Source organism: Micromonospora sp. SL4-19, from assembly GCF_047921475.1.
In the GTDB taxonomy this organism is placed as follows: Bacteria; Actinomycetota; Actinomycetes; order Mycobacteriales; family Micromonosporaceae; genus Micromonospora.
Map to the genome: position 1 here is coordinate 168905 of NZ_JBLROB010000004.1, position 54282 is coordinate 223186.

A 54282-nucleotide genomic window follows, 5' to 3' on the forward strand; every position below is an offset into this window, starting at 1 on the left:
GGGTACCTCGGCTTCATGGGCGACCCGTTCGACGTGCGCGACCCCACCGCGCTGCTGCTCCAGGCGCACCTGCCGCCCGGCGGGGACGTGGAGAAGGTGCTGCGCACGATCGACGAGGAGCTGGACCGGCTCGCCACCGACGGGCTGACCGACGGGGAGTTGGCGCGTACCCAGGCCAGGATGGCCACCCACCTGCTGCGGGACACCGACGCGGTGCTCGGGCGGGCGCTGCGGATGGCCGTCCTCGAACAGCAGCGCGGCGAGCCGGGCCTGCTCAACGAGCTGCCCCGGCTGGTCGGCGAGGTGACCGAGGAGCAGATCCGCGCCGCCGCCGCCACCCTGCGGCCGGAGCGCCGCGCGTCCATCGAGGTCATCGCCGGAGGTGCCCAATGACGGTAACCGTGGAGACCGGGGCCCGGTCGTTGCCGCCGCTGGGCCCCAACCGCAGGCTCAAGGTGCCGAAGGAGGCCGAGCGTACGCTCGCCAACGGGCTCACCGTGATCGCCGTACGCCGCAACGCCGTGCCGTTGGTCGAGCTGCGGCTCTGGATGCCGTTCGGGCGTACCCACCTGGCGCGCGGCGCGATGCTGGCGCAGACCATCCTCTCCGGCACCGAGACCCTCACCGCCACCCAGATCGCCGCCGAGCTGCAGAAGGTGGGCGGAGGGCTCTCCGCCGGGATCGACCCGGACCGGCTGATGCTGTCCGGGGCGAGCCTGGTCACCGGCCTGGACCGGATGCTGGAGATTCTCGCCGACGTGCTGACCGGGGCCACCTACCCCGGCGAGTGGGTGGAGACCGAGCGGGACCGGTTGGTCGACCGGATCCAGGTTGCCCAGAGCCAGCCGGCGCACCTGGCCCGGACCGCGCTGCTCAAGCGGGTCTACGGCCGGCACCCGTACGCGGTGCAGACTCCCGAGCCGGACCAGGTCCGTGCGGTCCGCCCGCCCGTCCTGCGCCGGCTGCACGCCGAGCGGGTTCACCCGGCCGGCGCGGTACTTGTGCTGGTCGGTGACGTGCAGCCGGAGCGGGCCCTGGACGCCGCCGAGCAGGCGCTGTCCGGTTGGCGGGGGGACGGGCACGTCGCCGAGCTGCCGCCCGCCCCGCCGCTGGAGCCCGGCCCGCTGCTGCTGGTGGACCGGCCCGGCTCGGTCCAGTCCTCGTTGCGGATCGCCCTGCCGGCGGTGCCCCGTACCCACCCCGACCACGCCGCGCTGCAACTGGCCAACCTGGTCTTCGGTGGCTACTTCTCCTCCCGTTGGGTGGAGAACATCCGCGAGGACAAGGGCTACACGTACGGGCCGCACTCGTTGATCGAGCACTCGGTGGCCGGGTCGGTGCTGGTCGCCGCCGCCGAGGTGGCCACCGAGGTGACCGCCCCCGCGCTGCTGGAGACCACGTACGAGCTGGGTCGCCTCGCCGCCCTGCCGCCCAAGCCGGAGGAGCTGGAGCAGGCCCGCCAGTACGCCCTCGGCACGCTCCAGCTCGGCATGTCCACTCAGGCCGGGCTGGCGTCGCTGACCAGCGCGTACGCCGGCAACGGACTGCGCCTGGACTTCCTCGCCGAGCACGCTGCCCGGCTGGCGAAGGCGACCGTGGACGACGTGGCCGAGGCGGCGGCGCGCTACCTCGCCCCGGCGAACGCGGTCACCGTGGTGCTCGGTGACGCCGAGCGGGTCGCGGAGCCGCTGGCCGCACTCACCTCGGTACGGAAGGAGTCGCCGTGAACGGCGAGACGACCCCGCCGCTGGCCCGGTCCACGCTGGACCGGGCGGCGCACCGGCGTACCGACCCGGGCTGGCTCGCCGAGGCGTGGGAGCGGGCCCGGGTGCTGGTGCTGGACTCGGCCGACGACGGTCGGGCCCTGGTTCGCGGCGCGGCGGCCCCGCCGGAGCTGGTGCTGGTCGGCCCGGACGAGCTGCCCGAGGTGCCCCGGTCGGTGCCGATGTTCCTCGGCGTCGAGCCGGACGGCGTACCGGTCTTCGCGGTGGACGCGCCGCTGCCGGAGCTGCCCGGTACCCGCCGGGCCAACCTGCGCGAGGTGGGTCACCTCCTGGTCGATCGGGACGCCGGCATCTTCACCACCGCGCTCGCCCTGCTGAACTGGCACGTCCGGCACGGCTACTCGTCGGTGAGCGGGCACTCCACGCAGGTCGACGAGGCCGGCTGGTCGCGGGTCGACGCGCTCGGCGAGCGGGTCTGGCCGCACACCGATCCCGCCATGATCGTGCTGGTCCACGACGGGGTGCCCGGCCCGGAGGGCGGCTGCCTGCTCGGCAGCAACGCCACCTGGGTGTGCACCCCGGGGGAGCGCCGCTACTCCTGCCTCGCCGGCTACGTCGAGCCCGGGGAGTCGGCCGAGGCCGCCGTGCTCCGCGAGGTCCGCGAGGAGGTCGGCGTCGGGGTCGAGGAGATCGCGTACGCGGGCAGCCAGTCCTGGCCGTTCCCCGGCTCGCTGATGCTCGGCTACCTGGCCCGCGCCGACGCCGACGAGCCGATCCGGGTGGACCCGACCGAGATCGCCCACGCCCGCTGGTTCACCCGGCGGGAGATCGGCGCCGCGCTGGCCGGGGAGGCGGTCGACGTCGGCGGGGACCGGCTCGCCCTCCCGCCGCCCTCCTCGATCGCCCTGTTCCTCATCCACCGCTGGCTCGACGGCCACTGCTGAACCCGCCGCCCGGGTCCGCGGGCCGTACGCGATTTCCGCCGCGCCGGGCGAGGCACCGCCAGGTCGGGGATCTGGGCGTTGACCGAGACGGCGACCGCCGGGGCCGGACACGGCCCCGGCCCGCGACCGTCGTTGCCGCGGCGGTCACGGGCCGGGAACACGGACCGTCGTGGCCGGATGAGACAAGGAACGCGGCGGGCGAGCCGGTCCGGCCACGACGGACGTCAGATGCGGGTCAGCTGCCGCCCCAGCGGTACAGCTGACCGGGGTTCGGCTCCTCGACGGGGAGCACCTTCACCCGGTGCCGGCCGGCCCGTACTGCCCCCACGGACGCCAGCGCCCGGGCCAACAGCAGGGCTGCGTCCCGGTCCTCGGCGTGAACGACCTGGCGGCGCGGCTCCGGCGTGGTGGTCTCGTCCCGCAGCTGGCCGCCACCGGCCCAGGCGGCCGCGATGTCGGTGTCGGCGGCGGTACGGATCTCGGTGCGGACAATCAGGAACCGCATGGGTTTCCCCCGGGACGGACGGATACGCACTGGAACTTCCACGTCACTCTTTCGACATGTTACGCCCGGTGGTTGTCCCAGCAAGTGAAACCCGACGATCGTTCGAGGGGCTCGACCGATCGGAGGAGCCGAGGTCAGCGCCGTTGTCGAGGGTGGACATGCGACGGGGCCGCCGACGCGACGCCGACGGCCCCGGTTTCGGCGGATCAGCTCCGGTCGAACTGCCCGGTCTTCGTGCCGGCGATGAAGTCCAGCCATCCGGCCCGGTTGAACAGCAGCACGGGTCCGCCCGGGTCCTTGCTGTCCCGGAGCGCCACCGTCGCCGGCCCGGCACGCAGTACCGCGACCTCCACACAGTTCGAGGTCTGGCTGCGGGTGCTCTTGCGCCAGTCGGCGCCGGCGAGCCGCTGCGCGAGATCGGACGAGCTGTTGCGGATCTCGTTCATGGTTCTGCTCCTGATCTGGAGTGTTCCGATGAGGACGAGTGACGCCGCGCAGGCCGGACGGCCAGGTCCAGGTGGATCACCGGTCTGTCGTCAGGCGCCCCGAGTCGCGGCGGCGCTGGGTCGGCGCCGCCGCCGGCCCGAACGCCGCTGTGGACTCGACTGTCGTGCCGGTCGGCCGTCCCGTCCCCTCGATGAGCCAGGAGAGGGTGTCCGACGCGGAGAGCGCCGCCGAGCATAGCCACTCAAACACCACTTTATAGCGGTTTAGGGTGTTTACCTCGGTTGACATGACGTCGGTGAACCCACCTTCGATGGCCAACGTCTCCGGATCGAGCGGATCGGCGAACCGGTAGACAGAGAAGGCGGTCGGGGGGAGGTACCAGTCGCCGATCCGGGTGTCCCGCAGCAGCAGATGCAGCGTCACGTTTGGCAGCATGGCCAGCTCGCAGAGCTGGACGACCTGCTCGTGCAGCACCTCGGGCGGGCCGGACCGCAGGCCGAGGGCCGCCTCCTCCAGCACCGCCGTGTAGCGCGGCGCGTCGGGGGAGCGGGTCAGCAGCGACTGGCGGGCCTGGCGGGCGCGTACCTCGGTCTCCGGGTCCTCGGTCTCCGGGTCGCCGGCCTGCTCCGCCATGCCGGACGCGGAGATGATCCGGTGCCGGGCGTACCCGGGGGTCTGCAGCAGCCCGGGGACCAGCACCGGGTTGTACTCCGAGATCTCGGCGCAGCCCGCCTCCAGTTCGGCGAAGCCGCGCTGCTGCTGGGTCATCACCGGGAAGTTGCGCAGCCAGCCGCGCATGTCGCCGGCCTCCAGGGTGATCCCCAGCAACTCCTCGCGCAGTTCGTCGTCCGCGCGGTAGAGCGTCAGCAGGACTCCGACGTCGTCCGGGTCCGGGCGGCTGCGCCCGTTCTCCAGTCGGGACAGCTTGGACGCGGAGGCCCAGCCGATCCGCTCGATGACCTGGTCGCCGGTGAGACCGGCCTGCTCGCGCAGCCGGCGCAACTCGGTGCCGAGCCTGCGACGGCGCAGGATCGGGCCTGGTGCGGCAGGAGGCACGGTGTCCTCTTTCCGTCGACCGTCTCGCGACGGTAACTGTCTGAAATACGCCCCCAACGGCCAGTATGGATGGCGCGACCGGCGCCGGAGGTCTCAGCGAGGGCGTGTCTCGACACAAAAAGAGGACTAAAGAGGGTGTTTCGGACCCGGTCGGCTGTCCCGGTGGGTGGTGCAGACGCGCAAGAGCGGCCGGGCCCGGTGGGGTCGGCCGCTCTTGCGGAGTGGGTGGGGTCAGCTGGGGAGGCTGGCGAGGTGCTGCTTGACCTGGGTGATCGAGGGGTTGGTGAGGGCGCTGCCGTCGGCGAAGCGCAGGGTCGGCACCGTCTGGTTGCCGCCGTTGACGCTCATCACGAACTCCGCGGCCTTCGGGTCCTGCTCGATGTCGACCACCTCGTACGCGATGCTCTCCCGGTCGAGCTGCGACTTCAGCCGGTGGCAGTAGCCGCACCACGGGGTGGAATACATCGTCAACATGGTCAGGTCCTCCAAGGGGGATGGCTCGCGCCCGGTCCGATCAGGTCAGGCTAACCGCTGCAACGTTGTCGGAGGCTGGGATGATTCCTGGCTGTGGCGGTTCACTCAGGGGCGGAACGGGTGCTGGCCGGACTGGATCCGGAGCAGCGGTCCGCGGTGACCGCCCCGGCCGGCCCGGTCTGCATCCTGGCCGGCGCCGGGACCGGCAAGACCCGCGCGGTGACCTCCCGGATCGCCCACCGCGCGCTCACCGGTGCCATCTCCGCCCGGCACGTGCTGGCGGTCACCTTCACCGCCCGCGCCGCCGCCGAGATGAGGGCCCGTCTCACCGCGCTCGGCGTACAAGGTGTCCAGGCCCGCACCTTCCACGCGGCGGCGCTGCGCCAGGTTCGCTACTTCGCGCCGCGGCTGCTGGAGGGGCGCGCCATGCCGGAACTGCTGGACAGCAAGGTCCGGGTGGTCACCCTGGCCGCCGCCAGGGTCGGCCTGCGCGCCGACCGGGCCGCCGCCCGCGACCTCGCCGGCGAGATCGAGTGGGCCAAGTCGTCCCTGGTCGAGCCGTCGGAGTACGCGGTGGCCGCGGCCAAGGCGCTGCGCGAGACCCCGTACGAACCGGCGAAGGTGGCCGAGGTCTTCGCCGCGTACGAGCGCCTCAAGCGCGGCAACGGGGTGATCGACTTCGAGGACATGCTGCGCGCCGCCGTCTGGGGCATCGAGGAACACTCCGACGTCGCCGAGCAGGTACGCGGCCAGTACCGGCACTTCGTCGTCGACGAGTACCAGGACGTCAACCCGCTCCAGCAGCGGCTGCTGGCGGCATGGCTCGGCGGCCGGGACGACCTCACCGTGGTCGGTGACGCCAGCCAGACGATCTATTCGTTCACCGGGGCGACCTCGTCGTACCTGGTCGACTTCCCGCGCCGCTACCGCACCGCCACCGTGGTCCGGCTGGTCCGCGACTACCGCTCCACCCCGCAGGTGGTCGGGCTGGCCAACGCGGTGATCTCGCAGGCCCGCGGCACCGAGGCCCGGCTGCGGCTGGAGCTGCATGGCCAGCGCCCGCCCGGGCCCGAACCCGAGTTGCGGATCTTCACCGACGAGCCGGCCGAGGCCAACGCGGTCGCCGCCCGCTGTCGGGCGCTGGTCGACGGCGGCACCCCGGCCCGGGAGATCGCGGTGCTGTTCCGCACCAACGCGCAGTCCGAGGCGTACGAGAAGGCGCTGACCGAGGCCCAGGTCCCGTACGTGGTGCAGGGGGCGGAGCGGTTCTTCGAGCGGCCCGAGGTCCGGCAGGCGATGGTGGCGCTGCGCGCCGCCACGCGGTCGATCCCGGGGGAGATCCCGCTGCCGGCCGCCGTGGTCGAAGGGCTCACCGCGGTCGGCTGGGCGCCCGACGCGCCTCCGGCCGGCGGCGCCGCCCGCGAGCGGTGGGAGGCGCTCGCCGCCCTGGTCCAGCTCGCCGAGGAGTACGCGGCCACCCCGCCGGTGGTGCCGATCGGCGAGGCCGCCGCGATCGAGCGCCCGGTGACGCTGGCCGACTTCAACGAGGAACTGGCCCGCCGGGCGGCCCAGCAGCACGTACCCACGGTGGAGGGGGTGACCCTGGCCTCGCTGCACTCCGCGAAGGGCCTGGAGTGGGACGCCGTCTTCCTGGTCGGCCTCGCCGAGGGCACCCTGCCCACCACGTACGCGAAGACCCCGGAGCAGGTCGAGGAGGAGCGGCGGCTGCTCTACGTCGGGATCACCCGAGCGCGGGAGTGGCTCTGGCTGTCGTACGCCGGGGCCCGCTCGCCGGGCGGACGGGCCCGGCGCCCGTCCCGCTTCCTGCCGCAGCTCGACCGCTCGGGCGGCACCGAGCGGGCCGGCGCCGGAGCGGCCCGGCGGACCGAGCGGCGCCGGACCCAGGTGGTCTCGTGCCGGATCTGCGGCGCCACCCTGCTCGCCGGGGCGGACCGCAAGCTGGGGCGCTGCCCGACCTGCCCGTCCGACCTCGACGAGGAGCTGTACGAGCGGCTGCGCGAGTGGCGGCAGCGGGTAGCCGAGGCGCAGAAGGTGCCGGCGTACGTGGTCTTCACCGACGCCACGCTCACCGCGCTGGCCGAGCGGCAGCCGGGACGTAGCGAGGAACTCATCGCGATCGCCGGCATCGGCCCCCGCAAACTGGGACTTTACGGCGATACCGTGCTGGCCCTGGTGGCGGGCGCGGCGGTGGACGATGTCTGCTCGCAGAAAAGTTTCGAAATCTAGCCGTAAATCGTTTGCCCTCCCCCCGAGGCGAGGAATAGCCTCAGGACACACCTCGCGAGCGGCGCCATTCGGGCTGCTCACGGGGGACGAGTCCATGGTCGGCACGAGGAAAGTCAGGGAGGTGGCACCAATGGAGATCTACATCAACGAGCGTCCGGCGGCGATGCCAGCTGCCTGCGCTCCGCTGCCGTCCGTCCGGGTGGCCCTTGCCGCTCGACCGTCGCTCCCGCAGGTGCACCAGGTCCAGGTTCAGGCCGAGCTGAACCTGACCGTGGCGCCGCTGGCTGGGATCGAGGGGACCAGTGGCTTCACGGGCATGGGCATCGGCGGCGCCAACAAGCGCACGGATGTCCGCGGTGTTCCACCTCGAGGTAGACCGGTCTGATCTACAGACCACCGGCTCACCTCGAGGCCGCGGAACCCGCATACCGGGATCCGCGGCCTCAGTTTTTTTGCACCGCGGTAGTGCCAGAAGTACGTCGAAATGCGATCCACGAGATCGAAGTGAGAGAGAGGTGACCGGAGGATGAGTCTGGCGTTGGCCCCGCTCGACGTGAGTGTCGAGGTGGAGGCGAACCTGCCCTGCCGGAAGTTCGACCCCGACCTGTGGTTCTCCGACTCGCCCACCGAGCTCGAGCTGGCCAAGTCGCTCTGCGGGGACTGCCCGCTGCGCGTCGAGTGCCTCGCCGGTGCGGTGGAGCGGGCCGAGCCGTGGGGGGTCTGGGGCGGCGAGATCTTCGAGCGTGGCGCGGTCGTCCCGCGCAAGCGGCCCCGTGGCCGCCCGCGCAAGGAGGACCTCGCCCGCGACGCCCAGCTCCGGGTCGAGGCCGAGGCGCGACTGGCGGCCAGTGGGCTGTCCGAGTCGCGCAGTGCGGTCCGGCTGGCAGCCTGACACGTTTCCGATCCACACGTCCCCGCCGGTGTCCCACCGGCCGCGAGAAAGCCGAAACCGATGATGCACCTGCCGAATGGAACCGAGATGCAACTACTTCACGAAGCGTTGTCCCGGGCTCGAATGCCCCGGCCTCAGGCCGGTCGCACCACCACGAGCACTGAGGCAACCCGTTCCGCCCGTACCGTCGCGATGAAGAGCCGGACCCAGTCGGCTCGTGACCTGGGCGTTCTCTAGATCCCAAACAGCACGACGGGGGCGGCGGCCGGACGGCCGCCGCCCCCGTGGCACAACAGCGCCCGCGCCCACCGGTGTGGCGTTCGGGTGGGTGGTGCTCAGCTCACCGGGGCGAAGCCGGGCAGCCAGCGTTCGAGGATCGCCCGGTACGGCGCTTTCGCCTCCAACTGGCACAGCACCCCGATCGAGCCCAGCGTCACCCTGTGGATCATCAGGTATGACGGGGGGAGGTTGAGCTGCCGGCTGAGCTGGAACGCGGGCGACCGGGGACTGGCCAGCCGGGTGGCCTCTGCGCGCAGCCAGGCCCGGGTGAACCGGAACTCGTCCTCGGCGACCGGGGTCAGCATCGGCTGGAGCCACTCCAGCAGCGCCTGCGCGTCGATCGGCTCGGTCTGGCTGACGAAGCCCTCGTCGCGCAGCCCGTTCACCACCCCGTCCGCGTCGCCGCGGATCGCCAGCCCGGCGATCCGGCCGATCGGCTCCGGGGTGCCCTCCGGCATCCGGGCCACCGCGCCGAAGTCGATCACGCCGAGCCGGCCGTCCGGGAGCAGCCGGAAGTTGCCCGGGTGCGGGTCGGCGTGCAGTAGCCCGGCGCGCATCGGCGCGGACAGGTGCAGCTCGGCCATCAGACGCCCGGCCTCGTCGCGCTGCTCCTCGGTGCCGTTCCGGATGATCTCCGCGAGCGGAATGCCCTCGACCCACTCGGTGATCAGCACCCGTGGCGAGGCGTCCAGCACCTCCGGGATGAAGATCTCCGGATCGTCGGCGTACGCCGCGGCGAAGGCCCGCTGCGACTCGGCCTCCAGCTCGTAGTCCAGCTCCTCGGTGACCCGCTCGCGCAGCTCGGCCAGGAGCGGCTTGACGTCCAGCCCGGGCTGGATCGCACGGAACATGCCGCCCAGCCGGGACAGCTGCTTCAGGTCGGCCAACAGCGCGTCCCCGGCACCCGGGTACTGGATCTTCACGGCGACGTCCCGGTGGTGCGGGCCGCCGTTCGGGCCGTATCCCGGGTCCCGCCAGACCGCGCGGTGCACCTGCCCGATGCTGGCGGCGGCGGCCGGGGTGTCGTTGAACTCCACGAACCGGTCCCGCCAGTCCGGCCCGAGTTGCTCGGCGAGCACCTTGTGCACGGTCGCCGCGGGCAGCGGCGGGGCGGCCTCCTGGAGCTTGGTGAGCGCCTGACGGTAGGGGCCGGCGATCTCCTCGGGCAGCGCCGCCTCGAAGACCGACAGCGCCTGGCCGAACTTCATCGCCCCGCCCTTGAGCTGTCCCAGCACGCTGAACAGCTGCTCGGCGGTGCGCTGCTGAATCTCGGCGGAGATGACGTCGGACGCGAGCCCGGTAACCCGCTTGCCCATGCCGAGGACGGTCCGACCGGCGAAGCCGAGCGGCAGAGCGGCGAGCTTGGCGGTCCGGGACACGGCCCGGCGCGGGATGTCGGTCACCCGGTCATTGTTACCGACTCCGAGGGTCCGCTGCTGCTGCGAAGCCGGGAGCGGGTAGGGCCGACCCGGATCGGGCGACGTCCGGAGCACCCGCAGGACGGGTGCGGCGGCCACTGGCGGCGGCGGATCCGGCCCGCCGCGCCGATCTCGACGGCGCAGCCGAGGGTCTCCGGGGCGTCGCCGTCGAGGTGGGCCAGCGCCTCCGCCACCGCGTACGCCACCGCCGCCAGCCGGGTGGTGACGGCGCACGGGCGCTCGGTGTCGTCGGCCGCGAGCTGGGCGGCGAGCGCCGGCCAGTCCGGATCACGGTCCACCCGATGCAGGTCGAGGCAGTTCAGGCAGGGGCCCGCCGGTGGGCGGACCAGCGGGCCCACTACCGGCACGCCACCGCGCAGGTCGACCAGGAGGTGGGGCTGGCGACGTTGCGCGTACCGGGCGGCGAGCAGGGGCGCGGGTCGGTCCGTGCCGAGCTGGACCACCAGGTCGACGCGGTGCTGCCGGAGCGGCCCGGTCTCCGTGCCCGGCGCGGATCGGTCGAGCGCGCCACGGATCGCCGGGGCCAGCGGCCGACCCATCTCCGCGGCGGTGAGGCCGGTCCCCACCAGGTCGCCCGGGCGGACCGGGCCGGCCAGGTCGGGCGCCACGTGGCCGACGCCCGCCTGGGCCAGCGCGACGGCGATCGCCCCACCGAGGCGGCTGGCGCCGGTGACGAGCACGCGGGCCGCCCGGCGGCGGCGCAGCACCTGAGCCGGCGTGCCGGGCAGGCCGGCCGTGGCCAGGGCCAGGGAGTCGGCCTCACCGGCCAGCCGGGCCCGGAGCGGCCCGGCGAGGTCCGGTGGGAGCAGGCTCTGTGCCGGTACGACGAGGCCGGCGGCCCGGAGCGTGTCCAGCAGGACGCGGACCTCGTCCGGCGCCACCTGGGCCGTGGCCGCGGACGCGAGGACGGCGCGCTCGCTGCGGGTGCCGTCCAGCAGGTCGAGGAGGCGGGCGGCCCGGGGACTGGCCAACTCCAGCAGAACGGCCCGCCCGGGCTCGACCCCGAGCTGAAGGGTGTGCCGGTCCCGCCAGAGCCGGGTCAGGCCGGGCAGCAGCGTCGGACGGGCGAGGGGCGCGGGGGGAGCCATGTCACGAATCGTGACCGTGTCCGCGCTTTCCGTCGGTCGTTGTCCACAGGTGCGCCCGACCACATCCAGGGTTGTCCACAGGAAAAGCCCGCTTTTCCACAACCGGTCGGTAGCCGGTGTCGGTCAGCCGACAGTCAGGGCCGGACACGACCCGGGGGAGAGTTGACCGCAGGCCATCCCTCCCCCGTTCGATCCGTACGGGTCAGACCTTGGCCTTGCCGAGGATGCGGTTCACTGTTGTGCCGCACACCGGGCACTTGCCCTTGGCCATGTTCATGCCGGTCTTCGAGACCTCCACGCGGCCCTCGAAGTCCCGCTTCTCCTTGCACTTCACGCAGTAACCGTTGTAGGTCTGGGCCTGGTCGGCCACGGTAGCCCTCCTCGTCTCGTCCGCCGGACACGTCCGGCGGGGTTCCCTGCGCGGGCCACGCGTGGCGCCGGCGCCGGGCGGTTCTCCACGGTCACGCGCGTGACCGCTGGTTGGCGGACCCTACCCAGCTCTGGGCGGTTCCATGTCAGCTGTGCGTCGACTCTGTGAGCAAGCCGACGACGAGAGTGTGCATGCCGAGTTACGTCGGATAAGTCAGTTTCGCGGGGACACGCCGGGTGAACACGCTCAGATCCCCCTTCAGGCGGCCCCCGCGCCATGCTCCGTCCGTAGATCACTTAACGTGTGCGGGGGTCGGCGGGTGACGGCCGGCGGGCCGGTCCGGGCCGCCACGAAGGGTGACCGGAGGCGGTTGAGTCGCCACCGCAAAGAAAATTTTCAGGACTCCCCACGACCAACCACCACTTTCCGGGCGCGTGTCGTCGTGTTGACTCTTGCGGACCCCTGGTCAGTACGCATTAGCTTTCCCTCGTGACAGTCAGCCGAGGCTGCGCGGACCAGTGATGGCCGGGACGCGGAAGCCTGTCGTCGAGGTACGGCGCAGCCAGCGCCGGCGACGGACAGTGTCCGCGTACCGGGACGGTGAACGAGTGGTCGTGCTCATCCCCGACCAGTTCTCCCGCGCCGAGGAGAGCGAGTGGGTCGACCGGATGCTGGCGCGGCTCGCCGCCCGGGAGGACCGCCTCGCCCGCACCGATGCGGAGCTGCTGGCCCGGGCCGCCCGGCTGATCAACCTCTACCTGCCCGAGCACGGCGTCGCGGCCACCCCGGCGAGCGTCCGCTGGGTCACCAACCAGAACGGCCGCTGGGGCTCCTGCACCCCGGCCGACCGCACCATCCGGATCTCCCACCGGATCCAGGACATGCCCGACTGGGTGATCGACTACGTGCTGCTGCACGAGTTGGCGCACCTGATCGTGCCCAGCCACAACGCCGCGTTCTGGGCCCTGGTCGGGCGGTACCCGAAGACCGAGCGGGCCCGAGGCTACCTGGAGGGCGTCGCCGCCACCTCAGGCGCCGACTGACCCTGTGGCCCTCCGGCCTGCCGTAGCCGGCCGGGCCTCGTCGATCCGTAGGTGCCGTCGCGGTCGGGCCGTGGGCCGTCGCCGCGCCCCTCGTCCGGTCCGGTCACGGCCGGGCTCGATGACCGGGGCACACCGCGTCGGCCGGCCGGGGGCGGTCCGGGTGGCGGGTAGGGTCGGGGCGTGGCCCGACGTGTGGTGGTGGCGTTGCTCGCTCCGGTGGCGTGGACGCCGCCGGGGATCGACCCGACGCGGTGGCGTACCGCGCTCGCCGAGGACGTCGTGGACCTGCTCGCCACGCTCAACGAGGTGGAGACCGCGGTGGCCGTGACGCCCGAGGACCGCTGGCTCGCCGACGCCGTGGTGTGGCCGGGCACGGCCGTCCACGAGGTGCCGGAGCCGACGATCAACGCGGTCCTCGCCGCGCTGTCCGGCAACGGCAAGGCCGCGCCCAGCGACCTCGACGCCGCCGGGCCGCCCGGATACGACCAGGCGGCCGTGGTGGTCGCCGACGCCCCGGACGTGCCGGGGCTCACCCTGGGGAAGCTGCTCCGGCCACTGTCCAGCCGTCCGGTGGCGGTCGCCCCGGTGGAGGGGAGCGGCCCAGGTCTGCTCGGCGTGGCGTCCCGGCTGCCCGTACCGGAGTGGCTGCCGGTGCTGGACCTGGACACGGCCGCGCCGGCGGACGTGCGCGCGGCCGCCCCGCGACCGGGGGACGTGGCCGTCACCGCCGGCTGGCGCCGCCTGCGCGGCCCGGCCGACCTGGCGACCCTCGATCCGGCCTTCGAAGGCTGGGACGCGACCCGGGCGCTCCTCTCCGGCCAGCCAGGCTGACCACACGGCGCGCCCGGGCCGGCGCGTCAGGATCTGCCGTCGCCCTCGCTCGGGGGCTGCTCCTCCGGCGCACCTGGGGCGGTGAAGTCGAAGGTGGCCAGTTCGTCGTCCAGGTCGCTGCTCGTCGCGGCGAACGCCTCCGGGTTGGCGAAGTCGTCGTCCGAGGGAAGCAGGTCGGGGTGGCCCCAGACCGCGTCCCGGCCGGCGATGCCACGGTGCTCGGTCAGCGCCGCCCAGAGCGCGGTGGCCTCGCGCAGTCGCCGCGGCCGCAGCTCCAGGCCGACCAGTGCGGCGAAGGTCTGCTCAGCCGGACCACCCGCGGCGCGGCGCCGGCGGAACGCCTCGCCGAGGCGTACGACGTTGGGCAGGCGCTCGCCGGCGGCGCTGTCGACCACGTGGCACACCCAGCCCTCCACCAGGGCGAGCACGGTCTCCAGCCGGGCCAGGGAGGCCTTCTGCGCCGGAGTGTCCTCGGGAGTGAAGATGCCCTCCAGGGCGATTGCCTGCATCGACTCCGGATCGGTCGGGTCGACCCGGCCCATCGCCTCCTCGATCGCCTCCCGGTTGACCCGGATGCCCGCGGCGTAGTTCTCCACCGCGGTGAACACGTGCCCGCGCAGCCACGGCACGTGTTGGAAGAGCCGCTGGTGGGCGGCCTCACGCAGGGCGACGTAGAGGCGTACCTCGTCCTCGGGCAGCTCCAGGCCCTCGCCGTAGGCCCGGATGTTGGCCGGGATGAGCGCGGCGGTGCCGGCCGGGCCGAGCGGCAGGCCGATGTCACCGGCCGAGAGCACCTCGGCGGCGAGCGAGCCGAGCGCCTGGCCGAGCTGGCCCCCGAAGAGGGCACCGCCCAGCGTGGCGACCATCGACTGCATCGGGCCGAGCTGGGCCCGGGCCTCCGGCGGGACCAGGTCGCCCATCGCGCCGACCATTCGGCTGGCCACCGGGTCGCAGAGCTTGCGCCACACGTCGAGGGTCTTGTAGATCCACTCGTTGCGGTTCCAGGCGACCGAGGTCCGGATGCCGGAGGGCCACGAGGTGGCCGGCTCTAGCCAGAGGTCGGCGATGCGCAGCGCCTCCTCCACCGCGTTGCGTTCGAACGGCGAGACCGCCGGGTCGCCGGCGGCGGCGAGCTGGCTCGCGGCCACCTGCCGGGCGAGGTCCCAGTTGACCGGCCCGCTGCCGGGCGCGGAGAGCAGGTGCTGCAGCTGCGCCATGAACTGCTGCATCTGCGCGGGGTCGTTGGGGTCTGGTGGTTGCCCACCCGGGAGCGCGAAGCCGAACGGAATATCAGGCACGACGTCTACGGTACGCGTGCCCCGCCGCAGGTCGCGCCGCTGGCGTTGCGCTGAGGGCGAAGTCCGCCGGTCACCGTGCCGGGCCAACCTGCCCGGATCGGTACGCTCTGCCGCATGAGACGTCGCGGCGTGACCGTACTCCTCGGTGCACTGCTCACCGCCCTGCTCAGCATCGGTGCGCTGAGCGTGCCCCTCCCGTACGTGGTGCTCGGTCCCGGCCCGACGGTCAACACCCTCGGCACCTCGGACGGTAAGGAGATCATCCAGGTCACCGGCCGGGCGACGTCCACCTCCGCCGGGCAGTTGCGGCTCACCACGGTCGGCGTGCAGCCGACCGTCCGGCTCCGCTCGGCGCTGGCCGGCTGGTTCTCCAAGGACGAGGCGGTGGTGCCGCGCGAGCTGGTCTACCCGCCGGGAGAGTCGCAGCAGGAGGTCGAGAAGCGCAACGCCGAGGACTTCCAGAACTCGCAGACCAGCGCGGAGACGGCGGCCCTGCGTGAGCTGGGCTACCCGATCCAGGTGGTGGTGAAGGCGGTCACCGCGGGCGGGCCGTCGGTGAACGCGCTCAAGCCCGGTGACCTGATCACCTCGGTCGACGGCCAGCAGGTGACCAGTGCCGCCAAGCTCACCGAGCTGATCCGGGCCAAGCCGGCCGGCACCGCGCTGAAGATCGGGTACACCCGCGACGGGCAGTCCGCCACCGCGACGGTGACCAGCCGGGAGCAGGACGGCCGGCCGCGGATCGGCGTCGAGATCGATCAGCAGCAGCCGCACCCGTTCACCCTCAAGATCGACCTCGGCGACATCGGCGGGCCGAGCGCCGGGCTGATGTTCGCCCTGGGCATCATCGACAAGCTGGAGCCGGCCGACCTGACCGGCGGGAAGATCATCGCCGGCACCGGCACCATCGACGACGACGGTCAGGTCGGCCCGATCGGTGGCATCGCGCAGAAACTGGTCGGCGCCAAGGAGGCCGGGGCGAAGGTGTTCCTGGTGCCCGCCGACAACTGCGCCGAGGCGGTCCGCAACCCGCAGCCCGACCTGCCGTTGCTCAAGGTGGCGTCGCTGGACGACGCGCTGAAGACGCTGGAGACGCTGCGCGCCGGAGGCCAGCCGACCCGCTGCTGAGCCGGCTGTGGCGGCCGTGCGCGAGGATCGTGACGTGACCTTGACCCGACGTGTCCAGGAACACCCCGTACTCTGGGTCCCTGGTCGGAGCCGATCACATCGAGCGTGCGGAGCCAACAGTGGTCATGCGTAGCAGTCCCCTGCCGAGGATGAGCCGGCGCGGACGCGTCACCATCGGAGTCCTGGTCGGGGTGTTCCTGCTCTTCACCCTGATCGGGTGGGGCGTCAACGTGTGGACCGACTGGCTGTGGTTCGACGAGGTCCACTACACCCAGGTCTTCACCGGCGTCCTCGCCACCCGGCTGACGCTGTTCCTCCTGGTCGGGGCCGGCCTGGCGGCGATTGTCGGCGGCAACCTCTGGCTGGCGTACCGGCTGCGACCCCAGCTGCGCCCGCGCTCGGCCGAGCAGGCCACCCTGGAGCGGTACCGGATGCTGCTGAGCCCCCGGCTCGGCACCTGGATCGCCCTGGTCTCCGCCGTCCTCGGGCTCTTCGCCGGGCTGTCGGCGCAGGGCCGGTGGAGCCAGTGGCTGTTGTTCCGCAACGGCGGGAGCTTCGGCGTGAAGGACCCGGAGTTCGGGATCGACGTCGGGTTCTACGTCTTCCAACTGCCGTTCTGGCGCTACCTGCTCGGCGTCGGTTTCACCGCGGTAGTGCTGTCCCTGCTCGGCGCGCTGGCCGTGCACTACATCTACGGCGGGGTGCGGCTGCAGGGCATCGGTGACCGGATGACCAACGCTGCCCGCGCCCACCTGAGTACGTTGGTCGCGGTCTTCGTCCTGCTCAAGGCGATCGCGTACGTGCTGGACCAGCGGGCGATGCTGCTGGAGTACAACGAGGGCGCCAAGCTCTACGGCGCCGGCTACGCCGATGTGAACGCGCTGCTCCCGGCAAAGGAGATCCTGGCGTACATCGCGGTCGTGGTGGCCATCGCGATCATCGTGTTCTCCAACGCGGTGATGCGGAACCTGGTCTGGCCCGGCATCGCGCTCGCCCTGCTCGGCGTCTCGGCGGTGGCGATCGGCGGCATCTACCCGTGGGCGGTGCAGACCTTCGAGGTGAAGCCGAGCGCCCGGGACAAGGAGGCGCCGTACATCCAGCGGAGCATCGACGCGACCCGGGCCGCGTACGGGCTGACCGCCACGAAGCCCACCGGGTACGCGGCGAGCAACCTCGTCCCGCCGCCCAGCCTGGCCACCGACACCTCGGTGGTGCAGAACGTCCGGCTGCTCGACCCGCAGCTGGTCTCCCAGACGTACACCCAGCTCCAGCAGGTGCGCAGCTTCTACGACTTCGGCGCGAAGCTGGACATCGACCGGTACGCGGTGGACGGCAAGACCTCCGACTACGTGGTCGGCCTCCGAGAGATCAACTACCGCGAGCTGACCTCGCAGCAGAGCAACTGGATCAACCGGCACACCGTCTACACCCACGGGTACGGGCTGGTGGCCGCGCCGGCCAACCAGGTCTGCAACGGCCTGCCGTACTTCGTCTCGGGCTTCCTGGGTGAGGCGGCGAAGGAGACGCAGGGCTGCTCGTCGCCGACCGAGGAGATCCCGGCCGAGCAGCCGCGCATCTACTACGGCGAGCGGATGTCGGACAACGACTACGCGATCGTCGGCCAGACCGGCGACCGTAACGTCGAGTTCGATCGCCCGATCTCGACCGGGGGCGAGCAGTACTACACGTACACCGGCGAGGGCGGCGTCAAGATCGGCTCGTTCACCCGGCGGCTGCTCTACGCGATCAAGGAGCAGGAGTCGAACTTCCTGCTCTCCGAGCAGTTGAACAAGGACTCCAAGCTGCTCTACGTGCGCAACCCGCGGGACCGGGTGGAGAAGGTCGCGCCGTTCCTCACCCTGGACGGCGACCCGTACCCGGCGGTGGTGAACGGCCGGGTCCTGTGGATCATCGACGGCTACACCACGGCCGCGACCTACCCCTACGCCGACCGGGTCAACCTCCAAGCCGAGACGGCCGACGAGCTGACCGGGCGGGGCACCTTCCAGCTCGCCCGGGAGAACGTCAACTACATCCGCAACTCCGTCAAGGCGACCGTCGACGCGTACGACGGCACGGTCAGGCTGTACGCGTTCGACGACACCGACCCGGTGCTCAAGGCGTGGAACAAGGCGTTCGGCGGTGATCTGGTGCTGCCCAAGGGGGCGATCCCGCCGGAGCTGTCCGCGCACTTCCGCTACCCGGCGGACCTGTTCAAGGTGCAGCGCAACCTGCTCACCCGGTTCCATGTCACCGATCCGGGCGACTTCTACTCGGGTCAGGACTTCTGGCAGGTGCCCAACGTGCCGGACGCGCCGGACAGCGGAGAGAAGCAGCCGCCGTACTACCTGTTCACCCAGTTCCCAGGGCAGCAGGAGGGGCCGCGCTTCCAGCTGACCGCCGCGGTCACCCCGAACGGCCGGCAGAACCTCGCCGCGCTGATCTCCGGCTCGTACGTGAACGGAGAGCCGACGCTGGAGGTGCGGGAGCTGCCGGACCAGACCCGGACCGGCGGCCCCGTCCAGGTGCACCAGCAGATGACCAACGACGCCGACATCCGTCAGCAGCTCAACCTGCTCTCGTCGAACCAGGCCCAGGTGCAGTACGGCAACCTGCTCTCGCTGCCCTTCGGCGACGGCATGCTCTACGTCGAGCCGGTGTATGTGAAGAGCAACCAGCAGGACGCGTTCCCGCTGCTGCAGAAGGTGCTGCTCTCCTACGGTGACGGCAGCTCGTACGTGGTGCTGGCGAACAACATCAGCGACGGCATCAAGCAGCTCGTCGAGAAGGGTAAACGGGCGCCGGCCGGCAACCCGCCGCCCGAGCCGGGCGGCACCCCGCCGACCGGCGGCACCCCGCCGACCGGCGGCACCCCGCCGACCGGCGGCACCACCCAGCCGGTGCTCACCGGCGAGCTGGCCCAGGCCGCCGACAAGGTGCAGAGCGCCATCGCCGAGGTCAAGGCCGCCCAGGCGTCCGGTGACTTTGAGCGGTACGGCCGGGCCCTGAAGACGCTGGACGAGGCGATGACCGCGTTCCAGCAGGCGCAGGAGGCGGCCAACCGGTCGCCCAGCGGCAACCCGTCCGCGTCGCCTCCCGCCGCCTCGACCTCGCCCTCACCGAACGGCTGACGCCAGCCCGACCGCGGAGCCCGTGGCCGCAGACCCGTAGCGGTCTGCGGCCACGGGCTCGTGTCGTCTCCCCGACAGAACGCCCGCAACCCGGCACCCGGTTCCCCCGTCAACAGTGCAGGTGGACGGAGGGAGGCGAGGTCTGGCGATGAGGGATGCGAACAGCTTCGACGACTTCTACCGGAGCACGTCGGCGCGGACGCTGCGGTACGGCTACGCGGTGGCGGACGACCCCGGCGAGGCGCAGGACCTCGTCCAGGAGGCGTACGCCCGGGCCTGGCGGCAGTGGGGGAAGGTGGCCGCCCACCCGGCGCCCGAAGCCTGGCTGCGGCTGGTGGTCAGCCGGCTGGCCACGGACCGGTGGCGGCGGTTGCGCGGCTGGCGGCTGGCGGCCAGCCGCAGCGGTCCACCGGACGCCGTCGGCCCACCCGGCGAGGACACCGTGCTGCTGGTCGGCGCGCTCCGGCAGCTGCCGGCCCGGCACCGGCAGGCCCTCGCCCTGCACTACCTGTTCGACATGTCGGTGGCCGAGATCGCCCGGGAGGCCGGGGTCCCCACGGGCACCGTGAAGTCCTGGCTGTCCCGGGGCCGGGCCCGCCTGGCCGAGCTGCTGCCCGGCACCGCCACCGAGGAGCTGGAGGTCAACGATGTCGCGTGAACTGACCCGCCGCTACCGGGCGTTGGCCGCCGACATCGACGAGCGGGCGCTGCCGGCCCCGGACCAGGTGCGCCGGCGGGCCGACCGCCGGGCCCGCAACCGAGCCGCGCTGGGTGCCTTGGCCGCCGCCGTACTCGTCGCCGGCACGGCCGTCGGCACGCAGATCGTGCTCGCCGCCGGCCCGGACGCCCCGCCCGGGCCACCCGCGGGCACCACCACCATCAGCCCGTCGGCCCCGCCCGGCTCCGGCACGCCGTCGCCGAGCCGTACCGCCCCGGCCCCGTCCCGTACGCCCGGCGTTCCGACGACGAGCAACCAACCGCCGGCCAGCACCCCGACGAGTGTCCCGGACCGGGCCTTCTTCGTCCTGCCCGCCGTCAACGACGCCGGTACCGGCAACCAGTTCCTCCCCGGGCCGGTGCTGCCGGCGCTGTGCGGTGCCCGGCCCGGTGAGACGCAGATCGTGGCGCGCCGAGCGCGGACGCTGGCGTTCAAGCTGACGGGAGCGTCGGCCGAGGCCGTGCCGGATGGCAGCTACCGGCACAGCGTCACCGTCTACCGGCCAGGCCGGGCCAACGACGCGCTGCGGGAGCTGCGGCAGGCGGTCCGGAACTGCCCGCGGCAGGACGCGCCGAACGCGCCGGGCGTGACCGCCACCCAGCGCCTGCTGGACGGCGCCGGGTACGGCGAGGAGTCGGTGCTGTTCGAGATCCGGACGCCGTACCGGGACGTCAACGGGGACCCGACGGGCGGCGACGAGGTCCACCTGGTCCGGGCGGTACGCGTCGGTGACGTGGTCACCGTGCTGTGGGAGCAGGGCTGGGAGGACAGCTCCACCGATCGGACGCAGTTCGACGCGGACAGCCGGCGGGCGACCGAGGCGATCAAGAGGTGGCTGTCCTGACGGTCGTTTTGCGCCTCGTGGGGTCGGTGCGCTACGGTTGACGGACCGACGCGGGGTGGAGCAGCTCGGTAGCTCGCTGGGCTCATAACCCAGAGGTCGCAGGTTCAAATCCTGTCCCCGCTACCACGCCGGAACGGCCCCGAGGATCCGATCCTCGGGGCCGTTCCGTTTCTCCGCCCCCGTGTCGCTTTCTCCCGCTCCCCGGGGTCGCAGCGGCGGCGATCGGGGACCCGGCTGATCTCCACGGCGGAGATGCGATAAGCTGTACGAGCCGACGCGGGGTGGAGCAGCTCGGTAGCTCGCTGGGCTCATAACCCAGAGGTCGCAGGTTCAAATCCTGTCCCCGCTACTCGTCACGACAGGCCCCGGAGTCCGCTCCGGGGCCTGTCGCCGTTCTCAGGCGGCTTCGCCCACCCTGCCCGGCGGGCCGGTTGCGCTGCTCGGCAAGGATGAGGCCATGTCTGCTTGGAACAGGTGGTGGGGCCGGCTCGGCGCGGTCCTCGGTGCGGTCGTGCTCTCGGTGTTCGTACCGGTCGCGGCGTGGGCGTCCACGGGGACCGGCGAGCTGGTGGTGGAGGCCGCCCGGCGGCGGTCCCGGGGCGGTGGCTTCGGGGCCCTCGGGCTGCTCTGCTGTCTGGTGGTGGTCGGGGGGATCGTGCTGCTGGTGCTGCTGCTGATGCGGGGCCGGCGGGGCGGCCCGCGGCGCTGACCATCGCGCGCGCCGGGCCCGGCCCGGCGCGCGCAGGCACTCATGGTTCTGCGGTCACTCGGCCAGGGCCGCGTTCGCCTCGGCCATGAACCGGGAGGTCGCCGTCCGGGCACCCGTCCGCTTGGTGCGGACGCGCTCGGCCGTGGCGACGAGCAGGGTGCGTACCCGCGCGTGTCCCTTCGGCGGCGGCGCGGGCGCCGGTCCCATCAGATCGTCCAGGTCGGTGCCGAGGGCCACCAACCGCTTTCCCGGCCGGTCGGTGACGCCCTGCTCGACGAACCGCCGGACCGGGACGCTGGCGTTCAGCCCGCGCTCGGTACCGAGGGCGCGACCGGCCGCCACATTGACGGTCAGGAAGTTGATCACATCGACGACCAACCCGGGGTGCCGAGTGCCCCGAAAGGCGGCCCAGTACATCGACGCCCGGGGCCACTGCGCGGCCGGGGTGCCCGGAAGGATCGTCATGCCCAGCTCGTCGTCGGTGTGGCGCTGGAGTTCCGGGAGCTGGTGCGACCAGGCGAAGGACGCGGCGGTCTGACCGGTCACCACGAGATGACGGGCCGGCTCGCCGGTGTCCGCCAGCTCCACCAGCGGGTTGACCGCCAAGGCGCGGTCGAGCCGGGCGACCTCCCAGAACTCGAACCAGTCGATCAGCTCGTCGGAGCTGAAGCCGAGCTGCCGCCCCTGGTAGAACTCGCTGCCCCGGCCCCGCAGCCAGAGCCAGAGCGCCCGGTAGTCGCCGGAGGGATCCACCGTGCCGGCCACCCGGTTCCCGGACGCCCGGGTGACCCGGGCGGCCCACTGCGCGTACTCCTTCCACGGCATTCCGGTGCGCGGCTCGGGCTGTCGTAGGCGGCGCAGCAGGTCGCGGTTGTAGACGAGCGCGGCGTTGGTCTGCGCGGCGGGGACCGCCCTGGTCCTGCCTTCCACCTGGCCGTACCGGGCCAGGTGCTCCGGTAGGTCGCCCAGGTCGAGGCGGTTGTCCGCGACGTACCGGCTGAGGTCGAGGACGATCTCCCGCCGGGCGTACTCGGTGAGCACGGTGTCGTCGATCTGGAACAGGTCGGGCACGTTGCCCCCGACGGCCTGGGTGGCCAGCCGGTCGTAGTAGCCGGTGAGGCCCTGCCAGGTGACTCGGAACCGGACCTGCGGGTTCTGCTGGGAGTAGAGGCGCAGCGCATGCTCGGTGGCCTCGGCCCGGGCGGCCTCGCCCCACCAGAACACCGACAGCTCGACGGGCCCGTCGTCGACGCGGGCCTCCTCCTCCGGCCGGCAGCCGGCCAGCCCGCCGACGAGCAGCGGCAGCCCGGTCAGCGCACCGAGGAGCCGCCGCCGGTCGACGCCGGGGCGGGGTACGGACTGCGGAGCGCGCACGAGGTTCTCCTGGGCCGCGGGCGGCTGCTGCGGACGGATCATTTACCCAGGGACGGGCCGAGGGTGTCAACGCCGGCGTCGTACCCGCAGGCCCGGGCGCCGGCGGGACGGCCGGTGGTCGCACGGGCGGCCGGCCCGTCCCGTGGTGTACTAGGCGCCGTGGAACTTCTGCACTCGGGCAAGGTACGGGACGTCTACGCCGACGGGGACGACCTGATCCTGGTCGCCTCCGACCGCATCTCCATCTACGACGTGGCGCTGCCGACCCCGATCCCGGACAAGGGCCGGCTGCTCACCGCCCTGTCGCTGTGGTGGTTCGAGCAGCTCTCCGACCTGGTGCCGAACCATGTGATCTCCGCCACCGACGTGCCGCCGGAGTTCGCCGGCCGGGCGATCCGCTGCCGACGGCTGGACATGGTCCCGGTCGAGTGCGTGGCCCGGGGCTACCTCACCGGCGGCGGCTTCGCGGAATACCAGCACAGCGGCGCGGTCTCCGGCGTCGAGCTGCCCAGGGGCCTGGTGGAGGCGTCGATCCTGCCCGAGCCGATCTTCACCCCGTCGACCAAGGCACCCAAGGGCGAGCACGACGAGCCGATCACGTACGCGCAGGTGGCCGACAAGCTCGGCGCGGAGACCGCCGAGCGGCTGCGGCAGATCACCATCGACGTCTACCGGCGCGGCGCGGAGATCGCCGCCGACCGGGGCATCCTGGTCGCCGACACCAAGATCGAGCTGGGTTGGGCGCCGGACGGCACCCTGGTCCTCGCCGACGAGCTGCTCACCTCCGACTCGTCCCGATTCTGGCCGGCGGAGTCGTACCAGCCGGGCCGCGCCCAGTTCTCCTACGACAAGCAGTACGTCCGGGACTGGGCCACCGGGAGCGGCTGGGACCGGCAGCCGCCGGCCCCCGAGGTGCCGGCCGAGGTGGTCGAGGCGACCCGGGCCCGCTACGTCGACGTCTACGAGAAGCTCACCGGCAACCGCTGGGACTGATCACCGCCCCGCTCACTCCACCCAGTCGAGGGTGCGCTGCACGGCCTTGCGCCAGTTGCGCAGCTCCCGCTCGCGCAGCGCCGGGTCCATCTCCGGGGCCCACTGCGCGTCGGCGCGCCACTGCTCCCGCAGGGTGGCCAGGTCCGGCCAGAAGCCGACCGCCAGGCCGGCCGCGTACGCGGCGCCCAGGCAGGTGGTCTCGGTGATCCGGGGGCGGATCACCGGCACGTCGAGCACGTCGGCGAGGAACTGCATCAGCAGTTCGTTGCCGGTCATGCCGCCGTCCACCCGCAGCCGGCGCAGCGCCACGTCGGAGTCCGCGTTCATCGCGTCGACCACCTCACGGGTCTGCCAGCCGGACGCCTCCAGCACGGCCCGGGCCAGGTGCCCCTTGGTGATGTAGCCGGTCAGCCCGGCGATCACGCCCCGGGCGTCGCTTCGCCAGTGCGGCGCGAAGAGCCCGGAGAAGGCCGGCACCACGTAGCAGCCGCCGTTGTCGTCGACCGTGCGGGCCAGCTCCTCGATCTGCGGGGCGCTGGAGATCAGGCCGAGGTTGTCCCGCAGCCACTGGACCAGCGAGCCGGTGACCGCGATCGCGCCCTCCAGGGCGTACACGGCCGGCTGGCCGTCGATCCGGTAGGCCACTGTGGTGAGCAGGCCGTGCCGGGAGGCGACCGGGCTGGCGCCGGTGTTGAGCAGCAGGAAGCTGCCGGTGCCGTAGGTGCACTTGGCCTCGCCGGGCTGGAAGCAGGTCTGTCCGAAGAGGGCGGCCTGCTGGTCGCCGAGCGCGCTGGCCACCGGCACTCCGGCGAGCACCCCGTCGGCGGTGCCGTAGACCTCGGCCGAGGAGCGGATCTCCGGCAGCATCGCCGCCGGCACCCGCATCGCGTCGAGCAGCTCCGGGTCCCAGTCCAGGGTCTCCAGGTCCATCAGCATGGTCCGGCCGGCGTTGGTCACGTCGGTGACGTGCCGGCCGGTCAGCTTCCAGATCAGCCAGCTGTCGACCGTGCCGAAGAGGACCTCGCCCCGCTCGGCCCGCTCGCGCAGCCCGTCGACATGGTCGAGCAGCCAGCGCAGCTTCGGCCCGGCGAAGTAGGTTGCCAGGGTCAGGCCGGTGCGGGCGCGTAGCCGCTCCTCGTCGTACGCCTCGGCCAGCTCGCGCAGCAGCGGGGCGGTGCGGGTGTCCTGCCAGACGATGGCGTTGGCGACCGGGCGCCCGGTGGCCCGGTCCCAGACCACGGTGGTCTCCCGCTGGTTGGTGATGCCGACGGCGGCGAGCCCGTCCGGCCCGGTGCCGGCGGCGGCGAGGGCCTCCCGCACCACCTGCTGGACGTTCGCCCAGATCTCCTCGGCGTCGTGCTCGACCCAGCCGGGCTGCGGGAAGATCTGCCGGTGCTCGCGCTGGGCGACGGAGACGATCTCCCCGGCCCGGTCGAAGACGATGCACCGCGACGAGGTGGTGCCCTGGTCGATGGCGGCGACGAACTCTCCGGTCACGGCAGCACGGTACCCGCCGGGATCGTCCGTCGCCTGCCCCGCGCCGACCCGTACGATCGGCAGGCGTGCGTGACATTGCCGTCTTCAGCGGGACCGCCCACCCCGACCTCGCCGCCGAGATCTGCGCCCACCTCGACGTACCGCTGCACCCGGTCCGGGTGTCCCGGTTCGCCAACGACTGCCTGGAGGTGCAGTTGCAGGCGAACTGCCGGGAACGTGACGTCTTCCTGATCCAGCCGCTGGTGCCACCCGTGCAGGAGCACCTGGTCGAGCTGCTGCTCATGATCGACGCGGCCCGGGGCGCGTCGGCCGGCCGGATCACCGTGGTGCTGCCGCACTACGCGTACGCCCGGTCGGACAAGAAGGACGCACCGCGGATCTCCATCGGCGGCCGGCTGGTGGCCGACCTGCTCACCTCGGCCGGGGCGCACCGGGTGCTGGCGATGACCCTGCACTCGCCGCAGGTGCACGGCTTCTTCAGTGTCCCGGTGGACCACCTGCACGCGCTGCGCGAGCTGGCCACCCACTTCAAGGGCCAGGACCTGAGCAACACCGTGGTGGTCTCGCCGGACCTGGGCAACGCCAAGGAGGCCGCGGCATTCGCCCGGATGCTCGGCACGCCGGTCGCGGCCGGCGCGAAGCAGCGGTTCAGCGACGACCGCGTGAAGATCAGCACGGTGATCGGCGACGTGGCGGACCGGGACGTCATCGTGCTCGACGACGAGATCGCGAAGGGCAGCACGGTGATCGAGCTGATGGCCCATCTGCGCGAGCGGAAGGTCCGGTCGATCCGGCTGGCCTGCACCCACGGCCTCTTCTCCAGCGACGCGCTGCGGCGACTGAGCGAGCAGGACGGAGTGCTGGAGATCGTCTGCACCAACACGGTGCCGATCCCGGCGGAAAAGCGGGTGCCGAAGCTGGAGGTCCTGTCGGTGGCGCCGGCCCTGGCCGAGGCGATGCGGCGGATCCACAACGGCGAGTCGGTGAGCGCGCTCTTCGCCTGAGCGGCCCGGCCGCGCCGTGCGGACCGGTCCGCGCCCTTGTGGAGCGGGCCGGTCAGCCGTCGCCGGGGCGGGCGGCGGGCTGCCGGGAGATCAGCGCGGCGGTGATCCGTACGGTCGTGCCCGCGTCGCTGCTGTCGACCGCCATGGTGTCGCTCAGTTCCCGGGCCAGCCAGAGGCCCCAGCCGCCGGCGGTGTCCGCGGCCGGCCGGTTGCGGTCGCTGAGCCGCTGGGCGCTGATCCCGCGACCGTGGTCGGCGACCTCGCAGACCAGTTTCCCCGGCTGGCGCCACAGCCGCAGCCAGCCCCGGCCGCCGCCGTGCCGGACAGCATTCGTGATCAGCTCGTTGACCGCCAGCACGAAATCGTCCAGCCGCTGACCGCTCAGCCCCGCGGCGCGCGCGCGAGAGGTGACCGAGTGCCGTAGCTCGGTCACCTGGGCCTGGTCGAAGGCCTCGGCGATGAGGAGGGAAGGTTCGATGGGCACAACCGTACGCGGTGCGGGGGGTTCTGCGTTCGTCATGGCCCCGTCCCCGTGGTGGATCTCGGCGAACTTCGCGGCTTTTCCACCGTACGTCAGGGTTTCCCGAGCCGCACCCGCCATCCCGCCCGCCACCGGCTGTGGCATGGTGTCGCGCATGCCGTCGTCCCTGGGTGGCCTGGAGGTCCCACTCTGGCGCTCCATCGCGGTGTTCCGGTTCGCCTCGCTGGCGTACGTCGGCCTGCTGGTTCTCCGCGACGCCCACCGATACGCGCACCCGGTCGCCGCCGGCGGCGTACTCCTGGTGATGCTTGCCTGGACCGTGGCGACCGCGGCCGGGTACGCGCGCCCGGCCGGACGGCGCTGGCCGCTGCTCCTGGCCGACCTCGGCGTGGTCCTGGCGATCATGCTGGCCAACCCTTGGGTGGTGGGGCGCTCGGCGCTGGCGGCCGGTGTGCCCACCCTGACCGTCGCCTGGCTGGCCGGCCCGGTGCTGGCCTGGGCCGTGTCCGGCGGCCGGCGGCGCGGCGCGGTCGCCGCGCTGGCGCTCGGCGGGATCGACCTGGCCACGCGGGAACGGATCAGCCACTCCTCGTTCACCGGGGTGATCCTGATGCTGCTCGCCGGGGTGGTGGTCGGGCACGTCGCCCGGCTGGCGGTCACCGCCGAGGAGCGGCTGCAGCGGGCGGTGGAGCTGGAGGCGGCCACCCGGGAGCGGGAGCGGCTGGCCCGGGACATCCACGACTCGGTGCTCCAGGTGCTGGCGCTGGTGCAGCGGCGCGGCGCCCAGCTGGACGGCGAGGCGGGAGAGCTGGCCCGGCTGGCCGGTGAACAGGAGGCCGCACTGCGCGCCCTGATCGGTCGTGCGAGCGCCGCGCCGGTCGATCAGGGGGACGACCGCGACCTGCGTGACCTGCTCGACCGGTACGCCTCGGCGGCGGTCGACGTCGCCGCACCGGCCACCCCGGTGCGGCTGCCCGCGCAGGTGGCCGGCGAACTGGCCGCCGCGGTCGGGGCGGCACTGGACAACGTGGCCCGGCACGCCGGTGGGCGGGCCTGGGTGCTGATCGAGGATGAGGGGGAGACGGTGACCGTCTCGGTACGCGACGAGGGCCCGGGGATCCCGGAGGGACGGCTGGTCGAGGCCGCGGCGCAGGGCCGGCTCGGGGTGGCGCAGTCGATCCGCGGCCGGGTCGCCGACCTGGGCGGCGAGGTGCGGATCGTCTCCGCCGCCGGTGCCGGCACGGAGATCGAGCTGACCGTCCCGAGGAGCGGCCGGTGAGCATCCGGGTGATGGTGGTCGACGACCACCCGATGTGGCGGGAGGGGGTGGCCCGCGACCTCACCGAGGCCGGGCACCTGGTGGTGGCGACCAGCGGGGAGGGGCGGCAGGCGCTCCGGGTGGCCCCGGCGGCCCGCCCGGATGTGGTCGTGCTCGACCTGCAACTTCCCGACATCCCCGGCGTCGAGGTGATCCTCGGGCTGCGTGCCGCGCTGCCCGAGGTGCGGGTGCTGATGCTGTCCGCCAGCGGCGAGCCGCAGAGCGTGCTGGACGCGGTGAAGGCCGGCGCCACGGGCTACCTGGTCAAGTCGACCGCGCCGGCCGAGTTCCTGGACGCGGTGCGCCGGACCGCGGCCGGCGAGCCGGTCTTCACGCCGGGCCTGGCCGGGCTGGTGCTGGGGGAGTACCGGCGGCTGGCGGCCGAGCCGGCGACCTCACGCGACGCGGCACCCCGGCTCACCGAGCGGGAGACCGAGGTGCTGCGCCTGGTGGCCAAGGGGCTGTCGTACAAGCAGATCGCCGAGCGGCTCGGGCTCTCGCACCGGACGGTGCAGAACCACGTGCAGAACACGCTCGGCAAACTCCAGCTCCACAACCGGGTCGAGCTGACCCGCTACGCCATCGAGCGCGGCCTGGACGATTGAGGCGGTCAGTGCGACTCCGGGGGGCGGGTCTCGTGGATGGCCAGTTCCTCCGCGGTCGCCCCGCCGCCGGCCGAGCCCGCGTCGTACGCGATGTTGTCGGTCTCCTGGTCGGTGTGCGCCCCCTCGTCCGGTTCGACCAGCCGGCCCATCTCGTGGTCGGCGATGCTGCCGAGCTGGCCGTGGTCGTAGAGCGAGACCGCCGAGTGCGGGTCGGAGGTCGGGCCCGGGTCGATCACGTCCGCGTCGAACTGGGCCTGCGCGGCGGCCTCCTCGCTGTCCGCCTCGGCGGCGATGCCCGGGTCGACCGGACCGGCGAGCGGGTCGTCGACGGGCCGCTCGTACGCCTCCCGATGAAGCTTGTAGTCCAGCGACTCGCCGTCGAGCTGCTCCTCGGCGGTGGTCCCGTACCGGTCCACGGCCACCGGGTCGCGGTCGCCGGGGAGCTGGGCCGGCTCGGGCCCGTCCGCGTCGCGTCCGGTCAGGACGTCGTCTCTGGCCGTCGAGTCGTCGTCGGCGGTGTCGGGCAGGCCCTCCGCCTCCGGGTCGGACACGGGGGTGGGGTACTCGTCGTCGCGCATGACCGGTCACTACCCGCCGAGCTGACCGCACTAACCGGCTCCGGCGGTGTGGATCGGGAGGAACGGGCGGAAACCGGCAAGGTCAGCTGCGGATCGCGGCTTCGTCCTCGGCGTGCAGCACGCACCAGACGACCTTGCCGTCCGCCAGCGGGGTGCTGCCCCAGCGCCTCGTGACCGTGTCGATGAGCAGCAGCCCGCGCCCGCCGGTCGAGGTGAGCGGGGCCGGCCCGGCGTACGCGGGCCACCGGGCGGACCGGTCGCGGACGGCCAGGTGCAGGGCGCCGCCCCGGGCGGCCACCCGGACGGTCATCGGCGTGCCGGCGTGGGCGACCACGTTGTTCACCATCTCGGTGACCGCGATGCAGGCCGGCTCGACCAGGTCCGGCACGTCCCACCGGGCGCAGCCGTCGGCGACCAGCGCCCGGGCCTCCCGGGCCGAGGCCGCCACGGGCGAAAGATCCGCGGCCAGTACGGCCGCCGGCGGCATACCGGCCAGCGCGGCCTGCGCCTGGTCGAGGGACGGATGGACGGGGACGCCGGGGCCGGCGGAACCGGACGGGTCCAGCACCAGCAGCCCGGCAGCGGGCCAGTCGGCCACCGTGTGGTGCACGTCGTCGACGACGGCGCGGGCCGCGGGGTCGGCGATCCGAACCCCGGACAGGTCGACGATCACCGGACCCGGCCGCTGCCACAGCCGGGCCAGAAGCGCGAGGCGGACGCCGTCGACGCCGGCCTGGTCGAGCACGCCGGTCAGCCTGACGACTGCGGACGATTCGTCCGCCTCCACCAGGCACCGTACGTCCGTCGGCATGATCGTCCCATTGTGCATGCCAGGTTCCAGCCCCGCATCCGGCCGATCGGTGCTGTTCATCGGTGTCCCGCCCGCGCTCGCCGGGCGATCGCGGCCACGGTGCCCACGGCGGTGCCCGCCGCCAGCCCGAACGCGGTCGCCCGGGTCAGTTGCCGGCGGCGGCCGGGCCAGCCACCGCCCAGCTCCGCCGCCGCGTCGGGCGTGAACACCTTGCCGGTGGCGTCCAGACGCGCTCGGGGGCCGAACTGGGTGCGGGCGGTGTACCAGCCCAGCACCCGCTCGGCCAGCGCCGGGGCCAGCCGCCACTGGAGTCCGATCAGCCGGGCCGGACCGCCGGCGTACGCCTCCCGTCGGGGCCGGCGGAGCAGCCGGACGATCGTCTCGGCCACCAGCTCGGGCGGGTGGACCGGTGGGGGCGGGGCCAGCTCGTGGCCGCTGTGGTTGGCGGTGTGCCGGAAGAACGGGGTGTCCACCGTCGCCGGCAGCACGGTGCAGAGGGAGATGTTGCCCCGGCCGGTGACCCGCAGTTCCTGCCGGATCGTGTCGGCCAGGCCGCGGATGCCGTGCTTGGTCGCGTTGTACGCCGACTGGTACGGCATCGCCACCTCGGCCAGCACGGAGGCGTTGTTGACCAGGACCCCGCCGCCGGCCGCGTCGAGCCAGGGCAGCGCGGCCTTCGTCCCGTACACCGTCCCGAGCAGGTTCACCGCCACCACCCGGCGGAACTCGGTCACCGGGATCTCGTCGAAGAGTCCCACCGCGCTCACCGCGGCGTTGTTGATCCAGGCGTCGATCCGGCCGAACTCCGCCGCCGCCCGCGCCGCGAGCCGCCCCACCGCCTCCGGGTCCGTCACGTCGGTGGGTACGACCAGCGCCCGCCCGCCCAACTGCCGGCAGCGTTCGGCGACCTGGTGCAGCGCCTCCGCGGTCCGGGCCGCCAGCACCACGTCGGCACCCCGGCGGGCCAGCGCGTACGCGGTCGCCGCCCCGATGCCGCTCGAAGCGCCGGTGATAACGACGGTGGCGTCGCCGAGGTTGCGGGTGAGAGGCATTCTTCGCCGGTACCCCCGGCCCGGGCCGGTCATGCCGCCGTGCTCGCCCGATCTGCCAGGTTTCGGCGCACCGGGGCCGGGTTAATGGGACCCTCTGACCGGAGGACCACCGCTGGATAGAACGCGTGGAGGTGCACCATGCGCGTCGGCCTTGTGTGCGCGCACGCCGGATCGTCCGTCGAAGGTCCCACCGTCGGTACGCACCAGCACATCGTGCGGGTGGCGGCCGAACTCGCCGCACGGGGTCACGACGTCCGGATCCACGAGCGGCGCGACGAGCCGAGCCAGCCCGAGTCGGTCGAGCTGGACGGCTATCGGCTGGAGCGGGTGCCGGTCGGCCCGCCCGTCCCGCTGCCCACCGCCGAGCTGGTGCCCTACGTGGCCGAGGTGGGCCGCTGGCTGGCACAGCGGTGGTCCGGGGACTGGACGCCGGAGGTGGTGCACGGGCACTACTGGGTCGGTGGCCTGGCCGCCGCCCACGCCGTACGCCAGACCGACATTCCGGTCGTGCAGACCTTCCACTCGCTCGGGGTCGAGCAACTGCGCCACCTCGGCCAGCGGTACGACGGACCGGGGGAGCGGATCCCGCTGGAGCGGGCCCTGATCCGGGCGGTGGACATCGCGGTCGCCCAGTGCAACGACGAGGTCGACGAGCTGACCCGGATGGGGCTGCAGCGCACCTCGGTGGCGATGGTGCCGACGGGGGTGGACACCGAGCAGTTCCATCCGGACGGCGAGGCGGCCCCCCGGGACCAGCGGGCCCGCATCCTCTCCGTCGGCGGGCTCGCGGCCGGGCACGGCCAGGAGGACGTGATCCGGGCGATGCGGCTGGTCGGCGACGCCGAGCTGGTGATCGCCGGCGGTCCGCCCGCCGCACAGCTCGCCCGGCACGCCGAGGCGCGCCGGCTGCGCGAGCTGGCCGAACGGACCGGGGTGGCCGACCAGGTGACGCTGGTCGGCGCGGTCCCGCACGACCAGATGGCGACCTGGTACCGCTCCGCCGACGTGGTCTCCTGCACGCCCCACTACTCCTCCGCCGGACGGGTGTCGCTGGAGGCGATGGCCTGCGGCGTGCCGGTGGTCGGCTACGCGATGGGCGGCCTCGCCGACGCGGTGGTCGACGAGGTGACCGGGAAGCTCGTCCCGCCCGGGGACGTCCGCGCCCTCGGGGTGGCCCTGCGTCGGCTGCTGGCCGACAACGCCGGGCGGTTCGCGTACGGGCACGCCGCGGTGGACCGGGTCCGGTGCAGCTACACGTGGGAACGGACGGCCGGCGCCCTGGAACGCCTCTACGAGCGGGTGGTCAGCCGGCGCAAGCCGGTCGAGGCGGTCTAGCAGGGATCAGCGGCGCGGTTGGACGGCCGGGCCGGCGCCGACCATCTGGCGCTCCCGATCGCGGGCGACCGCGTGGTGGTGCTGTGGCTCGGCGTACCGGGTCAGGCCGATCACCGAGACCAGCGTGGCCAGGAAGCCGATGCCGGCCAGCCACTCCCGCCCGGGCCAGATCCGGTCGTTGAGCAGGAGCAGGCCGATGATCGCCGCGGGGACCGCCCCGGCGGCGTCCATCGCGGCCACCGCCGCCGTGGTGGAACCGCGCTGCATCGCCAGGCCGAGCAGCAACTGCCCGACGACCGAGTGGGCGATCAGCAGGTAGAGGAGCGGGTCGCGAACGAACGCCTCCGCCGAGTCGGCCGAGGCGAGCGGGCGGGCGGCCACCGCCGCGGCGGAGAACGCCATCCCGGCCAGCGATCCGAGCGCCACCGAGCCGGGCGCGCCTCGCAGCCGGACGGTGAAGAAGCCGAGCACGGAGATCACGGCGAGGGCCGCCGCCAGGCCGGCCAGCCCCGCGGTGCCGAGCTGCCGGGACGGCGCGGGCTCGGCGGCGAGCACCAGCGCGGTGATCCCGGCGAAGAGGAGCGCGAGCAGCGCCACCTCGGCGGCCGGGAGCCGCCATTTGAGCACCAGCACGCCGAGCACGGCGGTCACTCCGAGCCCGGCCGCCACGCTGGCCTGGACCAGGAACAGCGGCAGATCGCGGCGGGCCATGAAGGCCAGGACGAAGCCGACGACCTGACACGACAGCCCGACCAGGTAGGTGCGGTGGCTGGCCAGCCGGAGCAGCAGCCCCGGGTCGAAGCTGTGGTGCACGGTGGTCCGCGCGGCGGCCACCGACTGGAGCAGGTTGGCGAAGCCGTACGCGACGATCATCGCCGCCAGGAAGCACCAACCGGAGGACACCACCTGGCGAGGATAGAGGCTGCCGTCGGATCAGTGCGCGGCCGGTGGCTCGAGCCGGGCCAGGATGTCGTCGTGCAGCGGGCCGTTGGTGGCGACGGCGCTGATCTCGTGGGCGCTGGCCCCGGTCGGGGCGGGCCGCCCGGCCAGGTCGGTGACGGTGCCGCCCGCCTCGGTGATGATCGGGACCAGGGCGGCGATGTCCCAGAGGGACAGCTCCGGCTCCACCATCACGTCCAGTGCCCCCTCGGCCAGCAGCATGTAGCCGTAGAAGTCGCCGTACGCCCGGCTGCGCCAGGTGTCGCGCATGATCTGGAGCACGGCGTCCAGCCGGCCCGCCTCCTCCCAGCCGCTCAGCGAGGAGTAGCAGAAGCTCGCGTCGGCCAGGTCCGTGACGCCGGAGACCCGGATCGGCGTGCCGGCGGAGAGGTCCGGTCCGGCGTAGGCGCCCGTGCCCAGGGCCGCCCACCAGCGCCGGCCGAGCGCCGGGGCGGAGGCGAGGCCGAGGACCGGGCGGTCGCCCTCCAGCAGGGCGATCAGGGTGCCCCAGACCGGTACGCCCCGGACGAAGTTCTTGGTGCCGTCGATCGGGTCGACCACCCAGCGCCGCCCGCCCGGCCCGGCGGCGGGCTGCTCGCCGTACTCCTCGCCGAGCAGGCCGTCGTCCGGCCGGTGCTCGGCCAGCAGCGCGCGGATCGACCGCTCGACGGCGGTGTCCGCGTCGGAGACCGGGGTCAGGTCGGGCTTCGACTCGACCCGCAGGTCCAGGGCGCGGAACCGGGCCGTGGAGACGGCGTCGGCGGCGTCGGCGAGCAGGTGGGCCAGGGCGAGGTCCTCGGCGTAGCCGGTCATGCCGGACACGGTAGCGACGCCACGGTGGCCGCGGCCGCGGGGCGCGCCGGTGTTCCGCCGGTCAGGAACCGGCGAGCGGATCGCCGGGGTTCCGGTCGGGCTCCCGGGGGTCGGTCTCGCCGGACCGGGAGGCCAGCAGCCGGCGGTACGACGCGAGCCGGCGCGGGTCGGCCTTGCCGGCGGCCACCCAGGCGTCCAGCGCACAGTCCGCCTCCTCGGCGGTGTGCTGGCAGTTCGCCGGGCAGTCGACCGTCCCCTCCACCAGGTCGGGGAAGCCGTGCAGCAGGCTGTCCGCGGAGACGTGGGCCAGCCCGAAGCTGCGTACCCCCGGAGTGTCGATGATCCAGCCGGCGGCGGCTCCAGGTCGCGGCGCGGCGCCAGACGCGCCGAGCTGGAGTTGCCGGAGGTCGCCGTCGGACGGCGGCTCCAGGTCGCTGCGCGGTGCCGGACGCGCCGAGCTGGAGTCGCCGGAGGGCAGCGGGGGCAGCCGCAGCGCCACCGCGCTGGTCGAGGTGTGCCGGCCCCGGCCGATCGCGCTGACCGTGCCGACCGCCCGGTCGGCCTCCGGGACGAGGCGGTTGACCAGCGTCGACTTGCCCACCCCCGAGTGCCCGACCAGCACCGACACCCGCCCGGCGAGAAGCGCCCGCAGCGCGTCCAGCGCCGAGTCCGGCCGGATCAGCACGTACGGCAGCTCCAGCTCGGTGTAGTAGTCGAGGACCGCCTCCGGTCCGGCCAGGTCGGCCTTGGTCAGGCAGAGCAACGGCTCGATGTCGGCGTCGTACGCGGCCACCAGGCAGCGGTCGATGAACCCGGTGCGCGGCGGCGGGTCGGCCAGCGCGCTGACGATCACCAACTGGTCGGCGTTGGCCACCACGACCCGCTCCAGTCGCCCCTCGGCGGTGGTCGCGTCGTCCTCGGCCGTGCGCCGCAGCACGGAGGTGCGCTCGGCGATCCGGACGATCCGGGCCAGCGCGCCGGGCGCGCCCGAGGTGTCGCCGACCAGCCCGACCCGGTCACCCACCACCACCGACTTGCGGCCCAGCTCACGGGCGCGCATCGCGGTGACGGTCGGGGCGTCCGGCTCGGCGTCGGGGAGCACGCAGGTGTAGCGGCCCCGATCGACGGCGATGACGAACCCGTCGACCGCGTTCTCGTGCCGGGGTCGGGTGCGCGTACGTGGGCGCGAGGACTTCCCGGGCCGGACCCGGACGTCGTCCTCGTCGTATTCCCGCCTCCTGGTCGCCAGGACGTCCCCCCGTCGCGTCAGCTCTTGCCGGTCACCATCCCCGACCATAGTGCCGGGAACTCCGGCATGGTCTTCGAGGTGCACGCCACGTCGTCCACCTCGATGCCCGGGACGGCCAGCCCGGCGACCGCCGCGGCGTGCGCCATCCGGTGGTCGGCGTACGTCCGGAACGTCCCGCCGCGCAGCGGGCGGGGCCGGATCTCCAGCCCGTCGGTGGACTCGGTGATGTCTGCGCCCAGCCCGGTGAACTCCTTGGCCAGCGCGGCGATCCGGTCGGTCTCGTGCCCCCGGATGTGCCCGACCCCGGTCAGCCGGGACGGTGAGTCGGCGAGCATCGCCAGCGCGGTCAGCGCGGGGGTCAGCTCGCTCACGTCGGACAGGTCGGCGTCCAGGCCGTGCACCCTGCCGGTGCCGCGGACGGTCAGCCCGGCGGTGGTCAGTGTCACCTCGCCGCCCATCCGGGTCAGCAGGGAGCGGAGCTGCTCGACCGGCTGCATGCTGCTGCGCGACCAGCCCTGGAGGGTCACCTCGCCGCCGGTGACCAGCGCGGCGGCGAAGAACGGCACCGCGCCGGAGAGGTCCGGCTCGATCTCCCAGCCGCGCCCGGCCAGCGGGCCCGGCTCGACCACCCAGACGTCGGGCGTGGTGTCGTCGACCGCGGCCCCGGCGGCCCGGAGCATCTGCACGGTCATCCGCAGGTGCGGCGCGGACGGAACCGGTGGCCCCTCGTGCCGGACCACCACGCCCCGGTCGAAACGGGGCGCGGCCAGCAGCAGCCCGGAGACGAGCTGGCTGGAGGCGGAGGCGTCGATGATCACCTCGCCGCCGGTGACCCGGCCGGCGCCGAGGACCGCCAGCGGCAGGCTGCCGGTGGCCGGGGTGTCGATGCGGACGCCGAGCGAGCGCAGCGCCCCGATCAGCGGGCCGAGCGGGCGGACCCGGGCCTGCGGGTCGCCGTCGAACGTGACCCGGCCGTCGGCGAGGCCGGCGACCGGCGGCAGGAAGCGCATCACCGTGCCGGCCAGGCCGACGTCGACGTGGGCGGGGCCGACCAGCCGGTGCGGCCGGACCAGCCAGCGCTCGTCGTCGGAGACCGACATGTGGGCGCCCATCGCCCGCAGCCCGCCGGCCATCAGCTCGGTGTCCCGGGCGCGCAGCGGCCGGTCGAGCGTCGAGGGGCCGTTGGCCAGCGCGCCGAGCACCAGGGCCCGGGCGGTCATCGACTTGGACCCCGGCAGGCGCAGCGTGGCGGCGACCGGGTCGGTGGCGGTTGGTGCGGTCCACGGCTGCGGCGGCCGGGTCGCGGTCAGGTTCCCCACGCTCACATTCTGCCAACTCCCGCGGCCGGCGGAACCACGTGTCGTGCCGGCTCCCGGCTGGCGGGACAGCCGGAACGCCGGTGGCGCGTTAGCGTGTGCGCCATGTGCGGGAGGTACGCGACGAGCCGGAGTGCGGGCGACCTGAGCGCGCTGTTCGAGTCGTCCGACGAGACCGGCGGCGTCGACCCGGACTTCAACGTCGCCCCGACCGACCCGGTGCCACTGGTCCGGCTGGCGCCGGAGGGGCACCGACTGCTCTCCGCCGGCCGCTGGGGTCTGGTCCCGCACTGGTCCCGGACGCCCGCCGGCGCGGCCCGCATGATCAACGCGCGGGCGGAGACCGTCGCCACCAGCCGGGCGTACGCCCCGTCCTTCGCCCGCCGACGCTGTCTGGTCCCCGCCGACGGCTGGTACGAGTGGGTCCGGGAGCCGAACGGGCGGCGGCAGCCCTACTACATGACCCCGGTGGACGGGTCGGTGCTGGCCTTCGCCGGCATCTGGTCGGTCTGGGGGTCGGCGGACGCCGCCCTGCTCACCTTCAGCGTGCTGACCACGGCGGCGGTCGGCGAGCTGGCCGAGGTGCACGACCGGATGCCGCTGCTGCTGCCCGAGGAGCGGTGGGCTTCCTGGCTCGCCCCGACCGACGAGCCCGCCGCACTGCTGGCTCCGCCCGCTCCGGAGTGGCTCGCCGGGCTGGAGATCCGCCCGGTCTCCCCGGCGGTCGGCGACGTCCGCAACGACGGACCCGGGCTCACCGCGCGGGTTTCCGTGATGGGAGGCGGGGCCGCTGCGGAAATGACCCTGTTCTGATCACTGTCGGCGCATTGTCGTGTGCTGATTTGCCGGGTTGCGCCTGGAACGTCGCCCGCACGTTTAGCCATGTTTACAGCAGGGCCTTGTCCCGGTGTCCATAAGTGCGATAGAACACAGCGCCGGTGTTGGGCGTCTGTTCGCACGGGGCGGATGACACCCATCGATCTTCCATGATCATTTCTGCCGGTCCCACGGGGGAGGTGGGTGTATTGACACGGGCGCGAATGCCCCGTCCGCACGAGGTTGCCGCCGCACGACGAGATCCGCGACTGCTACGGGCGTTGCGTGAGCGGCGACAGGACGAAGCGTGGCGGACCAGAGGAACCTGTCAGAGTGTGGACCCGGAAACGTTCTTTCCGGCGCCCAACGAACCGGCCGACGCGGCCGTGGCGCTCTGTCGCAGCTGTGATGTCCAGGGATCCTGCCTGGCCTGGGCGCTGGATGTGGGCGACTGCCACGGCGTCTGGGGTGGCACCACGCCCCGCGAGCGGCGGGCGATGCTCGTCGCCTGGCGCAGCGAGGTGCAGCCGGATCCGGACGCGGCCGACGCCGCCGGTCCGCCGGTCCGCGACCGCCTGCTCACGTTGGTGCCGTTGAGCTGATCAACAGCCCCGCCGGCGGCGGACCGGCCCGCACCGCAAGCAGAATGGGCCGGTGCGGAACAGCGACGAGATCGAGACGCCCCGCGGGCCGGCCCGGATCGCCACCGATCTGCCGGCCGGCCCGCTGGGCGCCCTGCTGGTCCTCGGCCACGGTGCGGGCGGTGACGTGGACGCTCCGGACCTGTTGGCGGTCCGGGACGCGGTGCTCGGCGCCGGGGTGGGCGTGATCCGGGTGACCCAGCCGTACCGGGTCGCCGGGCGGCGCGCCCCGGCTCCGGCCGCGCAGCTCGACGAGGCGTGGACGGCGGTGCTGGCCACGCTCCGCGCCCGCCACCCCGATGTCTCGAGCTGGGTCGTGGGTGGCCGCTCCAGCGGCGCCCGGGTCGCCTGCCGTACGGCCACCGCGGCCGGGGCGGCCGGGATCGTCGCCCTGGCGTTCCCGCTGCACCCGCCGGGCCGCCCGGAGCGCTCGCGCGCCGACGAGCTGCGCACCGGCCTGCCCACCCTGGTCGTCAACGGCGACCGGGACCCGTTCGGGGTGCCGGAGCCGGGCCCCGGCGTCGAGGTGGCGACCCGCCCCGGGGAACGGCACGACCTGCGCCGCGACCCGGCCGGCACGGCCGCCGTGGTGCACGACTGGCTGTGCGCCCACGGCTGGACGATTCACTGACCGCCACCCAGGGCGTGGCCGCTCGGGTCACCACGGGTCGACCGCGATCTTGTCCGGGTTCGCGGCGCGGCGCGGTCGGGGCGTGACCGGGGGTGGCGGCGGGTCGTTGCATCGGATGGTGTCGGATGCGCGTTTCGGGCATCCGGGACCATCCTCCCAGGCCCTTCCTGGTCCCAGCGCCGGCCGCGACCGGCGCCGGGACCAGGAACGGCGGGTGGCGGCGGAATGAGCCGGCCCGCGCCGCGCGTTGCTACCCCTGGACGACATTTCCAGCCGAGGGGGGTGACCGGTGCCGACCGAGACACGGAGCCGGGAGCGGGACGAGCGGGACGAACGGGCGCTGAGGCGGCTGCTCGACGCGCCGGAGTGGCCCGCGGAGGCGGCGGCGGCGGTGAGTACCAGCACACCGGCCGGAAGTGAATCTACGGGCAGGTCCGTGCGCGTATCCTCGGCGGGGAAGCATCCGACGCGAGGGGATGTGCGGTTGACCACCGAGAAGACGGACGAGCGCAGGGCCCGCTTCGAGCGGGACGCGATGCCCTTCGTCGATCAGCTCTACGCCGCCGGGCTGCGGATGACGCGGAACCCGGCGGATGCCGAGGACCTGGTCCAGGAAACCTACCTGAAGGCGTACTCCGCCTTCCACCAGTTCGAGCAGGGCACCAACCTGAAGGCCTGGCTCTACCGGATCCTGACCAACACCTACATCAACTCCTACCGGAAACGGCAGCGCCAGCCCGTCCAGGCGCCCACGGACGAGATCACCGACTGGCAGCTCGCCGAGGCCGAGTCGCACACGTCCAGCGGGCTGCGCTCGGCGGAGACCGAGGCGCTCGACCGGCTGCCGGACAGCGACGTCAAGGAGGCCCTCCAGCAGTTGCCGGAGGAGTTCCGCCTGGCGGTCTACCTGACCGACGTCGAGGGCTTCTCCTACAAGGAGGTCGCCGACATCATGGGCACGCCGATCGGCACCGTGATGTCGCGGCTGCACCGCGGCCGCCGTAATCTGCGCAAGCTGCTCGAGCAGTACGCGGCGGAGCGGGGGTTCACCGCCGCGCCGTCGAAGGGTTCGACCGCTGCCGCCGGCCGGGAGGTGTGACCGTGAGCTGTGGAGAGCCGCACGAGACGGACTGCCGTGAGGTGATCGCGGAGGTCTACCTCTACCTGGACCTGGAGTGCGCCGAGGAGCGGCGCGTCCTGATCCGGCACCACCTGGACGAGTGCGGGCCCTGCCTGCGCGAGTACGGCATCGAGCAGGAGGTGAAGGCGCTGGTCGCCCGCTGCTGCGGCAACGAGACCGCGCCCGAGCAGCTGCGGGAACGGCTGCGCGTCCGGCTGGCCGAGCTGGTGGTCTTCGAGACCACCGACTCCCGCGAGCTCGCCGACTGAGCGGGACCGCGACGAGCTGAAGACACCGGTGGCCCGGGTCCGTTCGGACCCGGGCCACCGCCGCGTCCCGACGATCAGGAGTTGGGGCGCTTGCCGTGGTTCGCGCTGCTCTTCTTGCGGGCCTTCTTCTTGCGGGCCTTCTTCGCCATGCTCTGCCTCCTTGTGCTGGTCACGGTCCGGCCGCGGCGAGCGCGGCGGAGGTCGCGTACCGGTCCTCCGCAGCTGGGGACCGACCGCGCTGATGCTAGTGCCGGCGGCGGCCCCACGGGTCCGGCGGGGGCGGAACCGGCGAGCCGTCCGCTCTCTGCCCAGAGGTGACCGGGCTCATGATTGGATACCGTTCGCAGGAACACCGGTGGAGAGGGAGGGCCGTGAAGATGGCCGAGGAGATCCGCGCCGAGATGGTGGCGAACGTCTGGAAGGTCGTCGCGTCGGCCGGGGACAGTGTGTCCGAGGGGGACACGTTGGTGATCCTGGAGTCGATGAAGATGGAGATCCCGGTCGTCGCCGAGTCCGACGGCGTCGTGCGGCAGATCGCGGTCAACGAGGGCGACGTCGTGCAGGACGGCGACCTGATCGCGGTGATCGGTTGAGCGGCCTCCTCGTCCGCCGGGCGGAGCCGGCCGACCATCCGGCGGTGGCCCGCCTGACGGTCGCCGCCTACGAGGCGGACGGGCAGCTCAAGGGCGAGAACGGCTACGGTGTGGCGCTCGCCGACGTGGCCGGCCGCGCGGAGACCGGCGAGGTGCTGGTCGCCGTCGACGAGGCCACCGGCGAGATCCTCGGCGCCGTCCTGTTCGTGCTGCCCGGCACCCGGTACGCCGAACTCTCCGGCCCGGGCGAGGCCGAGTTCCGGATGCTCGCGGTCGACCCGGCCGCGCAGGGTCGGGGCGCCGGATCAGCCCTGGCCCGGGCCTGCGTGGCCCGGGCGGCCGAACTCGGCTGCTCGGCGGTGGTGATCTGCGTACGCGCCGGCATGGCCGCGGCGGCGCACCAGCTCTACGCGAGGCTGGGCTTCGTCCGGGTGCCGGAGAAGGACTGGTCGCCGCTGCCCGGCGTGGAGCTGCTGGGCCTGCGCCTGGACCTCGCCGCCCGCCGCTGACGACGGCCCGTCCACGCCGCCACGCTGCCCGCCCACGCGACCCGCGGACGGCTCAGTCGGTGGTGGCGATCTTCGCCAGCAGCTCGTCGGCCACCTCGAGGGCGATCTTCTTGCGTTCGTCGTCGGTGATGTCCGGGGTGCGGACCGCGAACCAGCTGCTGTGCACGGCGAACAGGGTCAGCGCGGCTCGCAGTTGGGCTGCCGCCGAGTCGTCGCCCCGGCACAGCTCGTTGGCGAGGCGCATCATCCGCTCCCGCATCTGCTGGCCGGCGGTGAGGCTCTTCAGCACGGTCTGGTTCTGTTCGAAGAAGCGCATGACCGCCGGCAGTTCGCCGGCGAACATCGTGTCCGCGTAACTGGCGATCAGCGCCCGGCGGGTGGCCAGGGTGGCGGGCTGGCCGTGCGCCCACTCGATCAGCTCGTCCATCCGGCGCAGCCGGTCCTCGACGAAGCTGTTGACGATCTCGTCCTTGCTCTTGAAGTGGTAGTAGAGGGCGGCCTTGGTCACTCCCAGCCGCTCGGCGATCTCCCGGAGCGAGGTCTTCTCGTACCCCTGCTCGGTGAAGAGCTCCAGCGCGACGGCTTGAATGCGTTCCCGCGTGCCGCCTGTGCTCTCCCTCACGCTTACCACCTATCTCGCTTGACGGTTTTCCGACCACCAACTTACCGTGCGGCTAGTAAGGTAACTAGCCGGGCGGCAAGTAAGTCGATCACACTTTCGGGGGAGCTTACCCATGACTCAGTCAGCTCAGGCCATAGCGCGACCCAACGTCCGGGTCGTGCTGTTCGGTCTGATGATCGCGATGATGCTCGCGATGCTCGACAACATGATCGTCAGCACCGCGCTGCCGCGGATCGTCTTCGAGTTCGGCGGGGCCGGCCACTTCACCTGGGTGGTCACCGCGTACGTGCTGGGCACCACGGTCTCCACCCCCATCTGGGGCAAGCTCGGTGACCTCTACGGCCGCAAGACCGTCTTCCTGACCTCGGTGGTCATCTTCCTGATCGGCTCCGCGCTCTGCGGCATGTCCGGTTCCAGTCTCCTCGGCGGCGTCGACCACGGCATGATCGAGCTGATCGCGTTCCGGGCCGTCCAGGGCCTCGGCGCCGGTGGCCTGATGGTCGGCGTGATGGCGATCATCGGTGATCTGGTGCCGCCCCGCGAGCGGGGCCGCTACCAGGGCATGATCGCCGGCATCATGGCCATCGCCATGGTGGCCGGCCCGCTGGTCGGCGGCTTCATCACCGACCACCTCTCGTGGCGCTGGGCGTTCTACGTCAACCTGCCGCTCGGCGGTGTCGCCCTGCTCGTCCTCGCCACCACCATGCACCTGCCGAAGTACCGCACCGAACACAAGATCGACTGGTTCGGCGCGGCGCTGCTCTCGGTCGGCATCACCGCGATCGTGCTGGTCACCACCTGGGGCGGCAACGAGTACGACTGGGTCTCCCCGCAGATCCTCGGCCTCACCGCCCTCGCCGCGGTCGCCCTGGTGACCTTCGGTTTCGTCGAGCGGCGCGCCGCCGAGCCGATCCTGCCGCTGGGCCTGTTCGCCAACCGGAACTTCGCCCTCATCTCGGTGATCGGCTTCCTGCTCGGCTTCGCGATGTTCGGCTCGATGAGCTTCCTGCCGCTCTATCAGCAGACCGTGCAGGGTGCGTCGGCCACCAACAGCGGCCTGCTGCTGCTCCCGCTGATGTTCGGCATGCTCGTCGTCTCGCTGGTGGTGGGTCGCACCATCACCAAGACCGGCCGCTATCGGGCCTTCCCGATCATCGGCGGTGTGGTGATGACCGTTGGCATGGGCCTGCTGACCCTGCTCGACCTGAACACCAGCAAGACCCAGTCCTCGCTCTACATGATCGTGCTCGGCGTCGGCATGGGCTTCCTCATGCAGACCTCGATGCTGATCGCGCAGAACAGCGTGGAGCAGAAGGACCTCGGCGCGGCCAGCGGCGCGGCGACCTTCTTCCGCTCGATCGGCGGCTCGTTCGGCGTCGCGCTCTTCGGTGCGATCTTCGCCAACCGCCTCGCCAGTTCGGCCGCGGGCGGCGCATTCTCCGGCGGACGAGGCGGCGAGGGCGGCGCCATGAACCTGGAGAAGCTCAAGGAGCTGACCGGCCCGGTCCGGCAGGCCGTCCTCGGCACCCTGGCCGACGCCATCTCCCACGTGTTCTTCTGGGCGGTGCTCTTCACCGTCGCGGTGCCGGTGCTCGCCTGGTTCATCAAGGAGGTTCCGCTCCGCTCGGCCAACGACACCCCGCCCACCGAGGCCACGCCGGAGGACCAGGCCGAGGTCGCCCTCGGCAGGGCCCCCACCGCCTGACCCGCAGTCTCCGCGGCCACGTCGACCCCGTTCCGGGGTACGGCGTGGCCGCGCCGCGTTCGGGCGCCGTCCGGCTCCAGGCCCCGGCGTGCCGGCTCGGTCAGGGGTGCCGGAAGAGGGCGGCGAGGTGGCGGCGGAGGCGCGCGAACAGACCCGGTCGGGACCGGTCGTCAACGGTGCCTCGGATCAGCTCCCGGGCCAGGTCTCGGGTGGTCGGGTCGAGGTCCGGGGTGGCCAGCGCCAGATGCGCCAGCGACACCACGATCGGCACCCGCCGCTCCCGGGCCACGGCCGCCGCGTCGGCGAGTCGCTCGGCCACCACCCCGGCCACGTCGGGGCGTGCGGCCGGGTCGACCCAGGCGGCGGTGACCAGGGCGAAGAGCGCGCACTCGGTGATCCAGTCCTCCACGCCCCAGACCAGCTCCAGCAGCACCCGCCGGCGGGTGGACTCCGCCCAGGGCTCGTCGGTGCGATGGTGCAGCAGGCCGAGGCAGGCCCAGACCTGCACGCAGCGCACCCACAGCGACGGGTCCTGGCCGGCGAGCACCCGGCCCAGCGCGGTGGCCGGGGCCTCGGGCGGGTGCACCAGCAGGCCGAGCAGGTCGGCCAACTCCAGGGTGGCCAGCCCGACCGCGGTGTCGTACGCGGCCGGTGGGTGCGGCCAGGCCGGGCGGGCGAGCTGACGGATCCGCTCGGCCGCCTCGGCCGAGGGCGCCGGCAGGGTGGGCGCGGCGACGGTGCCCTCGTACCGCCAGAGCGGGCGGGTGGTGGCCCGACGGGGTTCCCGCGGGTCCGGGTCGGCCACCGTGGCCACCTCGACGTCCAGCCCCGGCACGGCCGCCGCCACGGTACGCATGGCGCTGGGCGGTTCGAGCGCGTCGAGGCGTACGGCGGCTCGGGCACCGCCCTCGACCGCGAGCGCCCGGCGCAGCGCGTCCAACACCGGACCGCCGGCCGGGGTCACCTGCCCGAGCCAGGGGCGGCTGCGGCAGCACTCGGCCAGGTCGCCGTGCTCGTGGCTGTCGTCCGGGTGGTCCCGGGCGAAGTCGGCGAGGGCCACCAGGTGGGCCGGGTCCCCGTCGCGCTGGAAGCGCAGCCGGTGCGCGGTGTGCACCGCGCAGTCGAACGTGGGGTCCTTCGCCAGCGCCCGGTCGATCCAGTCCAGCGCCTCGTCGAGCCGGCCGTGGTCGGCGAGGGTGCCGGCGATGTCGGCGTAGACCGCGAGGTCGTCGGGGTCGAGCGCGACGGCCCGGCGGAGCGCGGTGAGGGCGTCCCGGGTCCGGCCGGCGCTGCGGTACGCGTATCCGAGCCAGACCTCGCCGAGCTTGCTGGGCTGTGCGCGTACCCCCCGGGCGGCCCAGGTGACCGCGAGGGTGGCCTCGCCGAGGCGCCGGGCCAGCGCGGACGCCGCGCCCAGCAGCAGCGGGTGGCCGGGGTGCACGGTGACCGCGTTGCGGGCCAGCGTGAGGTACGCCCGCAGCGGGTCGCGGAGACGGCGGGGCACCGGATCGGGCACCGCCGCGCAGAGCTGCATGAGGATCCGGGCGGTGCGGTCGGGGTCGAGCCGTTCGGGCAGCTCGGGGGCGGTCACCCAGGGCACGCCGGCCCAGTCCGCGCCGGGCGCGTGGCCGGTGGCCGCGGCCAGCAGGTCGAGCCCCTCGGCGGGACGCCCGGCGGCGGCGAGCAGGTGGGCGCGGGCCACCACCGCGCCGACGAAGGCGTGGTGACCGAGCGGGAAGAGTTCCAGGTCGCCCCCGCTGGCCGCGGCCACCCGGGCGAGCGTCTCGTGCACCTCGGGCAGCGTCGGGGCCTGGACGAGGGCGGTGGCGACGTGGTCGGCGGCGTGCGGCAGGTCCCCCTCGGCCAGCGCCAGCCGGGCCAGCGCGAGCTGTTCCGCCGCAGAGAGCGCAGGGTCGTCCTCGGGCACGTCGTCCTCTCGATGGTCGCTCCGTCAGCCGGGAAAGCCTAGGGGATCACCCGTCCGCATGGTGATCCACTGCGCACTACTGTTCGTTCCATTGCTCGTTCCGATTGAAAAGTGCAAGACTGAGCACCGATCGCGCGGCAATCGCGCAGGAGGAGGTCTCTCGTGACGCGTCCAGGGGCCGGCATGGCCGCCGACATCGACGAGCAGCCGGCCGGTTACGACCGCCTGCTCTCCGCCGAGCACGCCGCGGAAATCGCCCAGGTCGCGGCGGTGATCGCCGAGCGCCGGCCGCGGCACGTGGTCTTCACCGCCCGGGGCACCTCCGACCACGCGGCGCTCTACGCGGCGTACCTGGCCGAGATCCGCCTCGGCCTCCCCGCCGGTCTCGCCTCGCCGAGCGCCATCACCGTCTTCGGCGCCCGGCCCGACCTCTCCGACGCTCTCGTGATCGGGGTCAGCCAGAGCGGCGGCTCGCCCGACCTGGCCGAGGTGCTGCGGGTGGCCCGCGCCTCCGGCGCGCTCACCCTCGCCGTCACCAACAACCCCGACTCTCCGCTGGTGCGCACCGCGGAGCTGAGCGTCGACATCGCCGCCGGGCACGAGCGGGCGGTCGCCGCCACCAAGACGTACACCGCCGAGCTGCTCGCGCTGCTGATGCTCATCGAGGGGGTACGCGCCGGCGACGGCGTGCTGCCCGCCGAGGAACGGGCCGCCCTGGAGCGGCTGCCCGAGCTGGCCGAACGCACCCTGGCCGACGCCACCCCGGCGCAGCTCGCCCCGCGCTACCGGTTCGCCGCCCAGCTGGTCACCACCGGCCGGGGATACGCGTACCCGACGGCCCGGGAGGCGGCGCTGAAGCTGATGGAGACCTCGTACCTGCCGGCGCTCGCCTTCTCCGGCGCCGACCTGCTGCACGGCCCGCTCGCCATGACCGACCCGGACGTCCCGGTGCTCGCCGTGGTCGGGTCCGGCCCGGGCGGGCAGTCGATGCGTGAGGTGCTGCCCCGGCTCGGCGAGCGCCGCGCCGACGTGGTCGTCGTCGGCTCCGCCGAGGTCGACGCGAACGCCCGGATGGCCGTCCCCGAGGTCGACGAGCGGTACGCCCCGCTGCTGGACATCCTCCCGCTCCAGCGGCTCGCGCTCGCCCTGGCGCTGGCCCGGGGCGAGGACCCGGACTCGCCGCGCGGGTTGAAAAAGGTCACGGCGACGATGTGACGGTCGGCGTGGCACTCTGTTCAGCGTGTCCACGCTGCGCGACCTCGCCGAGGAGCACACCCAGCTCCGGCCGGCCGACATCGACCACCTGCACCGGATCGCCGGCGACTGGCAGATGCTCTCCGACCTGTCCTTCGCCGACCTGCTGCTGTGGGTGCCGGTGGACGGCGACGGCACGTTCCTCTGCGTGGCCCAGGTCCGCCCGACGACCGCGCCGACCGCGTACCTCGACGACCAGGTCGGCCGGATCGTCGGCGGGCCGGAGGTGGCGCACCTGGAGGTCGCCCACCGACAGGGCCGGATCTGGCGGGAGGGCGACCCGGTCTGGTACGGCGACGTGCCCGCCCGGCACGAGGCGATTCCGGTGCGGCTGCGCTCCGCCGACGGGGAGGCCGGCGAGGTCATCGCCGTGGTCGGCCGGGACACCAACCTGTCCACCGCGCGTACCCCGAGCCAGCTCGAGCTGAACTACCTGACCACCGCGGACGACCTGGCCCAGATGATCGCCGACGGCACCTTCCCGCCGCCGCGGCACCCGGGCGAGACCACCTCGGCGCCGCGGGTCGGCGACGGGCTCGTCCGGCTCGACGCCAACGGCAAGGTCACCTACGCCAGCCCGAACGCGCAGTCCGCGTACCGCCGGTTGGGCTACGCCTCCCACCTGGTGGGGGAGGACCTGGCCAAGCTGCACCGCCGGCTGGCCAGCGATCCCCTCGAAGGCACCGACGCCGGCAACGCGGTGCTGGCCGCGCTGCGCGGCGAGGCCCCGCCCCGGCGGGAGATCGACGCCCGGGGTGCCACCATGCTCACCCGGGCGCTGCCGCTGATGCCGGCCGGCGTGCCGATCGGCGCGCTGGTGCTGGTCCGCGACATCACCGAGGTGCGCCGCCGCGACCGCGCCCTGATCACCAAGGACGCCACCATCCGGGAGATCCACCACCGGGTGAAGAACAACCTGCAGACCGTCGCCGCGCTGCTCCGCCTCCAGGCCCGCCGGGTCTCGATGCCGGAGGCCCGGGTCGCCCTGGAGGAGTCCGTACGCCGGGTCGCCTCGATCGCGCTGGTGCACGAGACCCTCTCCCTGTCCAGCGACGAGGCGGTCGAGTTCGACGGCATCGTCGACCGGGTCGCCAGCGCGGCCACCGAGGTCGCGGCCACCGAGGTGACGGTCGGCATGCGCCGGCTGGGCAGCTTCGGCGTACTGCCCGCCGAGATCGCCACCTCGCTGGTGATGGTCCTCAACGAGCTGCTGCTCAACGCCGTCGAGCACGGCTTCCCGTCGGCCGGGGAGGAGGGTGCGGCCGGCCCGGCCGGCGCGGTGACGCCCGAGGTGGTGGTCTCCGCGCACCGGCTCCGCAAGCAGCTGCACGTCTCCGTGGCCGACAACGGGCGCGGCCTCCCCGAGCAGTTCGACGCCGAGCGCGGCGGCAACCTCGGCCTCCAGATCGTCCGGGCCCTGATCACCGGCGAGCTGCGCGGCACCATCGAGCTGCGCAACGGCGCTGCGGGCGGCACCGAGGCCGTGCTGGTCGTCCCACTCGCCCGCGGCACCACCGACCGCCTCACCATCAGCGGGTGAGCAGGGCGACGGTGATGCCGGAGCGGAGCCAGACCTGGCGGACGGTGAAGGCGTCCCGCAGGGCGGTGCCCTTCTCGCCGGGTACGGCGGCCAGCGGGTCGGTCCGTGAGCCGGCGACCACCAGCCAGAGCCGCTCGACGCCGGCCAGGCACTCCGCGGGGCGGTCGCACTCGTCGGCCCAGAGGTCCGCACGTTGGCGCTGATCCTGGACGACCAGCGCGTCGCGGGGTAGCCGTGACCCCAGCTGGTAGGCCATCCCCAGGTCGAGGAGGAGCCAACTGTCCCGGGGCGAGTACGCGATCGCGTCGCCCGGCTGCTCGTGCGCGGCGATCACCTGTGCCGCACCCCGGTAGTCGACGAGAACGCTGCGCGGCCACTCGTGCGTACGGCGCAGTGCCGCCTGGTCGGGCAGGCTGAGCAGCCCGGCCAGCGTCACCACGGCGAGCGCCGGTGCCAGGCGTACGCCGGGCAGTGCCGCGCCGGCCAGCAGGCACGCGAACGGGACGGTGAAGAGCAGGTACCGGGTCACCCAGAGCGGCACGAGCGCCCCGGCGGCGAAGAGCAGCAGCACCGGCAGCAGGACGGCGGCACCCGGCAGCAGCGCCCGCCGGCCGAGCCGGACCGCCCCCAGGGCGGCGAGGCCGAGCAGCAGCCCGCCCACCACCGCGCTCTGCGCCACCCCGACGGGCAGCGCCGCCAGGTCGGCGGGGCGCACGAGATGCACCCAGTCGAGCTGTCGGGAGCGCTGCGCCCGCGCGGCCAGTACCAGCGGGCCGACCAGCAGCGCGGTCGGCAGCAACGCGGCCACCCACCCCCAGGCCGGCCCAACGGAGGGCGCGGCTCTCCGGCTGCCCGTCGGCCGCGCGCCCACCCTCTGCAGCCCGGCCGCCGCCGGCCCCCGCACGGCGGTGAGCAGCACCGCGAGCCCGTGCGCGGCGAGCAGGGAGAGGGCGATCAGGTGGGTCAGCCCGAGGGCCGCCACGGCGAGGGCGTACCCGGTCCAGCGTCGCCACGTCGGCCGGCGTAGAGCCCCGACCAGCAGCAGGGTGGCGAGCACGGCGAGCAGCGTGGCGAGGGCGTACGGGCGGGCCTCCTGGCCGTACCGGGCGGTGCCGGGGAGGAGGGCGAAGAGCAGCCCGGCGAGCAGGCCGCCCCGGGGGCCGACCAGCCGTTCGCCGAGCCGGGCGGTGAGCCCGGCGGCGGCGGCCATGGCGAGCGCGGACGGCAGGCGCAGCGCGGCCGGCGAGGCCCCGAGCAGCGCCGTCCAGCCGTGCAGGAACAGGTAGTACGGCCCGGTCGCGGCGTCGATCGTGCCGGCCAGCCGGACCAGGTCGCCGACCGGGCGGGTGGCGGCGCTCCAGGTCGCCAGCTCGTCCCGCCACGGCTGCGCCCGGCCGATCCCGGCGAGGGTGATCGCCAGCGTGAGCAGCGCCGGCGGCGACCAGACCAGCCACCCCCGGCGGCCGCCGGTCGTCCCGCCCGGTCCGGGTTCCGAGGCTGCGGTCACATCCCGCAGCGTCACACAGCGGAACCGCCCGTCGGGCCGGTCCGCCGATCCGGGACGGTGGACCACGCCGGCCGGCGGCCTGCGCCGAGCACCACGACGCCGGCCAGCACGCGGCAGCGAACGACGCCGATGGATGGCGGTGGCCCGTGATGTGGGATCACCGCCGTGCATGGTGGCCGGGGCCCGACGGGTGTGGCAGCATATGGCGCATGACCGCCGCTGTCGTCCGCCGCTTCGTGGCCCGCCGCCACGTCGATTACGGCCGCGTGCGCAGCGCGATCTGTCCGGCCCACTGACGACGCCCGACCAATTTGTCTCGGGCGCGCTCGCGCCGGCCGTCTCCGACATCGCCGTCCACGGCCCTCCACCAGGGCCGGCCGTCGCGTCCGCGTATCCGTGGCACCGCAGACAACGGAGGACGCCGCGATGGCGGTCAGCAGCACCCCCACCCGGTCCGAGAACCCACCCGCAGCGCGGGCGCCTCGTCGCCCCCGGGGCGAGGGGCAGTGGGCGCTCGGGCACCGCGAGCCGCTCAACCCCAACGAGCGGATCAAGAAGGACGACGATCCGCTGAACGTGCGCGCCCGGATCGAGAACATCTACGCCCACCGGGGCTTCGCCTCGATCGATCCGCAGGACCTGCGCGGCCGGTTCCGCTGGTGGGGCCTCTACACGCAGCGCAAGGCGGGCATCGACGGCGGGCGCACGGCCGTGCTGGAGCCGCACGAGCTGGAGGACGAGTTCTTCATGCTCCGGGTCCGGGTGGACGGCGGTCAGCTCAACCTGGCACAGCTCCGGGTCATCGCGGACATCTCCCGGGAGTTCGCGCGGGACACCGCCGACATCACCGACCGGCAGAACATCCAGTTCCACTGGATCCGGGTCGAGGACGTGCCGGAGATCTGGCGCCGGCTGGAGGCGGTGGGCCTGCAGACCACCGAGGCGTGCGGCGACTGCCCCCGGGTGTTCTGCGGCAGCCCGGTCGCCGGGGTGGCCCGGGACGAGGTGCTCGACCCGACTCCGGCGCTCGACGAGATCGTCCGCCGGTACGTCGGTGACAAGGAGTTCTCCAACCTGCCCCGCAAGTTCAAGTCCTCGATCTCCTGGCTGGTGGACACCCCGTACGAGGCGAACGACATCGCCTTCCTCGGGGTGGAGCACCCGGAGCACGGCCCTGGCTTCGACCTCTGGGTCGGCGGTGGCCTCTCCACCAATCCGATGCTGGCCAAGCGCCTCGGCGTCTGGGTGCCGCTGGCCGAGGTGCCGGACGTCTGGGTCGGAGTGGTCGGCATCTTCCGCGACTACGGCTACCGCCGGCTGCGTAACCGGGCTCGGCTGAAGTTCCTGGTCGCCGACTGGGGCGTGGAGAAGTTCCGCGAGGTGCTGGAGAAGGAATACCTGGGCCGGACGCTGCTCGACGGCCCGGCCCCGGAGTTGCCGGCGAAGCCGGTCGACCACATCGGCGTGCACCCGCAGCGCGACGGCCGCAACTACGTCGGCGCGGCCCCGGTGGTGGGCCGGGTCTCCGGCCCGCAGCTCGCCCGGCTCGCCGACGTGGTCGAGGCGCACGGCAGCGACCGGGTACGCCTCACCCCGTACCAGAAGCTGCTGGTGCTGGACGTGGCGCCGGAGCGGACCGACTCGCTGGTGGCGGAGCTGCGCCGGATCGGCCTGGAGGCGCGGCCCTCGGCCTGGCGGCGCGGCACCATGGCCTGCACCGGCATCGAGTACTGCAAGCTCGCCATCGTCGAGACCAAGGCGCGCGGCGAGGAGTTGGTGGCCCGGCTGGAGGAGCGGCTGCGCGACTTCGACGCCGACATCTCCATCCACCTCAACGGCTGCCCGAACGCCTGCGCCCGCACCCAGGTCGCCGACATCGGGCTCAAGGGCCAGCTGGTGGTCGGCCCGGACGGCCGCCAGGTGGAGGGCTTCCAGGTGCACCTGGGCGGCGGCCTCGGCATGGCGCACGGGCAGACCGCCGGCTTCGGCCGCAAGCTGCGCGGCCTGAAGGCCACCGCCGAGGAGCTTCCGGAGTACGTGGAACGGCTGGCCCGCCGCTACCTGGCCGGCCGGACCGAGGGCGAGACCTTCGCCAACTGGGTGATCAGGGTCGACGAGGAGGAACTCCGATGAGCGACACCCGTTCCGTGCCGCTGTACTGCCCGTACTGCGGGGAGGAGGACCTGCGGCCGAGCGAGGCCGGCCACGGCGCCTGGGAGTGCCACGCCTGCGCGCGGGTCTTCACGGTGAAGTTCACCGGCCTGCTCACCCGGGCGGTGTCCCGGTGAGGGGCCTGCCGTCGGCGGCGAACCTGGGCCTGGTCGGCATCGGCGGTCCGGTCCCCGCCGACCCGCTGCGCCGCGACCCCGAGGAGTTGCGCGCGCTCGCCGAGGAGGCCGGCCGGGAGCTGGCCACCGCTCCCGCGCTGGAGATCGCCCGCTGGGCCGCCGAGACGTTCGGCGACCGGTTCTGCGTGACCAGCTCGATGGCCGACGGGGTGCTGGCTCACCTGGTCTCGCGGGTGGCGCCGGGCGTCGACGTGGTCTTCCTGGACACCGGGCTGCACTTCCCCGAGACGCTCAAGGTCCGCGACGAGGTGGCTCGGCGACTGCCGGTCAACGTGCGGTCGATCCGACCCCGGATGACCGTCGGGCAGCAGGACGGCCAGTACGGCCCCCGCCTGTTCAGCAAGTCCCCGGACGACTGCTGCCAGCTGCGCAAGGTCGAGCCGTTGGAGCGGGCGCTGACCGGATACGACGCCTGGGCCGCCGGGCTGCGCCGGGACGAGTCGCCGACCCGGGCCAACACACCGGTGGTGGCCTTCGACGCCCGACGCGGCAAGGTCAAGGTGAACCCGATCGCCGCCTGGACCCAGCGGGACGTCGACGCCTACGTCGCCCGCTACGACATCCCGGTCAACGAGCTGTTCAGCCGTGGCTACGGCTCGATCGGCTGCTGGCCCTGCACCCGCCGGACCCAGGCGGGGGAGGACCCGCGGGCGGGCCGGTGGGCCATGTTCGAGAAGACCGAGTGCGGCCTGCACAGCTGAGCCCCGACCCGCCGGTGGTGCTGGTCGCGCACGGTAGCCGTGACCCGCGGGCGGCCGAGGCGACCCGGGCGCTGGCCCGGGCCGTGGCGGCCGCCCGCCCCGGCAGCACGGTGCGGCCGAGCTGGCTGGACCACACCGAGCCCGGGCCGACCGGCGTGCTGCGGGACTTCGCCGCCGCCGGTCACCCCCGGGCGGTGCTGGTGCCGCTGCTGCTGACCGCCGCATACCACCGGAAGGTCGACATCCCCGCGGCGGTGGCTGCCGCCGGGGCGGGCGGGCCGCTGATCGACGTACGGGTCACCGACGTGCTCGGGCCGGCCGACGGGACGGTGGACGTCGGACTGCTGGCCGGGTTGCGCCGCCGGCTGGCCGAGGCCGCCCCGGCCGGGTACGACGCCCTGGTGCTGGCCGCGGCGGGTACCCGGGATCCGCGGGCGCGCGGCTCGGTGGGCCGGGTCGCGGCCGCTCTGGGCGCCGAGTCCGGTGTCCCCTGCCACGTGTCGTACGCCTCGGCGGCGTCCCCGGAGGCCGGCGTCGCGGTGGCGAAGCTGCGCGCGTCCGGGGCCCGGCGGGTGGCGGTGGCCGCCTACTTCCTGGCTCCGGGCCGGTTCCACGACGCGGTGGTGACGACGGCGGGTGCGGCCGGTGCGGTGGCCGTCGCAGGCCCCCTCGCCGACCTGCCCGAACTCACCGACCTGGTCCTGCGTCGCGTCGACGCTGCGACCAGGGGTGGGGCCGGGGCGGGTCAACTACGGTGACGAGCGTGGCCGGGGGGAGTCGTGGTCCGGGCAGCAAGACGCCCCGGCGGGTGACCCGACCGGGGCGTGCAGCTGTGGTGCGATCAGGCGGAGTGAGCGCGCAGCACCCGGAGACCGCCGCGGCGCTTCACCGCGCGGCGCTCCTCCTCGCTCATCCCGCCCCAGACGCCGGCGTCCTGACCGGACTCCAGCGCCCACTGCAGGCACTGGTCGGTCACCGGGCAGCGCCGGCAGACGGCCTTGGCCTGCTCCACCTGCAGGAGGGCCGGACCGGACGTCCCGATCGGGAAGAACAGCTCCGGGTCCTCGTCGCGGCAGACGGCATCGTGGCGCCAGTCCATGGCGGCAACACTCCTCATTCTGGATGGGTGGCGGATAACGCTTCGTTGCTTTTCCTATATGCATCCGCATTGCCGATTGGTGACGGTCAGCATCCATCAATTCGGCGCTGCGTGAGCAGGCTGCAAGCCTCCGGGCCTGCTGGAACAGCTCAACCTGCCGAGCATATCCAGGCAATGTCCCGGTAACACAAGTTCGCTTGTGAATACTTTCACGAACTGCGGCGATGTCAAGGGGTGGTGCTCGGAAAAACTCCGAGCAGTGAGCAGGCTCACCACCCTTTTGTCCGAGTTCCAGAGCGCTCTGGTTACCCGGGATACCACAGTCGAGGATCAATGTAGTACAGTCCGCGTGACATTGCTGACATTTCCGGCACCTCTTCATCGGTGTGGCGTCCCACCGCGGGGGGAGCGGTGGGCGGTGGCGTCAACCGACGGGAGTACCCGAGGCCTAGCAGATTACTCTCAGTG

56 protein-coding genes and 2 tRNA genes (2 of these 58 only partly in view) are annotated in these 54282 nt (G+C 73.4%); 34 read left to right on the plus strand and 24 right to left on the minus strand.

All coding sequences use genetic code 11. The features are described from left to right. The 3 genes in view from ACNAVT_RS08545 to nudC are tightly spaced (each overlapping or abutting the next) and all read left to right on the plus strand, a layout consistent with a single transcriptional unit that may run on beyond the window. On the plus strand, nucleotides 1-393 hold the final stretch of the coding sequence (locus ACNAVT_RS08545; protein ID WP_416294447.1) for a M16 family metallopeptidase. 918 nt of this gene lie to the left of the window's left edge; 393 of the gene's 1311 nt are visible here — the last part of the coding sequence; its start codon lies off the left edge, out of view; the stop codon is at nucleotides 391-393. Further along, on the plus strand, nucleotides 390-1727 hold the full coding sequence (locus ACNAVT_RS08550) for a M16 family metallopeptidase (RefSeq protein WP_416294449.1): 1338 nt from the start codon (nucleotides 390-392) through the stop codon (nucleotides 1725-1727). The genes ACNAVT_RS08545 and ACNAVT_RS08550 overlap by 4 nt, the downstream gene beginning before the upstream one ends. Continuing rightward, nucleotides 1724-2668, plus strand: a complete 945-nt coding sequence (gene nudC, locus ACNAVT_RS08555) for an NAD(+) diphosphatase (protein ID WP_416294451.1) — start codon at nucleotides 1724-1726, stop codon at nucleotides 2666-2668. The genes ACNAVT_RS08550 and nudC overlap by 4 nt, the downstream gene beginning before the upstream one ends. 235 nt (nucleotides 2669-2903) lie before the next feature. Here nudC and ACNAVT_RS08560 read toward each other — a convergent pair whose 3' ends face one another. The 4 genes from ACNAVT_RS08560 to ACNAVT_RS08575 form a co-directional block, all read right to left on the minus strand. Beyond that, nucleotides 2904-3173 carry a hypothetical protein gene (locus ACNAVT_RS08560; RefSeq protein WP_416294453.1) on the minus strand — a complete coding sequence of 90 codons (270 nt, stop codon included), beginning with the start codon at nucleotides 3171-3173 and terminating at the stop codon, nucleotides 2904-2906. A gap of 206 nt (nucleotides 3174-3379) precedes the next feature. Beyond that, nucleotides 3380-3619 carry a DUF397 domain-containing protein gene (locus tag ACNAVT_RS08565; protein WP_416294455.1) on the minus strand — a complete coding sequence of 80 codons (240 nt, stop codon included), beginning with the start codon at nucleotides 3617-3619 and terminating at the stop codon, nucleotides 3380-3382. A 76-nt stretch (nucleotides 3620-3695) separates the two neighbouring features. Next, nucleotides 3696-4676: a helix-turn-helix domain-containing protein gene (locus ACNAVT_RS08570; protein WP_416294457.1), complete on the minus strand. Its 981-nt coding sequence runs from the start codon at nucleotides 4674-4676 to the stop codon at nucleotides 3696-3698. A gap of 231 nt (nucleotides 4677-4907) precedes the next feature. Further along, nucleotides 4908-5150, minus strand: a complete 243-nt coding sequence (locus ACNAVT_RS08575; RefSeq protein WP_416294459.1) for a mycoredoxin — start codon at nucleotides 5148-5150, stop codon at nucleotides 4908-4910. A 93-nt stretch (nucleotides 5151-5243) separates the two neighbouring features. Here ACNAVT_RS08575 and ACNAVT_RS08580 point away from each other — a divergent pair, with 93 nt between their 5' ends. The 3 genes from ACNAVT_RS08580 to ACNAVT_RS08590 all read left to right on the plus strand — a co-directional run bounded on the left by ACNAVT_RS08580 (nucleotide 5244) and on the right by ACNAVT_RS08590 (nucleotide 8289). Further along, the gene (locus tag ACNAVT_RS08580; protein ID WP_416294460.1) at nucleotides 5244-7397 is read left to right on the plus strand and encodes an ATP-dependent DNA helicase UvrD2; all 2154 of its coding nucleotides are present in this window, start codon (nucleotides 5244-5246) and stop codon (nucleotides 7395-7397) included. A gap of 130 nt (nucleotides 7398-7527) precedes the next feature. Beyond that, nucleotides 7528-7782 carry a hypothetical protein gene (locus tag ACNAVT_RS08585; protein ID WP_416294462.1) on the plus strand — a complete coding sequence of 85 codons (255 nt, stop codon included), beginning with the start codon at nucleotides 7528-7530 and terminating at the stop codon, nucleotides 7780-7782. 141 nt (nucleotides 7783-7923) lie between these two features. Further along, on the plus strand, nucleotides 7924-8289 hold the full coding sequence (locus ACNAVT_RS08590; RefSeq protein WP_091068617.1) for a WhiB family transcriptional regulator: 366 nt from the start codon (nucleotides 7924-7926) through the stop codon (nucleotides 8287-8289). 335 nt (nucleotides 8290-8624) lie between these two features. Here the strand turns inward: ACNAVT_RS08590 and ACNAVT_RS08595 are convergent, their stop codons facing one another. The 3 genes from ACNAVT_RS08595 to ACNAVT_RS08605 all read right to left on the minus strand — a co-directional run bounded on the left by ACNAVT_RS08595 (nucleotide 8625) and on the right by ACNAVT_RS08605 (nucleotide 11465). Then, the gene (locus ACNAVT_RS08595; protein ID WP_416294464.1) at nucleotides 8625-9971 is read right to left on the minus strand and encodes an ABC1 kinase family protein; all 1347 of its coding nucleotides are present in this window, start codon (nucleotides 9969-9971) and stop codon (nucleotides 8625-8627) included. After that, nucleotides 9968-11095 carry a TOMM precursor leader peptide-binding protein gene (locus tag ACNAVT_RS08600; RefSeq protein ID WP_416294465.1) on the minus strand — a complete coding sequence of 376 codons (1128 nt, stop codon included), beginning with the start codon at nucleotides 11093-11095 and terminating at the stop codon, nucleotides 9968-9970. The genes ACNAVT_RS08595 and ACNAVT_RS08600 overlap by 4 nt, the downstream gene beginning before the upstream one ends. A gap of 202 nt (nucleotides 11096-11297) precedes the next feature. Further along, nucleotides 11298-11465 carry a DUF5679 domain-containing protein gene (locus ACNAVT_RS08605; protein WP_012014940.1) on the minus strand — a complete coding sequence of 56 codons (168 nt, stop codon included), beginning with the start codon at nucleotides 11463-11465 and terminating at the stop codon, nucleotides 11298-11300. A 521-nt stretch (nucleotides 11466-11986) separates the two neighbouring features. On the opposite strand from ACNAVT_RS08605, the gene ACNAVT_RS08610 reads away from it, so the two are divergent. Together ACNAVT_RS08610 and ACNAVT_RS08615 are read left to right on the plus strand one after the other, a co-directional pair. Further along, nucleotides 11987-12508: a M48 family metallopeptidase gene (locus tag ACNAVT_RS08610; protein WP_416294468.1), complete on the plus strand. Its 522-nt coding sequence runs from the start codon at nucleotides 11987-11989 to the stop codon at nucleotides 12506-12508. 180 nt (nucleotides 12509-12688) lie between these two features. Beyond that, nucleotides 12689-13339 (plus strand): hypothetical protein, encoded by a 651-nt coding sequence (locus ACNAVT_RS08615; protein WP_416294469.1) that lies wholly within the window; start codon nucleotides 12689-12691, stop codon nucleotides 13337-13339. A gap of 26 nt (nucleotides 13340-13365) precedes the next feature. Here ACNAVT_RS08615 and ACNAVT_RS08620 read toward each other — a convergent pair whose 3' ends face one another. Continuing rightward, complete coding sequence (locus tag ACNAVT_RS08620; protein WP_416294701.1) at nucleotides 13366-14568, minus strand: zinc-dependent metalloprotease; 1203 nt, start codon at nucleotides 14566-14568, stop codon at nucleotides 13366-13368. 183 nt (nucleotides 14569-14751) lie between these two features. On the opposite strand from ACNAVT_RS08620, the gene ACNAVT_RS08625 reads away from it, so the two are divergent. From ACNAVT_RS08625 to ACNAVT_RS08655, 7 genes are all read left to right on the plus strand, one after another. After that, nucleotides 14752-15765, plus strand: a complete 1014-nt coding sequence (locus ACNAVT_RS08625) for a PDZ domain-containing protein (protein ID WP_416294471.1) — start codon at nucleotides 14752-14754, stop codon at nucleotides 15763-15765. Between the two features lie 125 nt (nucleotides 15766-15890). After that, a complete protein-coding gene (locus ACNAVT_RS08630) occupies nucleotides 15891-18896 on the plus strand; it encodes a UPF0182 family protein (protein WP_416294472.1) in 3006 nt (1001 codons plus the stop codon). 148 nt (nucleotides 18897-19044) lie between these two features. Next, on the plus strand, nucleotides 19045-19554 hold the full coding sequence (locus tag ACNAVT_RS08635; protein WP_416294474.1) for a SigE family RNA polymerase sigma factor: 510 nt from the start codon (nucleotides 19045-19047) through the stop codon (nucleotides 19552-19554). Then, the gene (locus ACNAVT_RS08640; protein WP_416294476.1) at nucleotides 19544-20458 is read left to right on the plus strand and encodes a hypothetical protein; all 915 of its coding nucleotides are present in this window, start codon (nucleotides 19544-19546) and stop codon (nucleotides 20456-20458) included. The genes ACNAVT_RS08635 and ACNAVT_RS08640 overlap by 11 nt, the downstream gene beginning before the upstream one ends. A gap of 49 nt (nucleotides 20459-20507) precedes the next feature. Beyond that, nucleotides 20508-20584, plus strand: a tRNA-Met gene (locus ACNAVT_RS08645). Between the two features lie 149 nt (nucleotides 20585-20733). Further along, nucleotides 20734-20807, plus strand: a tRNA-Met gene (locus tag ACNAVT_RS08650). 108 nt (nucleotides 20808-20915) lie between these two features. Next, on the plus strand, nucleotides 20916-21167 hold the full coding sequence (locus ACNAVT_RS08655) for a hypothetical protein (protein WP_416294478.1): 252 nt from the start codon (nucleotides 20916-20918) through the stop codon (nucleotides 21165-21167). 54 nt (nucleotides 21168-21221) lie between these two features. Here ACNAVT_RS08655 and ACNAVT_RS08660 read toward each other — a convergent pair whose 3' ends face one another. Further along, on the minus strand, nucleotides 21222-22541 hold the full coding sequence (locus ACNAVT_RS08660) for an ABC transporter substrate-binding protein (RefSeq protein WP_416294480.1): 1320 nt from the start codon (nucleotides 22539-22541) through the stop codon (nucleotides 21222-21224). 159 nt (nucleotides 22542-22700) lie between these two features. On the opposite strand from ACNAVT_RS08660, the gene ACNAVT_RS08665 reads away from it, so the two are divergent. After that, nucleotides 22701-23534 (plus strand): phosphoribosylaminoimidazolesuccinocarboxamide synthase, encoded by an 834-nt coding sequence (locus tag ACNAVT_RS08665; RefSeq protein ID WP_416294482.1) that lies wholly within the window; start codon nucleotides 22701-22703, stop codon nucleotides 23532-23534. A gap of 12 nt (nucleotides 23535-23546) precedes the next feature. Here the strand turns inward: ACNAVT_RS08665 and glpK are convergent, their stop codons facing one another. After that, a complete protein-coding gene (glpK, locus tag ACNAVT_RS08670; RefSeq protein ID WP_416294484.1) occupies nucleotides 23547-25031 on the minus strand; it encodes a glycerol kinase GlpK in 1485 nt (494 codons plus the stop codon). A 65-nt stretch (nucleotides 25032-25096) separates the two neighbouring features. Between glpK and ACNAVT_RS08675 the strand changes: the two genes are divergently transcribed. After that, the gene (locus ACNAVT_RS08675) at nucleotides 25097-26035 is read left to right on the plus strand and encodes a ribose-phosphate diphosphokinase (RefSeq protein WP_416294486.1); all 939 of its coding nucleotides are present in this window, start codon (nucleotides 25097-25099) and stop codon (nucleotides 26033-26035) included. A 52-nt stretch (nucleotides 26036-26087) separates the two neighbouring features. Here the strand turns inward: ACNAVT_RS08675 and ACNAVT_RS08680 are convergent, their stop codons facing one another. After that, nucleotides 26088-26555 carry an ATP-binding protein gene (locus tag ACNAVT_RS08680; protein ID WP_416294703.1) on the minus strand — a complete coding sequence of 156 codons (468 nt, stop codon included), beginning with the start codon at nucleotides 26553-26555 and terminating at the stop codon, nucleotides 26088-26090. Nucleotides 26556-26670: 115 nt separating this feature from the next. Between ACNAVT_RS08680 and macS the strand changes: the two genes are divergently transcribed. Both macS and ACNAVT_RS08690 read left to right on the plus strand, forming a co-directional pair. Beyond that, nucleotides 26671-27795, plus strand: a complete 1125-nt coding sequence (gene macS / locus ACNAVT_RS08685) for a MacS family sensor histidine kinase (protein ID WP_416294488.1) — start codon at nucleotides 26671-26673, stop codon at nucleotides 27793-27795. A gap of 11 nt (nucleotides 27796-27806) precedes the next feature. Beyond that, on the plus strand, nucleotides 27807-28439 hold the full coding sequence (locus tag ACNAVT_RS08690; protein ID WP_416294704.1) for a response regulator: 633 nt from the start codon (nucleotides 27807-27809) through the stop codon (nucleotides 28437-28439). Between the two features lie 5 nt (nucleotides 28440-28444). On the opposite strand, the gene ACNAVT_RS08695 is transcribed toward ACNAVT_RS08690, so the two are convergent. The 3 genes from ACNAVT_RS08695 to ACNAVT_RS08705 all read right to left on the minus strand — a co-directional run bounded on the left by ACNAVT_RS08695 (nucleotide 28445) and on the right by ACNAVT_RS08705 (nucleotide 30880). Beyond that, nucleotides 28445-29017, minus strand: a complete 573-nt coding sequence (locus ACNAVT_RS08695) for a DUF5709 domain-containing protein (RefSeq protein ID WP_416294490.1) — start codon at nucleotides 29015-29017, stop codon at nucleotides 28445-28447. Between the two features lie 82 nt (nucleotides 29018-29099). Then, nucleotides 29100-29828, minus strand: coding sequence for an ATP-binding protein (locus tag ACNAVT_RS08700; protein ID WP_416294492.1), 729 nt, complete (start codon nucleotides 29826-29828; stop codon nucleotides 29100-29102). Nucleotides 29829-29884: 56 nt separating this feature from the next. Then, the gene (locus tag ACNAVT_RS08705; protein WP_416294494.1) at nucleotides 29885-30880 is read right to left on the minus strand and encodes an SDR family oxidoreductase; all 996 of its coding nucleotides are present in this window, start codon (nucleotides 30878-30880) and stop codon (nucleotides 29885-29887) included. A 138-nt stretch (nucleotides 30881-31018) separates the two neighbouring features. On the opposite strand from ACNAVT_RS08705, the gene ACNAVT_RS08710 reads away from it, so the two are divergent. Beyond that, entirely contained in the window at nucleotides 31019-32215 is a 1197-nt protein-coding gene (locus ACNAVT_RS08710) for a glycosyltransferase (protein ID WP_416294495.1), read from the plus strand. 6 nt (nucleotides 32216-32221) lie between these two features. Here ACNAVT_RS08710 and ACNAVT_RS08715 read toward each other — a convergent pair whose 3' ends face one another. From ACNAVT_RS08715 to aroA, 4 genes are all read right to left on the minus strand, one after another. Further along, on the minus strand, nucleotides 32222-33088 hold the full coding sequence (locus tag ACNAVT_RS08715; protein ID WP_416294706.1) for a hypothetical protein: 867 nt from the start codon (nucleotides 33086-33088) through the stop codon (nucleotides 32222-32224). A gap of 60 nt (nucleotides 33089-33148) precedes the next feature. Beyond that, nucleotides 33149-33967 (minus strand): histidinol-phosphatase, encoded by an 819-nt coding sequence (gene hisN, locus ACNAVT_RS08720; RefSeq protein ID WP_416294497.1) that lies wholly within the window; start codon nucleotides 33965-33967, stop codon nucleotides 33149-33151. 61 nt (nucleotides 33968-34028) lie between these two features. Beyond that, nucleotides 34029-35069 (minus strand): ribosome small subunit-dependent GTPase A, encoded by a 1041-nt coding sequence (rsgA, locus tag ACNAVT_RS08725; RefSeq protein ID WP_416294708.1) that lies wholly within the window; start codon nucleotides 35067-35069, stop codon nucleotides 34029-34031. A 164-nt stretch (nucleotides 35070-35233) separates the two neighbouring features. Beyond that, nucleotides 35234-36535 (minus strand): 3-phosphoshikimate 1-carboxyvinyltransferase, encoded by a 1302-nt coding sequence (gene aroA, locus ACNAVT_RS08730; RefSeq protein WP_416294499.1) that lies wholly within the window; start codon nucleotides 36533-36535, stop codon nucleotides 35234-35236. 102 nt (nucleotides 36536-36637) lie between these two features. On the opposite strand from aroA, the gene ACNAVT_RS08735 reads away from it, so the two are divergent. The 5 genes from ACNAVT_RS08735 to rsrA all read left to right on the plus strand — a co-directional run bounded on the left by ACNAVT_RS08735 (nucleotide 36638) and on the right by rsrA (nucleotide 40009). Beyond that, the gene (locus tag ACNAVT_RS08735) at nucleotides 36638-37345 is read left to right on the plus strand and encodes an SOS response-associated peptidase (RefSeq protein WP_416294501.1); all 708 of its coding nucleotides are present in this window, start codon (nucleotides 36638-36640) and stop codon (nucleotides 37343-37345) included. Between the two features lie 212 nt (nucleotides 37346-37557). Continuing rightward, entirely contained in the window at nucleotides 37558-37950 is a 393-nt protein-coding gene (locus ACNAVT_RS08740) for a WhiB family transcriptional regulator (RefSeq protein WP_416294503.1), read from the plus strand. Nucleotides 37951-38002: 52 nt separating this feature from the next. Continuing rightward, entirely contained in the window at nucleotides 38003-38620 is a 618-nt protein-coding gene (locus tag ACNAVT_RS08745; protein ID WP_416294505.1) for an alpha/beta family hydrolase, read from the plus strand. 289 nt (nucleotides 38621-38909) lie between these two features. After that, nucleotides 38910-39719 (plus strand): sigma-70 family RNA polymerase sigma factor, encoded by an 810-nt coding sequence (locus ACNAVT_RS08750; protein ID WP_416294506.1) that lies wholly within the window; start codon nucleotides 38910-38912, stop codon nucleotides 39717-39719. Nucleotides 39720-39721: 2 nt separating this feature from the next. Next, nucleotides 39722-40009 (plus strand): mycothiol system anti-sigma-R factor, encoded by a 288-nt coding sequence (gene rsrA / locus ACNAVT_RS08755; protein ID WP_416294508.1) that lies wholly within the window; start codon nucleotides 39722-39724, stop codon nucleotides 40007-40009. A gap of 74 nt (nucleotides 40010-40083) precedes the next feature. Here rsrA and ACNAVT_RS08760 read toward each other — a convergent pair whose 3' ends face one another. Beyond that, nucleotides 40084-40158 (minus strand): 50S ribosomal protein bL37, encoded by a 75-nt coding sequence (locus ACNAVT_RS08760; RefSeq protein ID WP_369752275.1) that lies wholly within the window; start codon nucleotides 40156-40158, stop codon nucleotides 40084-40086. A gap of 222 nt (nucleotides 40159-40380) precedes the next feature. Between ACNAVT_RS08760 and ACNAVT_RS08765 the strand changes: the two genes are divergently transcribed. Both ACNAVT_RS08765 and ACNAVT_RS08770 read left to right on the plus strand, forming a co-directional pair. Then, the gene (locus ACNAVT_RS08765) at nucleotides 40381-40602 is read left to right on the plus strand and encodes a biotin/lipoyl-binding carrier protein (protein ID WP_416294510.1); all 222 of its coding nucleotides are present in this window, start codon (nucleotides 40381-40383) and stop codon (nucleotides 40600-40602) included. Beyond that, nucleotides 40599-41111 carry a GNAT family N-acetyltransferase gene (locus ACNAVT_RS08770; RefSeq protein ID WP_416294512.1) on the plus strand — a complete coding sequence of 171 codons (513 nt, stop codon included), beginning with the start codon at nucleotides 40599-40601 and terminating at the stop codon, nucleotides 41109-41111. The genes ACNAVT_RS08765 and ACNAVT_RS08770 overlap by 4 nt, the downstream gene beginning before the upstream one ends. Nucleotides 41112-41163: 52 nt before the next feature. On the opposite strand, the gene ACNAVT_RS08775 is transcribed toward ACNAVT_RS08770, so the two are convergent. Then, complete coding sequence (locus tag ACNAVT_RS08775; RefSeq protein ID WP_416294514.1) at nucleotides 41164-41733, minus strand: TetR/AcrR family transcriptional regulator; 570 nt, start codon at nucleotides 41731-41733, stop codon at nucleotides 41164-41166. A 112-nt stretch (nucleotides 41734-41845) separates the two neighbouring features. Between ACNAVT_RS08775 and ACNAVT_RS08780 the strand changes: the two genes are divergently transcribed. Further along, nucleotides 41846-43438: an MDR family MFS transporter gene (locus ACNAVT_RS08780; protein ID WP_416294516.1), complete on the plus strand. Its 1593-nt coding sequence runs from the start codon at nucleotides 41846-41848 to the stop codon at nucleotides 43436-43438. Between the two features lie 100 nt (nucleotides 43439-43538). On the opposite strand, the gene ACNAVT_RS08785 is transcribed toward ACNAVT_RS08780, so the two are convergent. Further along, nucleotides 43539-45365 (minus strand): tetratricopeptide repeat protein, encoded by a 1827-nt coding sequence (locus tag ACNAVT_RS08785; protein ID WP_416294518.1) that lies wholly within the window; start codon nucleotides 45363-45365, stop codon nucleotides 43539-43541. A gap of 183 nt (nucleotides 45366-45548) precedes the next feature. Between ACNAVT_RS08785 and ACNAVT_RS08790 the strand changes: the two genes are divergently transcribed. Further along, the gene (locus ACNAVT_RS08790) at nucleotides 45549-46580 is read left to right on the plus strand and encodes an SIS domain-containing protein (protein WP_416294711.1); all 1032 of its coding nucleotides are present in this window, start codon (nucleotides 45549-45551) and stop codon (nucleotides 46578-46580) included. 25 nt (nucleotides 46581-46605) lie between these two features. After that, nucleotides 46606-48159, plus strand: a complete 1554-nt coding sequence (locus ACNAVT_RS08795; protein WP_416294520.1) for a histidine kinase N-terminal domain-containing protein — start codon at nucleotides 46606-46608, stop codon at nucleotides 48157-48159. Here ACNAVT_RS08795 and ACNAVT_RS08800 read toward each other — a convergent pair. Beyond that, a complete protein-coding gene (locus tag ACNAVT_RS08800; RefSeq protein ID WP_416294522.1) occupies nucleotides 48149-49666 on the minus strand; it encodes a glycosyltransferase family 39 protein in 1518 nt (505 codons plus the stop codon). The genes ACNAVT_RS08795 and ACNAVT_RS08800 overlap by 11 nt on opposite strands. A 426-nt stretch (nucleotides 49667-50092) precedes the next feature. Between ACNAVT_RS08800 and ACNAVT_RS08805 the strand changes: the two genes are divergently transcribed. The 4 genes from ACNAVT_RS08805 to ACNAVT_RS08820 are packed head-to-tail and all read left to right on the plus strand — an operon-like array spanning nucleotide 50093 to nucleotide 53473. Beyond that, a complete protein-coding gene (locus ACNAVT_RS08805) occupies nucleotides 50093-51799 on the plus strand; it encodes a nitrite/sulfite reductase (protein ID WP_416294524.1) in 1707 nt (568 codons plus the stop codon). After that, complete coding sequence (locus ACNAVT_RS08810; protein ID WP_416294526.1) at nucleotides 51796-51954, plus strand: hypothetical protein; 159 nt, start codon at nucleotides 51796-51798, stop codon at nucleotides 51952-51954. Before ACNAVT_RS08805 ends, ACNAVT_RS08810 begins: the two co-directional genes overlap by 4 nt. After that, nucleotides 51951-52715, plus strand: coding sequence for a phosphoadenylyl-sulfate reductase (locus ACNAVT_RS08815; RefSeq protein WP_416294528.1), 765 nt, complete (start codon nucleotides 51951-51953; stop codon nucleotides 52713-52715). Before ACNAVT_RS08810 ends, ACNAVT_RS08815 begins: the two co-directional genes overlap by 4 nt. Then, nucleotides 52697-53473 (plus strand): sirohydrochlorin chelatase, encoded by a 777-nt coding sequence (locus ACNAVT_RS08820; protein ID WP_416294530.1) that lies wholly within the window; start codon nucleotides 52697-52699, stop codon nucleotides 53471-53473. The genes ACNAVT_RS08815 and ACNAVT_RS08820 overlap by 19 nt, the downstream gene beginning before the upstream one ends. An 83-nt stretch (nucleotides 53474-53556) precedes the next feature. On the opposite strand, the gene ACNAVT_RS08825 is transcribed toward ACNAVT_RS08820, so the two are convergent. Then, complete coding sequence (locus ACNAVT_RS08825) at nucleotides 53557-53814, minus strand: WhiB family transcriptional regulator (protein WP_073834718.1); 258 nt, start codon at nucleotides 53812-53814, stop codon at nucleotides 53557-53559. 448 nt (nucleotides 53815-54262) lie between these two features. Beyond that, nucleotides 54263-54282: the end of a diacylglycerol/lipid kinase family protein gene (locus tag ACNAVT_RS08830; RefSeq protein ID WP_416294532.1), read on the minus strand. The gene runs 931 nt beyond the window's last position; 20 of the gene's 951 nt are visible here — the last part of the coding sequence; its start codon lies off the right edge, out of view; it ends in the stop codon at nucleotides 54263-54265.

What these genes read in the sequence shown, in the direction of transcription:
- ACNAVT_RS08600 (WP_416294465.1), bottom strand. Translation starts at nt 11,095, where the DNA reads ATGGCTCCCCCCGCGCCCCTCGCCCGTCCGACGCTGCTGCCCGGCCTG.
- ACNAVT_RS08695 (WP_416294490.1), bottom strand. Translation starts at nt 29,017, where the DNA reads ATGCGCGACGACGAGTACCCCACCCCCGTGTCCGACCCGGAGGCGGAG.
- hisN (WP_416294497.1), bottom strand. Translation starts at nt 33,967, where the DNA reads ATGACCGGCTACGCCGAGGACCTCGCCCTGGCCCACCTGCTCGCCGAC.
- ACNAVT_RS08640 (WP_416294476.1), top strand. Translation starts at nt 19,544, where the DNA reads ATGTCGCGTGAACTGACCCGCCGCTACCGGGCGTTGGCCGCCGACATC.
- ACNAVT_RS08690 (WP_416294704.1), top strand. Translation starts at nt 27,807, where the DNA reads ATGGTGGTCGACGACCACCCGATGTGGCGGGAGGGGGTGGCCCGCGAC.
- ACNAVT_RS08705 (WP_416294494.1), bottom strand. Translation starts at nt 30,880, where the DNA reads ATGCCTCTCACCCGCAACCTCGGCGACGCCACCGTCGTTATCACCGGC.
- ACNAVT_RS08825 (WP_073834718.1), bottom strand. Translation starts at nt 53,814, where the DNA reads ATGGACTGGCGCCACGATGCCGTCTGCCGCGACGAGGACCCGGAGCTG.
- ACNAVT_RS08625 (WP_416294471.1), top strand. Translation starts at nt 14,752, where the DNA reads ATGAGACGTCGCGGCGTGACCGTACTCCTCGGTGCACTGCTCACCGCC.
- ACNAVT_RS08550 (WP_416294449.1), top strand. Translation starts at nt 390, where the DNA reads ATGACGGTAACCGTGGAGACCGGGGCCCGGTCGTTGCCGCCGCTGGGC.
- ACNAVT_RS08620 (WP_416294701.1), bottom strand. Translation starts at nt 14,568, where the DNA reads ATGCAGCAGTTCATGGCGCAGCTGCAGCACCTGCTCTCCGCGCCCGGC.
- ACNAVT_RS08735 (WP_416294501.1), top strand. Translation starts at nt 36,638, where the DNA reads ATGTGCGGGAGGTACGCGACGAGCCGGAGTGCGGGCGACCTGAGCGCG.
- ACNAVT_RS08715 (WP_416294706.1), bottom strand. Translation starts at nt 33,088, where the DNA reads ATGATCGTCGCGTACGGCTTCGCCAACCTGCTCCAGTCGGTGGCCGCC.
- ACNAVT_RS08610 (WP_416294468.1), top strand. Translation starts at nt 11,987, where the DNA reads ATGGCCGGGACGCGGAAGCCTGTCGTCGAGGTACGGCGCAGCCAGCGC.
- macS (WP_416294488.1), top strand. Translation starts at nt 26,671, where the DNA reads ATGCCGTCGTCCCTGGGTGGCCTGGAGGTCCCACTCTGGCGCTCCATC.
- ACNAVT_RS08565 (WP_416294455.1), bottom strand. Translation starts at nt 3,619, where the DNA reads ATGAACGAGATCCGCAACAGCTCGTCCGATCTCGCGCAGCGGCTCGCC.
- ACNAVT_RS08655 (WP_416294478.1), top strand. Translation starts at nt 20,916, where the DNA reads ATGTCTGCTTGGAACAGGTGGTGGGGCCGGCTCGGCGCGGTCCTCGGT.
- ACNAVT_RS08790 (WP_416294711.1), top strand. Translation starts at nt 45,549, where the DNA reads ATGGCCGCCGACATCGACGAGCAGCCGGCCGGTTACGACCGCCTGCTC.
- ACNAVT_RS08635 (WP_416294474.1), top strand. Translation starts at nt 19,045, where the DNA reads ATGAGGGATGCGAACAGCTTCGACGACTTCTACCGGAGCACGTCGGCG.
- ACNAVT_RS08700 (WP_416294492.1), bottom strand. Translation starts at nt 29,828, where the DNA reads ATGCCGACGGACGTACGGTGCCTGGTGGAGGCGGACGAATCGTCCGCA.
- ACNAVT_RS08575 (WP_416294459.1), bottom strand. Translation starts at nt 5,150, where the DNA reads ATGTTGACGATGTATTCCACCCCGTGGTGCGGCTACTGCCACCGGCTG.
- ACNAVT_RS08805 (WP_416294524.1), top strand. Translation starts at nt 50,093, where the DNA reads ATGGCGGTCAGCAGCACCCCCACCCGGTCCGAGAACCCACCCGCAGCG.
- ACNAVT_RS08810 (WP_416294526.1), top strand. Translation starts at nt 51,796, where the DNA reads ATGAGCGACACCCGTTCCGTGCCGCTGTACTGCCCGTACTGCGGGGAG.
- ACNAVT_RS08560 (WP_416294453.1), bottom strand. Translation starts at nt 3,173, where the DNA reads ATGCGGTTCCTGATTGTCCGCACCGAGATCCGTACCGCCGCCGACACC.
- ACNAVT_RS08680 (WP_416294703.1), bottom strand. Translation starts at nt 26,555, where the DNA reads ATGACGAACGCAGAACCCCCCGCACCGCGTACGGTTGTGCCCATCGAA.
- ACNAVT_RS08710 (WP_416294495.1), top strand. Translation starts at nt 31,019, where the DNA reads ATGCGCGTCGGCCTTGTGTGCGCGCACGCCGGATCGTCCGTCGAAGGT.
- ACNAVT_RS08780 (WP_416294516.1), top strand. Translation starts at nt 41,846, where the DNA reads ATGACTCAGTCAGCTCAGGCCATAGCGCGACCCAACGTCCGGGTCGTG.
- ACNAVT_RS08630 (WP_416294472.1), top strand. Translation starts at nt 15,891, where the DNA reads ATGCGTAGCAGTCCCCTGCCGAGGATGAGCCGGCGCGGACGCGTCACC.
- ACNAVT_RS08590 (WP_091068617.1), top strand. Translation starts at nt 7,924, where the DNA reads ATGAGTCTGGCGTTGGCCCCGCTCGACGTGAGTGTCGAGGTGGAGGCG.
- ACNAVT_RS08585 (WP_416294462.1), top strand. Translation starts at nt 7,528, where the DNA reads ATGGAGATCTACATCAACGAGCGTCCGGCGGCGATGCCAGCTGCCTGC.